This window comes from Burkholderia sp. L-4, assembly GCF_056856535.1.
The window spans coordinates 2,888,083-2,943,317 of sequence record NZ_JBXEOX010000001.1 but is presented as its reverse complement, the minus strand read 5'-3'; the positions used below and the strand labels follow the sequence as shown (position 1 = coordinate 2,943,317).

Genomic DNA, 55,235 nt, shown 5'->3' with positions numbered 1-55,235 from the left:
CAGCGCCGCGTTGCCGGCGAGCGAGCCCCACAGCGCGCGGCTCGCGCCCAGCGCGACGACCGGGTCGTCGGCTTCGGCGATCGCCCGCGCGGCGCCGTCGTCCATCACGCCGTCCTGGTACGCATACGGCAGCAGGCCGCGCGCCCAGCGTTCGAGAAAGCGCAGGAACAACGCGGGCAGCACCGCGGTGGCCACCGGCGCCGCGCCGCGTGCGAACGATTCGACGAGCGTCGGCGCGATGAAGCCGGGGATCTTCGAGAAGCCGTCGGCCGCGACGCGCTGGTTGGTGTCGAGCACGTACGGGTTGCCGAAGCGTTCGAGCACGACGTCGCGGTAGCGCGCGAGATCGAGCGGGCTCGGGCTCAGGCACGGGATCACGTCCTGCGTCACGTAGTCGTGCGCGAAGCGGCGGATCGCCGCGTCGTGCGTGCCTTCGTGAATGTAGGTGTAGCCCGCGAGCGTGCCGGCCCACGCGATGCAGCTGTGCGTCGCGTTGAGGATGCGGATCTTCGCTTCCTCGTACGGGTGCACATCGTCGACGAGTTCGGCGCCGGCCAGTTCCCAGCGCGGCCGGCCGGCCGCGAAGCGGTCCTCGATCACCCACTGGATGAACGATTCGCCCATCACCGGGCACGCATCGTCGATGCCGGTGGCCGCGCGCACGCGTTCGCGCACGTCGGCGGTCGGGCGCGGCGTGATGCGGTCGACCATCGCGCTCGGCGTCGCGACGTGCGCGTCGAACCACGCGAGAAGGGCCGTTTCGCCGCGCCGTTCGAGAAATTCGCGCATCCCCGCGCGAAAGCGCGCGCCGTTGTTGCGCAGGTTGTCGCAGCTCTGCAGCGTGAGCGGGCCCGCGCCGCGCTTCACGCGTTCGGCGAGCAGCGTCGCGAGCGCGCCGTACAGCGTCGTGCGCGCGCCCTGCAGGTCGGCCGCCAGATCGGCGTTCGCGACGTCGAGCCGGTTGTGTTCGTCGAGGTAGTAGCCGCCTTCGGTGACGGTGAACGACACGATCCGGCAGGCCGGATCGGCGCCGGCGTCGACCAGCGCGGCGAGGTCGATCGACCACGGCAGCACGCGCGTGATCGCGCGGATCGTCTCGTACGCGCGCTCGCCTTGCGGCGTGACGGTTTCGAGCGTGTAGGCGCCGTGCTGTGCGGCGAGCGCGTCCATCGTCGCGCGCATGTCGTCGCGGATGTTGCCGACGGTCAGCGACCAGCGTTCGTCGGCCGGGACGGCCGCGTTCACGCGATGCAGATACCACGCCTGGTGCGCGCGGTGAAACGAGCCAGCGCCGATGTGCAGCAGCACGGGCGCGCGGGCGGAGGGCGATTCGCTCATCCGTTGTCTCCTGTTCGTGCCAGTCTTCTCAGTCGAATACGATCATTTGCTCTTTATGTGAGCGAATGATCGTATTCGGGCGAGCGAAAGTCAAGGCGGGGAAACGGCATTTCGATGGTGCACTGCGGCGGCTCGGGCACGGCGCGGGAGCCGCGCGCGCAAAGGGCCGGATGGGAAAGCGGTGTCGGCGGCGTGCGGCCGCATGAAGGCAGGGGGGCGGCCCGCACGTCGTCGTGACGGCGGGCGCATGACGGGCGTTACAGCGTGGTGCGCACGTGCCAGAGTTCGGGGAACAGCACGACGTCGAGCATCTTGCGCAGGTACGGCGCGCCGCTCGTGCCGCCCGTGCCCTGCTTGAAGCCGATGATGCGCTCGACCGTCGTCACGTGACGGAAGCGCCACTGGCGGAACGCATCCTCGAGATCGACGAGTTCCTCGGCCATCTCGTACAGCTCCCAGTGCTGCTGCGGGTGGCGATACACCTCGAGCCATGCGGCTTCGACCGTCTCGTCGTGCCGTGTCGGCTGCGTCCAGTCGCGATCGAGCCGTTGCGCCGCGATCGGGAACCCGCGCCGCGCGAGCAGGCGCACGACTTCGTCGTAGAACGACGGCGCTTCGAGCGTCGCGCGCACCTGTTCGAGGAGGTCGGGCCGGTGCGCATGCGGCTGCAGCATCTGCGCGTTCTTGTTGCCGAGCAGAAATTCGAGCTGGCGATACTGGTACGACTGGAAGCCCGACGACTGGCCGAGGTACGGGCGCATCGCCGAGTATTCGGACGGCGTCATCGTCGACAGCACGTTCCACGCCTGCACCAGTTGCTCGAGGATGCGCGACACGCGCGCGAGCATCTTGAACGCGGGCGGCAGCGCGTCGGTGCGCACCGCGTCGAGCGCGCCGCGCAGCTCGAACAGCGCGAGCTTCATCCACAGCTCGCTCGTCTGATGCTGGATGATGAACAGCATCTCGTTGTGATCGGGCGACAGCGGATGTTGCGCATCGAGGATCGAATTCAGCGACAGGTAGTCGCCATAGCTCATCGACTTCGAGAAATCGAGTTGCGCGTTGTGCCAGCCGGCATCGCCGGGCACGTGCGGCGCTTCGTGCGCGGCCGGTGCCGGTTGGGGGGCGCGTGCGCCCGAGAACGGGCAACCCGCCGGCGCATCGCCCCCGGGTGGCTGCATATGACCAGAATTCACGACTCTCTCCAGATTTGAATGACGAACGCGCGGCGCGCGCCGGGTAATGACGGTCAGGTCACCGCGCCGCGTTCGGCGAACTCGGGCGCCTTCCACGCGTCGGTGGCGAGGATGTCGCGCAGCGTTTCGACGGCGTCCCACACGTCGGCGAAGCGCGTATAGAGCGGCGTGAAGCCGAAGCGCAGCACGTACGGCTCGCGGTAGTCGCCGATCACGCCGCGCGCGATCAGCGCCTGCATCACTTCGTAGCCGTGCGGATGTTCGAAGCTCGCCTGCGAGCCGCGCTGGTGATGCGCGCGCGGCGTGACGAGCTTCAGCGACAAGCCCGCGCAGCGTGCTTCGACGAGCGCGATGAACGCATCGGTCAGCGCGAGCGACTTGCGGCGGATCGCCTGCATGTCGGTCTGCAGGAACACGTCGAGCCCGCATTCGACCATCGACATCGACACGATCGGCTGCGTGCCGCACAGGAAGCGCGCGATGCCCGGATCGGGCGCGAAGCCCGGCTGCATCGCGAACGGCGCGCGGTGGCCCCACCAGCCGGACAGCGGCTGCGAGAAATGCGCGTGATGGCGCTGCGGCACCCACACGAACGCGGGCGAGCCCGGGCCGCCGTTCAGGTACTTGTACGTGCAGCCGACCGCGCCGTCCGCGCGCGCGCCGTTCAGGTCGACCGGCACCGCGCCGGCCGAGTGCGCGAGATCCCACAGCATCAGCGCGCCCGCGTCGTGCACGAGCTGCGTGACGGCCGGCATGTCGTGCATGTAGCCGGTGCGGTAGTTCACGTGCGTGATCATCGCGACGGCCGTGTCCGCGCCGAGCGCGGCGGGCAGGTCGGCCGGATCGTCGATCAGGCGCAGCTCGTAAGCGCCGCCGAGCTGTTCGATCAGCCCCTGCGCGATATACAGGTCGGTCGGGAAGTTCGAGCGCTCCGACACGATCACGCGGCGTTCGGGCGCGCGCCCGGCCTGGTGGCGCAGCATCGCCGACAGCAGCTTGAACAGGTTGATCGAGATGGTATCGGTGACGACCGTTTCGCCGGGCGCGCCGCCGATCAGCGTCGCGAGCTTGTCGCCGAGACGGCGCGGCAGCGCGAACCAGCCGGCCGTGTTCCAGCTGCGGATCAGGCCTTCGCCCCATTCGGCGCCGATCACCTGCTGCGCACGCGCGGCCGACGTGCGGGGCTGCGCGCCGAGCGAGTTGCCGTCGAGGTAGATCACGCCGTCGGGCAGCGAGAACTGGTCGCGCAGCGGGGCAAGCGGGTCGTCGCGGTCGAGCGCGAGCGCGTCTTCACGGGTCTTGATCATGATGTGGGGTCGTGGGTCGGGGTAATCAGGAAGCATGCGCGGGCAGCGCGCGCAGCACCGCGCGCACGGGGCTCGCGTCGAGCGTCGCGAATTTCAGCGGCAGCGCGATCAGTTCGTAGTCGCCGGGCGGCACGTCGTCGAGCACGATGCCTTCGAGGATCGCCATCCGGTGCGCGCGCACGCGGTGATGCGCGTCCATCGTCTTCGATTCCTGCGGATCGAGCGACGGCGTATCGATGCCGATCAGCTTCACGCCGCGGGCGGCGAGCAGGTCGACGGCCGCGGGCGCGACCGCGCAGAAATCGCTGTTCCACTGCTCGACGCTGGCGCGCGCACAGGTGCGCAGCAGCACGCGCGGCGGCACGCCGTCGAGCGCGGCCGCGATGTCGGCCGGCTGCACGACCGGCGATGCGCCGATGCAATGGATCACGCGGCACGGGCCGAGATAGGTGTCGAGCGGCACGGCGCCGATCGGCGCGCCGTCGGCGTCGTAATGCAGCGGCGCATCGCAGTGCGCGCCGGTGTGGGGCGACAGCGTCACGCGCGCGACGTTGACCGGCGAGCCGGCCTCCATCCGCCACACGCGTTCGACGGAAACCGGCGTATCGCCCGGCCACACGGGCGTGGCGGGGCTGACAGGCGGCGAGATGTCCCAGAGGGTGTCCATGGCATGACGAATCGGTGAGTCGATGCTTCGAATGATAGGTGGACGCTCGCAGAAAGTGCTTGCGAAATAAACATGGACAATCCGCCGGATTGGCAGATAATTCGACTGAGAGGGAAAACGGGGACCAAAAGTGCACGCGATCACGCTCGATGCCACCGACTGCCGGATTCTGGCGGTACTGCAGGAGGAGGGCAGAATCAGCAATCTCGACCTGGCGGAACGCATTTCGCTTTCGCCGTCCGCCTGCCTGCGCCGCATGCGCCTGCTCGAGGAGCAGGGCGTGATCGAGCACTATCGCGCGTGCCTGAGCCGCGAGAAGCTCGGCTTCGAGCTCGAGGCGTTCGTACAGGTGTCGATGCGCAACGAAGAGAATCAATGGCACGAGCGCTTCGCGGAAGCGCTGCGCGAATGGCCGGAGGTGGTCGGCGCGTTCGTCGTGACCGGCGAGAGCCACTATCTGCTGCGCGTGCTCGCGCACAACCTCAAGCACTATTCGGATTTCGTGCTGAACCGGCTCTACAAGGCGCCGGGCGTGATGGACATCCGTTCGAACATCGTGCTGCAGACGCTGAAGGATGAAGCCGGCGCGCCGGTCGGGCTGGCGCGCACGGGGGCGATCAAAGCGGTGTGAGGCCGTGGAAGCCGCCGCCGTGGAACACCAGCGGCGGGGTCGCGTCCGATACCGCACGCACGCCGCAGCGTTCGACTTCGCCGACGAAGATTACGTGGTCGCCTTCGTCGTAGCGGCTGCGGTTGTGACATTCGAACCACGCGAGCGCGCCGTCGAGCACCGGCATCCCCGAGTTGCCGGCCGCATGCGCGATCCCTTCGAAGCGGTCGCCCTTGTAGGTCGAGAAGCGCTTGCACAGGTCGAGCTGCGACGCCGCGAGCACGTTCACCACGTAATGACTGTTGCCGCGGAACACGGGCGTCGACGCCGATTTGTGCGCGAGACTCCACAGCACCAGCGGCGGATCGAGCGAAACCGAGTTGAACGAGCTCGCGGTGATGCCGATCAGCTGCCCGGACGGTGCGCGCGTCGTGATCACCGTCACGCCCGTCGCGAACTGGCCGAGTGCCTGCCGGAAGGCGGTCGCGTCGAAATCCGGCGGGTTGGCGCGGCTCATCGGGCCACCATCCGGAACGAGACAGGCAGGCGCGGCGCGACGCGGGTGGCGCGGGCACGGCGGACGAAAGGCGACAAGGCGGTCGATTGGGAAGGGGTGCGCATGGCCCGATTTTAGCGGAATCGGGGCTGGCGGGCCCGGCCGGACGGCGCATCGCGGGGGCAGGGTGGCATAGCGAACACTGCGTCGCGCGGCGGGATGCGCTGCCGCGGGTGGGCGGCCTGGCCGTCGTGCCCGTTCGGGTGCCGCGCCGGCGCATCCTGCCGGCCGTCGCTCCCGAGCTATCGCGCCGCCGCCAGTCCGAGCGACAGCGCGCCCGTCACGATCAGGCTCGATGCCCACACGGCATCGAGATTGAACCAGCTCCGCGACACGAACTTCAGCCCGAGATAGCGGTACACGAGCCATGCGAGCCCGCCGCCCGCGGCGATCATCGCGGCCGCGTGCACGGCCGCGACGACGAGTGCCATCCCGAGATGCGCATCGACGAGCACGGTCGCGGCGCGGTGGCCCGCATCGCGGTCGAGGCCGCACAGCCCGAGGTAGACCGGCACCAGCATCAGCCCCGCGCCGTGCGCGATCGCGATCGCGAACGACCACAGGCCGAGCCGCGCCGGCGGGATTCGCGCGAGCGCGCGCGGGTGCCGGCGCCGGATCAGCAGCACGGCGCCGAAGCCGATCACGAGCGCGCTCGCGCCGATCCGGATCGCCGACTGCCACGCGAGCAGCGCGGCGAGCAGCCCGAACGGCAGCATCACCGCGAAGACCGCGAGCGCATGGCCGAGCGCGAGATAGCCGAGCGCCGCGACGAGCGCGGTGCCGCGGCGCGTCATCAGCGCGTTCGATACCGCGAGCGGCCAGCCCATCGCGGGATTGAGCCCGTGATAGACGCCGCTCGCGAGCACGGCCGCCCACAGGGCGACCTGCGCGTGCAGGCCGGCGTTCAACGCCTGACCGACGGATAGCAGAACGAGTCGGTCGAGCAGTCGCCGCCTTCGAGCCGGATCTGGTGCGCGCGATAGCCGTCGGGGAATTCGACCCAGTAGTCGTCGGCGAGCGTCAGCCCGCCGTCCGGCCCCGCATGCGCGAGCACCTGCGCGCCCGGCACGCCGTCCGGATAGAACTGGTCGTCCCACGTCGAATACAGCGAATTGGTCCAGTACACGCGCCGGCCGTCGCGGCTGATCTCGACCATCTGCGGGCCGCCTGCGAACCGGCGGCCGTTCGTGTGCGGCGCACGGCGCGCGACGCCGCCGATGCGTACCGACCCCGCGAGCACCGGATTGTGCGGATCCGACACGTCGTACTGGCGCATCTCGCCGGTGCCCCAGCACGACACGTACAGGAAGCGGTCGTCGAGCGACAGGTCGATGTCGGTCACGAGCGGCGGCACCACGCCGAATCCCTGCAGCAGCGGCGGCAGCTCATCGGCCGTGGCCGGCTCGGCGGGAATCGTCGCGGTCTTCTTCACATGGAACTTGCCGTCCTCACGCCACCAGGTCCAGATCGAGCCTTCGAGGTTGGTCGTGTCGACCACGACGCCGACGAACCCGTATTCGCGCGCCGGGTCGTGCGCGGGCCGTACCTCCAGCGCCATCTGGTGCTGCGCGCCGAGATCGATCGTCTGCACGTTGCGCCGCGCGCGCAGGTCCCAGAAATGCAGCCGGTGCCCGTACTTGTTCGCGAGCAGGTCCTCGGGGACGATGCCGTTCTCGAACTGCGGCGGCAGCGCCCATTCGCTCGACACCATGTAGTCGCGCGGCAGGTTCCACCAGAAGTCGTAGTGCTTGTCCTGCGAGCCGCGGTCGATCTCCCAGCGGCCGAGCACGTCGAACGTCTCGCAATCCATGATGAAGATGCCGGGCGCGCCGTCGGTGCCGTCCTTGCCCGCGCCGCCGAGCGTGCTCACGTAGATGCCTTCGGGGCCGCAATGCACGGTGTGGGGGCGCGAGTAGCCGGTCTTCGCGAAGATCTCGTCGGGCTCGATGATCTTGTGGATGCGCGCCTGCGTCGGGTGCGGCTTCGTATCGATCACGTAGATGCGCGACGAGCGCAGGCCCGGGATGATCAGGAAGCGGCGCTCGAGGAACGCATGGCCGGTCAGCGGCGACAGCGACGACGAGCACGCATTCCAGCCGAAGTGGTGAAACTCGTCGCCGGTGTTCGGCATCGTCACCGTATGCACGATTTTTCCGTAGGTCGGCGATCCGGGCTTCACGTCGATCACGGCGAGCGCGTCGGGTCTGGAAAAATCGGGGCTCAGCAACAACGTATAGGCAAATTCCTCCGCCGGCGCCTGCATCGCAAGCTCGGGTGAAGCATGAAACGTCGGGTCAGGCCGCATGCTCATGGTGATGCCCTCTCGATGGGTTCGGATCGTGAACGCACGGCCGTTCGTTGCGGGCGTGCGGGTCGGGATGGCCGCGCGGCGCGCATCGTGCCGGCGGATGCGATCGGCAGGCGGACGCACGTGTCGGTGCCACGCGCGTTGCCATGCATCAGATCGTGAAAGCGGGGAAAGCCGGTAAGAGGCCAGTTCAAAAAGGCTGCTCGATACGCCTGAAGATGTTCCAACAGACAAGCGAGCAGCCGAGTTTGAGAAATGCTTCGTGAATGTCAGCACGTCGCTCGAAGCGAGTGCGTAGACGTCGAAAATTGTGGAGCCATGAGTGCGTGCGTTCGACCACCCAACGATACTTGCCGAGTCCGCTACCGTGTTCGGTCCGGCGCTTGGCAATCACCGGCTCGATACCGCGATTTCGCAATGCTTGCCGATGTCGCTCAGAGTCGTAGCCGCGATCGGCATAGACCACGCGAGGCCGTTGAATCGGGTGGCCGCGTAGGCCGCGAATCGATGGAATTGCGTCGATAAGCGGCAGCAACTGCGTAACATCGTTGACGTTCGCGCCAGTCAGGATCGCGGCGAGAGGTGTGCCATTGGCGTCGGTGACGATGTGATGCTTGGAGCCGGGTCGCGCGCGATCGGTGGGGTTCGGGCCAGTTTTTGGCCCGCCCCAACGGCCCGTACCGATGATGAATCGACGGCGGCACGCGAGAAATCGATCTGGTCGGCTGCCCGAAGTTTGGCGAGCAACAGTTCGTGGAGGCGATCCCACACGCCGGCCTCGTGCCAGTCGCGAAGCCGGCGCCAACAGGTCGTCCCCGAGCCGAAGCCGAGCTGCGTCGGCAGATGGTTCCATCGAATACCGGTCTTGAGCACGAACAGGATGCCGTTTAATGCTGCTCGATTCGGAACCGGAAACCGTCCTGGGTTCTTCGTTCGCCGCGGTTTCGGTGGCGGCAGTAATGGTTCGATGAGTATCCACAATTCGTCATCAACGATCGGCGATTGCATTCCTCATGATCCCGTTGCTCAGATGCGTGAGGTTAACAGGTCGCCGGTGAAGTTAACAGCCCCTTCGGGGTCTTTTTGAACTGGCCTCTAAAGGCAATACGCGGGATCGCCGCGCCGGGGGCGGGACGGACGCGTGGCCTGGCGTTGGTACGGTTGAAGCGGCGGCCCGCGGCGCGACGACGGCCAGGCGGGCGACGCAGGCGAATTCTGTTAAGGCGTGCATATCGATGTTCCGGCGGATGATGTTTGCATCAGGGTCGGGCATGCATCGGGCGCTGCGTGCGCGGCGACGGGTTTGCCGCCGCTCGCGCGTGCCTCAGTGTAGACGAGAAACGTGCGGCGAGTCGCGCGCGGCACCTGTGCAATCTGCCAGGTTCGCGCGCGAGTGAGATACTTGCCGGAGTGTCGCCGTGCCCCGCATCGAGGGCCGCGCGGCGGCGGGATGGAACGGCGGCAGCCGGCACGGGCGTGCCGCGGCCGTCATCAACGAGGGTCTGAATTCATGGGGAACGAGATGCTTGAAACCGCGACTTTGGGAGGCGGGTGTTTCTGGTGCACGGAGGCCGTGTTTCTCGACGTCGACGGCGTGACGGCCGTCCAGTCGGGTTATGCGGGCGGCCATACGCGCAATCCGGGCTACCGCGACATCTGCGAAGGCGACACGGGCCACGCGGAAGTCGTCAACGTGACGTTCGATCCGGCGCGCATCGCGTATCGCGAGATCCTCGAGATCTTCTTCGCGACGCACGATCCGACCCAGCTGAACCGGCAGGGCAACGACGTCGGCACGCAGTACCGGTCGGTCGTGTTCACGCATTCGGATGCGCAGCGCGACACGGCGCTCGACGTGATCCGCGAGCTCGAGCGCGAGCAGGTGTTCGGCCAGCCGATCGTCACGCAGGTCGTGCCGCTCGACGGCAACTACTGGCCGGCCGAGGACTATCACCAGAACTATTACGCGCGCAACCCGGGGCAGGGCTACTGCTCGGTCGTGATCGGGCCGAAGCTCGCGAAATTCCGGCAGAAGTTCTCGCACCGGCTGAAGTCGCTGCGCGGCGCGTAAGCGGGTAGCCGGCCGGGCCGGGCGTTACGCCCCCTCCGTTACGCCGCCTCGTTGCGCCACTGCGCGCACGCGGCGGCGATTTCGCGCGCGAGCGCGATGCACGACAGCGGCGCGGAGCCTTCCGCCTTGTTGTTGATCGTGATGATCACCGGCTGCCCGGCCAGCGCGTAGCGCGCGGCCAGTTCGGCGAGCGCCGAGCGCGTGGCCGGATCCTCGTCGACGAGTTTGTCGAACGGCTCGTATTTCGCTTTCGCCTGTTCGTACTTGAAGCCGCCGTGCAGGCTCCAGCGCACGATCAGCGGGCCCGGTGCGTCGCCGTCGAGCAGCGCGAGCGCGGCGGCCTGGCGCAGCGGGTCGGGCATTCGCGCGTGCAGCCCGACGCAGTAGCGCACGCCGAGCGACGCGAGCGCGCGGATGAAGCGCGGCGTGAGCAGGCTCGCGTCACGGATCTCGATCGCGTATCGCGGGCCGTCGGCTGCCGGCGCGAGCGGCGGGAGCGCCGCGAAGAACGCGGTCAGCCGGTCGATCAGCGCGGCCGGTTCGGCAAGCAACGGGTCGGGCAGCGGCGAGAACTGGAACACGAGCACGCCGGCTTTCCGGCCGAGCCCTTCGAGGCATGGCTGCACGAATTCGCGGGTCGCGAGCGCGGCGTCGAGGAAGGTCGGGTTCGGTCCCGACGGTTCGCCGCGGCGGCCGCGGATCACCGCGTCGGTCACCGACGCCGGCGCCTTCACGACGAAGCGGAAGTCGTCGGGCACCTGCTGCGCGTAGCGCAGGTAGTCGGCCACCGACAGCGGGCCGTAGAACGACCGGTCGAGGCTCACGCTCCTGAGGAGCGGATGCGCGCCGTACGCTTCGAGCCCTTCGCGCGACAGCTTCGTCTGCGCGAAATCGCCGTCGTAGACGATGCCGTTCCAGCCGGGGAAATACCACGACGACGTGCCGAGCCGGACGTTCGGCGGCAGGCCGGCCGCGGCGTCGGCAACGTCCGCCGAGATCGGCGCGGGCAGCACGCCGCGCTTGCGTCGGCCCTTCTTCGGCGGCGCGGCGGGCGGCGACGGTTCGTCCCACAGCAGCCCCGAGGACGGTGCCGGTTCGTCGTCGGCCGCGCGGGAGGGGGCCCGGGCACGCGGTGCCGGCGGCGCTTCGTCCTGCGCCTGCGGCGTCACGGGGTCATCGGTGCGGGCGGGGCGGGGGTCGTCAGTGGGTGACGGCGACGCGCGTGCCGCGTCCGCCGGCACGCCGAACAGGTCGAATTGCCCGTCGGCGTGCGACCCGTCCGTGTCGTCGCGCTGCTGTCGTTCCGGCGGCGTCTTGCGCCGCGTCCTGCCGTCACCCATGCATGCCCAGCGTGAAGCGCCGCCTAGCGCGGCAGCGCGTGTTCGTACATATAGCGCCGCGACCACGGCAGCGTTTTCGCGCTGCGTCCGGCCTTGCGGCACACGATCTGGAAGATCGACACGTCGTCGTGCTCGAATGCATACGCGCAGCCGGCAAGATACACGCGCCAGATGCGGAATTTTTCGTCGTCGACGAGGGCTTTCGCCTGGTCGGCCTTCGCCTCGAAGTTTTCCGTCCAGATGTCGAGCGTGCGCGCATAGTGCCGGCGCAGGCTTTCGACGTCAACCGCTTCGAGCCCGCCGCGCTGCGCCGCTTCGAGCGCGAGGCTGATGTGCGGCAGCTCGCCGTCCGGGAACACGTAGCGGTCGATGAATTCGCCGCCGCCGAGCGCCGTCTCGCCGCTTTCCGCGTCGGTCGACGTGATCCCGTGGTTCATCGCGATGCCGTCGTCGGCGAGCAGGTCATGGATGCGCGAGAAGTAGAGCGGCAGGTTCTTGCGGCCGACGTGCTCGAACATCCCGACGCTCGTGATGCGGTCGAACTGGCCTTCGATCTCGCGGTAATCCTGCAGACGAATCTCGATCCTGTCTTCCAGCCCCGCGGCCTTTACACGCGCGGTCGCCAGGTCGAACTGGTTCTGCGACAGCGTCACGCCGAGACACGTCGCGCCGAACTTCTGCGCGGCGCGCAGCACGAGCGCACCCCAGCCGCAGCCGATGTCGAGCAGGCGCTGGCCGGGCTCGAGCTGGATCTTCGTCAGGATGTGGTCGATCTTCTTGATTTGCGCGGTGGCGAGATCCTCGTCGCCGTTCTCGAAGTACGCACACGAGTACACCATGTTCTCGTCGAGCCACAACTGGTAGAACGCGTTCGAGACGTCGTAGTGGTACTGGATCGCCTTCTTGTCGGTGCTCTTCGAATGATTGAAGTAGCGTTTCACGCGCGCGAGCTTGCTCGCGCTCGTCACGGTGCTGCGGGCGAGCGAGTAGCCGATGTTGATGATGTCCGACAGCTTGCCTTCGATGTCGATCTTGCCCTTCACGTACGCCTCGCCGAGATTGTCGAGGCTCGGTTCGAGCAGCAGCGGCAACGCCGACGCGCTGTTTACCTTCAGCGTGACCTGCGGTGCGCTGAAGGTGCCGAAATCGAGTTGCTCGCCGTTCCACAGCACGAGGCGCGCCGGTATGTTCGCTTTCGCCCGTACTTCGTCCGCCCACTGTGCCAGCTTCTTTTCCCAGAACATTTGGATTCTCCGTTTGTTCGTTGAATCGAATACAGCCAAGTATCTTGACCGGCGCCCGCCGCTTGCGAAGCGGGCGCCCGGATGCAACACGAGACACGACCGGCGTGCGCCGGCGCCGCGCTTACGGCGACAGGCGCGAGATCGTCCAGCCCGCCGCCGTCGAGGCGTCGCGCGTATAGAGCAGGCGGTCGTGCAGCCGCGACGGGCGCCCTTGCCAGAACTCGATCGAGTCGGGCACGAGGCGGTAGCCGCCCCAGTGCGGCGGGCGCGGCGGGTTGTCGCCGTAGCGTTCGCTGACGGCCTGTTCGCGCGCTTCGAGCGTCGCGCGGCTGTCGATCACGGTGCTCTGGTCGGACGCCCATGCGCCGATGCGCGAGCCGAGCGGGCGCGACGCGAAATAGCGGTCGCTTTCTTCCGCACTGGTTTTCTCGATCCGGCCTTCGATGCGCACCTGGCGTTCGAGCTCGATCCAGTAGAACAGCAGCGCGGCTTGCGGATGCACGGCGAGATCGTGCCCCTTGCGGCTTTCGTAATTGGTGAAAAAGACGAACCCGCGCTCGTCGACGCCCTTGATGAGCACGATCCGCGCCGACGGCCGGCCGTCGGCGCCGACGGTCGCGAGCGTCATCGTGTTCGGCTCGGGCAGCTTGGCGGCGAGCGCCTCCTTGAACCAGCGATCGAACTGGGCGAAAGGGCTGGGGGCGGCATCGGCTTCGTCGAGCGAAGCACGTGAATAGTTGATGCGGAGATCGGCGAGAGTCGTCATGTTATGCAAACGCTTCAATCTGGGGCCAGTATAGCGAACGCGCGGGAATCGTGCGTGCACAGTGGCGCGTGCGAGCGGGGAGTTCAGGCAAAATAGAGGGCTGCACGACTTACGTTTTCCTTGCTGCCATGTCCGCTGCCGACGCTGCCCCGCCCAGTTCTTCTGATCTTACCCCGACCCCGCAAATCCAGCTTGACGTGGATCGCGCGCGGCGCTTCGGCGGCGTCGCGCGCCTGTACGGCGCGCCGGCGGCCGCCGCGTTCGAGCGCGCGCACGTCGCGGTGATCGGCATCGGCGGCGTCGGGTCGTGGGTGGCCGAGGCGCTCGCGCGCAACGCGGTCGGCACGCTGACGCTGATCGATCTCGACAACGTCGCGGAAAGCAATACGAACCGGCAGATCCACGCGCTCGACGGCAATTACGGCAAGCCGAAGGTCGACGCGATGGCCGAGCGGATCGCGTTGATCGATCCCGCGTGCCGTGTGAACCGGATCGAGGATTTCGTCGAGCCCGACAACTTCGACGCGCTGCTCGGCGGCGGCTTCGACTACGTGATCGATGCGATCGACAGCGTGCGCACGAAGGTCGCGCTGATCGCATGGTGCGTCGCGAAGCGGCAGCCGCTGATCGTCGTGGGCGGCGCGGGCGGCCAGCTCGACCCGACGCGCATCCGCATCGACGATCTCGCGCTGACGATCCAGGATCCGCTGCTGTCGAAGGTGCGTGCGCAGTTGCGCAAGCAGCACGGTTTTCCGCGCGGGCCGAAGGCGCGTTTCAAGGTCAGCGCCGTGTATTCGGACGAGCCGCTGATCTATCCGGAAGCGGCCGCGTGCGACCTCGAGGACGGTGCCGAGCCGTCCGCGGCTGCGCATGTCGCGGGGCTCAACTGCGCGGGATTCGGCTCGAGCGTGTGCGTGACCGCGAGCTTCGGGTTCGCGGCCGCCGCGCATGCGCTGCGCGCGATCGCGGCGCGGGCCGCCGGCTGAGCGAGCGACGCGCGCGCATCGACGATTGAGGGTGCGGCGCGAGTCGTGCGCCGCAAGCGATCCGGCGTCCGGCCGGGCCGTGGCGGCCCGGCTGAATCGCCGTATCGGGTCAGTTGAGCGCCATGCTCAGCTTGCGTCGCCACCCGGCGACGAGATCGGGGCGATCGCCGGCCAGCTCGAACACCGAGATCAACGTGCGGCGGCCGAGATCGTCGCCGTATGCGCGGTCGCGCTTGACGATTTCCAGCAACTGCTCCACCGCGCCTTCGTACGCGCGCCGCGCGATCAGGCTCTGCGCGAGGTCGAAGCGCGCGTCGAGGTCGGCCGGGTTCGCCGCGATGCGGGCTTCGAGCGCGTCGGTCGGCGGCAGGTCGGCCGTGGCGTCGAGCGCATCGAATCGGGTCTTGATCGCCTGGTAGCGCGGATCGCCGTTCTGCACCGTTTGCGGCGACAGGCGCTCGGTCTCGGCGCGCGCGGCGTCGACCTGGTTGTGCGCGAGCAGCAGTTCGATCAGGTCGAGGCGCGCGTCGTCGAAGCCGGGGTTCAGCGCGAGCGCCGCTTCGAGGTGCGTGAGCGCATCGTCGTAGCGCTGCTCGGCGATCGCGTATTGCGCGGCGCGGCGCTCGGCTTCCTCGGGCGCCGGCAGCAGCCGGTCGAGGAACGCGCGCAACTGGCCTTCGGGCAGGATGCCGACGAATTGATCGACCGGGCGGCCGTCGGCGAACGCGATCACGTGCGGGATGCTGCGCGTCTGGAAGTGCGCGGCCAGTTCCTGGTTCTCGTCGACGTTGACCTTCACGAGCTTCCAGCGGCCTTCGTAGTCGGCTTCGAGCTTTTCCAGCAGCGGGCCGAGCGTCTTGCAGGGGCCGCACCACGGCGCCCAGAAGTCGACCAGCACGGGCGTGTCCAGCGACGCCTCGATGACGTCTTTCTCGAAAGTGGCAAGCGTGGTGTCCATGTCGTTCTCTTCGGTTCGAATATCGTCAGGATGGGGGCGGCGCGCCCCTTTTTCAACGCGGCTTCGACTCGGGCAGCGGAATCCACTCGGTCTCGCCCGGCACCTTGCCCAGTTCCTGGCGCGTCCACGCTGCTTTCGCGCGCTCGATCGCGTCGCGGCTGCTGGCGACGAAATTCCACTCGATGAAGCGTTCGCCGTCGATCTTGTCGCCGCCGAGCAGCATCGCGCGCGCGCCGCTGCCGCTCGTCAGCGTGACCGTGGCGCCCGGCGCGAGCACGGCCATCTGTTCGGCCGGCACCGGCGTGCCGTCGATCGCGAGCTCGCCGTCGACCACATAGACCGCGCGCTCCTCGTGCGACGCATCGAGTTCGAGCCGGCCGCCGGCCGCGAATTCGGCCGCGACGTACAGCGTGCGCGAGAACGTCGTGACGGGCGAGCGCAGCCCGAATGCGTCGCCGGCGATGACCGTCAGCGCCACGCCGTCGTCGTTGCGCTTGGGCAGCGTGTCGGCCGCATGGTGCTCGAACGACGGCTCGGTCGTCTCGTGCGCCTGCGGCAGCGCGACCCAGGTCTGGATGCCGTGCACCGTATGGCCGCTGGCGCGCTGCGCATCGGGCGTGCGTTCGGAGTGGACGATCCCTCGGCCGGCCGTCATCCAGTTCACGTCGCCCGGCACGATTTCCTGCAGCGAGCCGAGGCTGTCGCGGTGCAGGATCGCGCCGTCGAACAGGTAGGTGACGGTCGCGAGCCCGCTGTGCGGATGCGGGCGCACGTCGAGCCCCGTGCCGGCCGGCAGCGTGGCCGGCCCCATGTGATCGAAGAAGATGAACGGGCCGACGAGACGCGCGGCGAGTGCGGGCAGCGTGCGGCGCACCTGCAGGTTGCCGATGTCGCGCACGTGCGGCTTCAGCAGGGCTTTGATCGAGTCGGTCATGGCGGCTCCAGTGGGGCGGCGGGGGATGCCGGTCATTGTACTGGGCGCCCGCCGTCGATTCCATGCGCGCCGCGCGGGTATCGGGCCGCGCGGCGAAACCCGGTAGACTGACGCGCTTCTCGGGAAAACGCCGGGCCGCCCCAGGTTTTCCCGACCCCCTCGGGGGCTGGCGCGAAGCGACAGGACGGGGGCTTTGCACAACGATTCGAATCGAGGAGACGCCGATGATGGCCCCGAAGGACTTGCTGCTCGCGCTGGTCGTGATCCTTGCGTGGGGTGTGAACTTCGTCGTGATCAAGGTCGGCCTGCACGGGATGCCGCCGATGCTGCTCGGCGCGCTGCGCTTCACGCTCGCGGCCGTGCCCGCTGTGTTCTTCGTGCGCCGGCCGCGGATTCCGTGGCGCCTGCTGGTGTTGTACGGCGCGACGATCCAGCTCGGCCAGTTCGTGTTCCTGTTCACCGGCATGTACGTCGGCATGCCGGCCGGCCTCGCATCGCTCGTGCTGCAGTCGCAGGCGTTCTTCACGCTCGTGTTCGCGATGCTGTTTCTCGGCGAGCGGCTCCGTGTGCAGAACCTGGTCGGGCTCGCGATCGCCGCCGGCGGGCTCGTCGTGATCGCCGCACAGGGCGGCCGCGCGATGACGCTCGCGGGCTTCCTGCTGACGATCTGCTCGGCCGCGATGTGGGCGTTCGGCAATATCGTCACGAAGAAGGTCGGGAAGGCGAACCTCGTGTCGCTCGTCGTGTGGGCGAGCCTCGTGCCGCCCGTGCCGTTCTTCCTGCTGTCGCTGTGGTTCGAGGGGCCGCAGCGCATCGCGACCGCGCTCGCCGGGCTCGACCGCGCATCGATCTTCGCGGTCGTCTATCTCGCGTTCGTCGCGACGCTGCTCGGCTACGGGCTGTGGAGCCGCTTGCTGTCGCGTTACCCGGCCGCGCAGGTCGCGCAGTTCTCGCTGCTGGTGCCGGTCGTCGGGCTCGCGTCGTCGGCGCTGCTGCTCGACGAACATCTGACGCGCACGCAGCTGATCGGCACCGTGCTCGTGATGGGCGGGCTCGCCGTGAACGTGTTCGGCGGGAAAGTGCTGAGCCGCTTCGCGGCGTCGTGACGCGCCGGCACGCCACGCGTGCCGGCGGCAGGGACGGGGCCGTCAGGCCATCCGGTTCTTCGCGAGCGGCGGATTCGCGGCGAAGTAACGCTTGATGCCGCGGAAGATCGCGTCGGCCATCTCGTCGCGATAGCTGTCGTCGTTGAGCCTGCGCTCTTCGTCGGGGTTGCTGATGAACGCGGTCTCGACGAGGATCGACGGAATGTCGGGCGCCTTCAGCACCGCGAACCCGGCCTGCTCGACCGAGCCCTTGTGCAGCTTGTTGATGCCGCCGACTTCCTTCAGCACGTAGTTGCCGTAGCGCAGCGAGTCGCGGATTTGCGCGGTCGTCGACATGTCGAACAGCGCGCGGTTCACGGCCGCGTCCGCCGTCTTGATGTTGATGCCGCCGATCAGGTCCGACGAGTTCTCCTTGTTCGCCATCCAGCGCGCCGCGGCGCTCGTCGCGCCGTGGTCGGACAGCGCGAACACCGACGAGCCGCGCGCGGACGGCGTCGTGAACGCGTCCGCGTGAATCGACACGAACAGGTCGGCGCCGACGCGGCGCGCCTTCTGCACGCGCACGTTCAGCGGTACGAAGAAGTCGGCGTCGCGCGTCATCATCGCGCGCATGTTCGGCGCGCCGTCGATCTTCGCGCGCAGCTTCTTCGCGATATCGAGCGCGATGTGCTTCTCGTACGTGCCGGCGCCGCCGATCGCGCCCGGATCCTCGCCGCCGTGGCCCGGATCGATCGCGACCGTCAGCAGGCGCACCGTGCCGCCCTTGCCGGATTTCGGCGCGGTGAACTTGTAGGTGTCGCCGTCGTCGTCGCTGTCGTCGCGGCGCGCGATGACGGGCGGCGGCTTGACGGCCGGCTTCGGCGGTGTCGAAGGCGTGCCGGCGGCCGGCGGCGTGTGCGGCGCGGCCGGCGTGTTCTGCGCGAAACGCTGGAAGAACGCGTCGCTGTTGTCGCCCGTGGAGGGCGGCGTGCCGGGGCCGGACAGCGTGGTAGGCGGTTGCATCTGCTGCGCGCGCGTCGTGTCGTTGAGCGCCTGCTCCTTGCGTTCCGTCTGCGCGATCAGGTCGGACAGCGGATCGGGCGCGACGGCCGGATACAGGTCGAACACGAGCCGGTACTTGTAGGTGCCGACGGGCGGCAGCGTGAACACCTGCGGCTTCACCGAGCCCTTCAGGTCGAACACCATCCGCACGACGTGCGGCTGATACTGGCCGACCCGCACCGACTGGATCTGCGGGTCGTTCGGCGCGATCTTCGACACGAGGTCGCGCAGCGCCTGGTCGAGATCGAGGCCGGTCAGGTCGACGACGAGACGGTCGGGACCCTGCAGCAGCTGTTGGCTATTCTGCAGCGGCTGGTCGGATTCGATCGTGACGCGCGTGTAATCGCGCGCGGGCCACACGCGCACGCCGAGCACCGACGACGCGTGCGCGAGCCGCGGCGCGACGAGACCGAGCACCAGCGTCGACGCACCCGCGCGCAGGATCTGGCGGCGCCGCCAGTTGTGCGTCGCGGTGGCCGCCGATTCGATCGAGCGGAACGGTTTGATCAACATCTTTCGAGACATGCCTTTCCTGAAGCGCTGTACGCCCGGACGGTGAGGGCGCGGCCGTCGCCATCCACGTCGAGCGAGAAAACCAGATCGGGCACGCCGAGCAGGGCGCCCGCCTGTTGCGGCCATTCGACGAGGCAGATCGCGCTCGAATTGAAATATTCGCGAAAGCCTGCGTCGGACCATTCGGCCGGATCGTTGAATCGATACAGATCGAAGTGATAGACCTCGAGTTCCCCATCGCTGCGTTCGAGCGCGTACGGCTCGACGAGCGTGTAGGTCGGGCTGCGCACGCGGCCCTGATGGCCGAGGCCGCGCAGGATCGCGCGCACGAGGGTCGTCTTGCCCGCGCCGAGATCGCCGACCAGCTGGATCTGGAGCCCGTCGAACGCATGCGCGCGATCGAGCGCGATGCGCGCCGCGTCGAGCGCGTGCGCGAAGCGGGTGCCGAATGCCTCGGTCGCCGCTTCGTCGGCGAGTGCGATCACGCGCTCCGCGAGCGGGGCGGGCAGCGTGGTGGCGTGAGGCGTATGGGACGTGGCTGGCATTCTCGTAAAATAGTGCGATGAACCGATTACCGGAACTCGCCGCATCCGACAGGCCTTCGACTCGTGCCGAAGGCGCGGCGCCGTGCGCGCTCGACGATGCGGCGTTGACTGCGCTCGCCGCGCGCATCAGGGCGTGGGGGCGCGAATTGGGTTTCGGGGCGATCGGCATCAGCGATACCGATCTCTCGGATGCCGAAGCAGGCCTCGCCGCCTGGCTGGAAGCCGGATACCACGGCGAAATGGATTATATGGCGAAACATGGGATGAAACGCGCGCGCCCGGCCGAACTTGTGGCCGGTACGCGACGCGTGATTTCCGTGCGGCTCGCCTATTTGCCGGCCGAAACGCTCGCCGGCGATGCGCGCGGCGGCGCGCCCGGCGCGCTCGTGCCGCACGACTGGCGCGCCCGCGAGCGCGCCCGGCTCGATGATCCGCAGGCGGCCGTCGTGTCGATCTATGCACGCGGCCGCGATTATCACAAGGTGCTGCGCAACCGGCTGCAGACGCTCGCGGAGCGCATCGAGCACGAGATCGGCGCGTTCGGCTACCGCGTGTTCACCGATTCGGCGCCGGTGCTCGAGGTCGAACTCGCGCAGAAGGCCGGCGTCGGCTGGCGCGGCAAGCACACGCTGCTGCTGCAGCGCGATGCCGGTTCGCTGTTCTTCCTCGGCGAGATCTACGTCGACCTGCCGCTGCCGACCGACGCGCACACGGCGCCCGACGCCGCGCCCGAGACGCCCGGCGCGCACTGCGGCAGCTGTACGCGCTGCATCGACGCATGCCCGACCGGCGCGATCGTCGAGCCGTATCGCGTCGATGCGCGCCGCTGCATCTCGTACCTGACGATCGAACTGAAAGGCAGCATCCCCGAAGCGCTGCGGCCGATGATCGGCAATCGCGTGTACGGCTGCGACGACTGCCAGCTCGTCTGCCCGTGGAACAAGTTCGCGCAGGCCGCGCCCGTCGCCGATTTCGACGTGCGGCACGGTCTCGACCGCGCGACGCTCGTCGAGCTGTTCGCGTGGGATGCGGACACGTTCGATACGCGGATGCAGGGCAGTGCGATCCGGCGCATCGGTTATGAAAGCTGGCTGCGCAATCTCGCGGTCGGGCTCGGCAATGCGCTGCGCGCGGGCGCGGACCGGCTCGCGCCGCCGGCGCGCGACGCGATCGTCGCCGCGTTGCGCGCGCGGGCCGACGATCCGTCGCCGGTCGTGCGCGAGCATGTCGAATGGGCGCTGCGTGCCGCGTGAAGGCAGCGTAAAGTGTCGTCGGCGCGCGGCAGCGACGCGCGCATTCATCGGCCAGGAGAGGGCAATGTTCAACGCAGTCATCGACGCGCCGTTCGGCAAGGTCGGCATCCGCACGGACGCCGCGGTGGTGCGCGAGATCGTCTATCTGCCCGAATCGGTGAAGTCGGTCGATCCGGACTCGCCGCTCGCGAAGCGTGCGGTCAAGCAGATCGAACGTTATTTCGAGCGTGCGTCGGCGCGCTTCGACCTGCCGCTCGCCGAAGTCGGCAGCGCGTTCCAGCACCGCGTGTGGGACGTGATCAGCGATATCCCGCCCGGCACGGTGCTGACCTACGGCCAGGTCGCGAAGCGGATCGGCAGTGCGCCGCGCGCGGTCGGCCAGGCGTGCGGCGCGAACTACTTCCCGCTCGTGATCCCGTGCCATCGCGTCGTCGCGGCGGGCGGCCTCGGCGGCTTCGCGAACCACGACGACAACGGTTATTACCAGAAAGTGAAGCGCTGGCTGCTGGCGCACGAAGGCGTGCCGTACTGATGAGCGAACCCCTGATGACTTCCGACGCCGACGGCGAGGTCGCCGCGGCCTCGCCCGCGCTGCTCGCGAGCCGCGCGTCGATCGACGTGTTCTGCGATGCGCTGTGGCTCGAGCACGGGCTGGCGCGCAATACGCTCGACGCCTACCGGCGCGATCTGGTGCTGTTTTCACAATGGCTGGCCGAGACGCACGACGCGCCGCTCGACAAGGCCGACGAGGCGATGGTGACGGGCTACATCGCCGCGCGCAGCGACGGCAAGGCGACGTCGTCGAACCGGCGGCTGTCGGTGTTCCGTCGCTATTACGGGTGGGCCGTGCGCGAGCATCGCGCCAGCGCCGACCCGACGCTGCGGATCACGTCCGCGAAACAGGCGGCGCGGTTTCCGTCGACGTTGTCCGAGGCGCAGGTCGAGGCGCTGCTCGGCGCCCCCGACACCGGCACGCCGCTCGGCCTGCGCGATCGCACGATGCTGGAACTGATGTACGCGAGCGGGCTGCGCGTGAGCGAGCTCGTGACGCTGAAGACGGTCGAGGTCGGCCTGAACGAAGGTGTCGTGCGCGTGATGGGCAAGGGTTCGAAGGAGCGGCTCGTGCCGTTCGGCGAAGTGGCGCACGGCTGGATCGAGCGTTACCTGCGCGACGCGCGGCCGGCGCTGCTCGGCGCGCGCGCGGCCGATGCGCTGTTCGTGACCGCGCGCGGCGACGGGATGACGCGCCAGCAGTTCTGGAACATCATCAAGCGTCACGCGCGGCAGGCCGACGTGCGCGCGCACCTGTCGCCGCACACGCTGCGGCACGCGTTCGCGACGCACCTGCTGAACCACGGCGCCGACCTGCGCGTCGTGCAGATGCTGCTCGGCCACAGCGACATCTCGACCACGCAGATCTACACGCACGTCGCGCGAGAGCGGCTGAAGACGCTGCACGCGCAGCACCACCCGCGCGGCTAGCGCGCGGTGCGTGCCGCCAGGCGCGCCGGCCGGCGTCAGGCCAGGTCGCGCAGCTTGTGTTTCAGCACCTTGCCGGTCGACGCGGCCGGCAGCGCGTCGAGCACGCGGATGCGGGCCGGGCGCTTGTAAGGCGTGAGCCGCTCCGCGCACCACGCGTGCAGCACCGCTTCGTCCGCACTCGCGCCCGGCACCAGCTCGACGAACGCCAGCACTTCCTCGTTGCCTTCGACCGCGCGGCCGATCACGGCCGCCTGCACGACGTCCGGATGGGCGTTCAGCACCTGCTCGACCTCGACCGGATACACGTTGAAACCCGACCGGATGATCAGCTCCTTGCTGCGGCCCGCGATCGTCACCGCGCCGTCGGCCCCCTGCCGCGCGAGATCGCCGGTGCTCAGCCAGCCGTCCGGCGACACGGCCGCCCGCGTCGCGTCCGCGTTGCGGTAGTAGCCGAGCATCACGTTCGGCCCGCGCACGCGAATCTCGCCGACTTCGCCCGGCGGCACGTCGGTGCCGTCCGGCGCGACGATCCGCAGCTCGACGCCCGGAATCGGCACGCCGACCGAACCGTCGGCGCGCGGCGCGTCGAGCGGCGTCTGCGTGATCGTCGGGCTGCTTTCGGTCATCCCGTAGCCGTTGTGGAGCGGCACGCCGTACTGGCGCTCGACGCGCGCCTTCAGGTTCGCGTCGAGCGGCGAGCCGCCCGAATACGCGAAGCGCAGGCGCGGCGCGTGCCACGCGTGGCCATGCGTGTGCAGATGTTCGAGGAGCTTCGCGTGCATCGCGGGCACGCCCTGGAAGATCGTGACGCCTTCGTCGGCGAGCGCGACGCGCACGGCCTCCGGCGAGAAGCGCGGCGCGAGCCGCAGGGTCGCGCCGGCGTAAAGGCTGCCGAGGCAGACCGACGCGAGCCCGTACACGTGCGACACGGGCAGCACCGTGTAGACGACGTCGTCGGGCGACACGCGGCGCAGCGCACTCGACGTAGCCGCGATGAACAGCAGGTTGCGGTGCGACAGCATCACGCCCTTCGGCGTGCCGGTCGTGCCGGTCGTATAGATCAGCGCCGCGCATTGCGCGGCGCTGTCGGCGGCGACCGGTTCGGCGGGCGCGCCTGCGTCGACGCGATACGACCACGCGCCGATGTCGACCGGCAGCGCGCCGGCGGGCGTCGCGCCGAGCCGCGCGGCATGCGCGCGCGCGTCGGGCGATGCGTCGGTCGTGAACGCGACCAGCTTCGGGCGCGCATGCGCGGCGATCGCGTCGAGTTCGCCGGCCGACAGCCGCGCGTTCGACACGAGCGCCCATGCGTCGAGGCGGGCGACCGCGAACAGCAGCACGATCTGCGCGACGCAGTTTTCCGCGACGATCATCACGCGGTCGCCGCCTTGCACGCCGAGGCTCGCGAGTCGCGCGGCCGCCGCATCGACGGCCTGCGCCAGCTCGCCGTACGACAGTCGGCGCGCATCCTCGATCAGCGCCGGGTGCGCGGGCGCCTGCGCGGCCCAGCGCGCGGGCACGTCGGCGATGCGGCGCGGCAGCGCGGCGAGCAGGGCGTCGACGTCGAGCGACTCGGATGAACGGATGAGCGAGGGCATGGCGTCTCCAGAAAAGGGGCCGGGCGGCGGCTTGACGATGTTTGCGAACGATCGTGCCATGACGGCGCGCGCGCCACAATCGGCCAATCGGGCAATAGCCCTTCGCGATGTCCGCAATGATGACGGGCGCAATGGCGGCGGCGCAGGCGGCCGCCCGGCGGAAAACGGGCGGCGAGTATACCGTCGGCCGCGCACATCGCCGCCCGCCTGCTGGTCGTTCGCCATTAAAATGCCGCCATGAGCAAATCCAGACACGTGTCCGAAACCCCGGCGACCCAGCTGTTGCGCCGTCATGGCGTTGCGTTCGGCGAGCATCCGTACGACTACGTCGAGCATGGCGGCACCGGCGAATCGGCGCGCCAGCTCGGCGCGGACGAGCACTGCGTCGTGAAGACGCTCGTGATGGAAGACGAGCACGCGAAGCCGCTGATCGTGCTGATGCACGGCGACCGCACCGTGTCGACGAAGAACCTCGCGCGGCAGATCGGCGCGAAGCGCGTCGAGCCGTGCAAGCCGGAGGTCGCGAACCGCCATTCGGGTTATCTCGTCGGCGGCACGTCGCCGTTCGGCACGCGCAAGACGATGCCCGTCTACGTCGAGGCGTCGATCCTCGAGTTGCCGACGATCTACCTGAACGGCGGCCGCCGCGGCTACCTCGTCAGCCTTGCGCCGGCGGTGCTCGTGTCGCTGCTCGGCGCACGGCCCGTGCAGTGCGCGAGCGTCGACTGAGGGTTTCACCTTCGTGGCACCCCGCGCCCGTTCGGTAGAATGGGCGCCGTTTCGGCTCGCCGGCTTGCCGCGCACGGCCGTCCCTTTACCGATACGTTGAAAGAAGAGTCCTCCGCATGCAGATCCTGCTCGCCGCCCTCGTTGCCTACCTGATCGGTTCGGTGTCGTTCGCCGTCGTCGTCAGCGCCGCGATGGGCCTGGCCGACCCGCGCTCGTACGGGTCGAAGAATCCCGGCGCGACCAACGTGCTGCGCAGCGGCAACAAGAAGGCCGCGATCCTGACGCTCGTCGGCGACGCGTTCAAGGGCTGGATTGCCGTCTGGCTCGCGCGGCGCCTGGGCCTGCCCGATGTCGCGATCGCATGGGTCGCGATCGCCGTGTTCCTCGGCCATCTGTATCCGGTGTTCTTCCGCTTCCAGGGCGGCAAGGGCGTCGCGACCGCGGCGGGCGTGCTGCTCGCCGTGCACCCGGTGCTCGGGCTCGCGACCGCGCTGACCTGGCTGATCGTCGCGTTCTTCTTCCGCTATTCGTCGCTCGCGGCGCTGGTGGCGGCCGTGTTCGCGCCGGTGTTCGACGTGTTCCTGTTCGGCACGGGTCACAACCCGGTCGCATGGGCCGTGCTCGCGATGAGCGTGCTGCTTGTGTGGCGTCACCGCGGCAACATTGCGAAGCTGCTCGCGGGGCAGGAGAGCCGGATCGGCGACAAGAAGAAGGCGGCCGCGGACGGCGGCGCGCAGGACGGCGGGCAAGCCTGAGAAAGCGCGGCGGCTGCCGCGGGCCGGGCGCGCCGCGTGCGCGGGGCCCGGCAGGATGACGTGACGGATCGGCCGGCGATCAGTCGCGGAAGTTGTTGAAGTCGAGCGGCGTGTCGGTCACGTCCTTGCGCAGCATCGCGATCACGCTCTGCAGGTCGTCGCGCTTCGTGCCGGCCACGCGCACCGCGTCGCCCTGGATGCTCGCCTGCACCTTGATCTTGCTGTCCTTCACGAGGCGCACGATCTTCTTCGCGAGATCGCCGGTCACACCTTTCTTCACGGTGACGATCTGCTTGACTTTGTCGCCGCCGATCTTCTCGACCTTGCCGTAGTCGAGGAAGCGCACGTCGACGTTGCGCTTGGCCAGCTTGCCGATCAGCACGTCCTTGACCTGGCCGAGCTTGAAATCGTCATCGGCGAACAGCGTGAGCTCGCGTTCCTTCTGCTCGACGCGCGCGTCGGAGCCCTTGAAGTCGAAGCGCGTCGAAATTTCCTTGTTCGACTGCTCGATGGCGTTCTTCACTTCGATCATGTTCGCTTCGGAAACGACGTCGAACGATGGCATGGCATTCTCCCTTGAGGTGCGGGCACCCGGCTGGCGCGCGGGCACTCGCTATAATTGCGGACTGTTTGCCATTTTACCGATGCCCCTCCGTTTGCCCAAGGCCGGCCGTCTGCCGGCCCGGGGCGACGTGACCGCGAATGCCGATGCCTCCTGACGATTCCGCCCTGTCGCTGCTCCCCGACCATCCGCTCGCTGCCCACAACACGTTCGGCATCGCCGCGAACGCGCGCTTCGCCGCACGCATCACGCATGCGGCGCAGTTCGAGGCGCTGCACCGCGACGCGCGCGTCGCGCACCTGCCGCGGCTCGTGCTCGGCGGCGGTAGCAACGTCGTGTTCATGCGCGATTTCGACGGCATCGTGCTGCTCGACGAGATCGCCGGCCGCCGTGTCGTGCGCGAGGACGACGACGCGTGGTACGTCGAGGCCGGCGGCGGCGAGAGCTGGCACGGGTTCGTCGCGTGGACGCTCGAGCACGGGATGCCGGGTCTCGAGAACCTCGCGCTGATTCCCGGCACCGTCGGCGCCGCGCCGATCCAGAACATCGGCGCGTACGGCCTCGAAATGAAAGCATATTTCGACTCGCTGGTCGCGGTCGAGCTGGCGACGGGGCGCCGCGAGCGCTTCGACGCCGCGCGCTGCGCGTTCGGCTACCGCGACAGCTTCTTCAAGCGGGACGGGCGCGGCCGGTTCGCGATCGTGTCCGTGACGTTCCGGCTGCCGAAGCAATGGGCGCCGCGGCTCGGCTACGCGGACGTCACGCGCGAGCTCGACGCATGCGGCATCGCGCCCGATGCGGCGACGCCGCGCGACGTGTTCGACGCGGTCGTCGCGATCCGCCGCGCGAAGCTGCCCGATCCGCTCGTGCTCGGCAATGCGGGCAGTTTCTTCAAGAATCCGGTGATCGGCGCCGCGCAGTTCGAGGCGCTGCGCGCCCGCGCACCCGAGGTCGTGTCGTATCCGCAGCCGGACGGGCACGTGAAGCTCGCGGCCGGCTGGCTGATCGACCGCTGCGGCTGGAAGGGCCGCGCGCTCGGTGCGGCGGCCGTGCACGACCGCCAGGCGCTCGTGCTCGTCAATCGCGGCGGTGCGACGGGCGCGGACGTGCTCGCGCTGGCGCAGGCGATCCAGGCCGACGTGCGTGCGCAATTCGGTGTCGAGCTGGAGGCCGAGCCGGTCTGCCTGTAACGCGGGCTTCGCGCCGTTTCCCGCACGCCCAAACAAAAAGCGCCGATCGACGATCAGCGCTTTTTCATGCGGGTGCGTTCCGGCGGATCGGTATCAGTGCTTGAGGCGGCCGAGCAGCAGGAACTCCATCAGCGCCTTCTGCACGTGCAGCCGGTTTTCCGCCTCGTCCCACACGACGCTCTGCGGGCCGTCGATCACGCCGGCCGTCACTTCCTCGCCGCGGTGCGCGGGCAGGCAGTGCATGAAGAGGGCGTCCGGGTTCGCATGGCCCATCATTTCCTCGTCGACGCACCAGTCGGCGAACGCCTGCTTGCGGGCCTCGTTCTCGGCCTCGAAGCCCATGCTCGTCCACACGTCGGTGGTGACAAGGTCGGCGCCCTTGCACGCTTCGTTCGGATCGTCGAACACCTCGTAGAACGGCGCGCTGTCGGGCGACACGAGCTTCATGTCGAGCGCATAGCCGGGCGGCGTGGACAGGCGCAGCTTGAAGCCGAGGATCTGCGCGGCCTCGATCCACGTGTAGAGCATGTTGTTCGCGTCGCCGACCCACGCGACGGTCTTGCCGGCGATCGGACCACGGTGCTCGTAGTACGTGAAGATGTCGGCGAGCACCTGGCACGGGTGGTACTCGTTCGTCAGGCCGTTGATCACCGGCACGCGGGAGTTGTCCGCGAAGCGCTTGATGACCTCCTGCTCGAACGTGCGGATCATGATGATGTCGACCATCCGCGAGATGACCTGCGCGGAATCCTCGACCGGTTCGCCGCGGCCGAGCTGCGTGTCGCGCGTGCTCATGAAGACGGCGTGGCCGCCGAGCTGGAAGATCCCGGCCTCGAACGACAGGCGCGTGCGCGTCGAGCTCTTCTCGAAGATCATCGCGAGCGTGCGGTCGTGCAGCGGGTGGTAGGTCTCGTAGTTCTTGAACTTGCGCTTCAGGATACCCGTGCGCTCGAGCACGTACTCGTAATCTTCCAGCGAGAAATCCTTGAACTGCAGGTAGTGACGAATGGTTTTGGCGGTCATGAAGCGAAATACGGCGGGTTTCACCCGGCAGCGAGGCCGGACGGCGCCGCCGTCGGGTGTGGATAACTCAAAGCAGCATAAAGGATTTTCTGTGCTTTGACGAGCCGCGGAGCGAAGCGGGGGACGATCGAGGCGGGCGGCGGACAGCGCGGGAAGGGGGCGGTCGGGACGACGCGCGATGGCGCGCTGCGGTATAATCCGAAAGTTTTCTCCAGCCCGGCAGGCAAGGCTTTTCGCGCTCTGCCGGACACAAGCCGTGCGCTGCACAAATCCGGTGCAGTCCGCCGGCGGCGCGCACCGGCGTCCCGTTTTCGGGATATCGGAACGCTTGTGCCGCCGTCCGTTCCAGCTTTGTGTTCGCGTATCCAGGCGCTGTTGCCTGGACATCGCCGGGCCGTCACTTGGGTAACCACATGGCTGAAACCCCTCCGACCGAATTCTTCATCCAGGGCATCACGAAAGACGGGAAAAAGTTTCGCCCGAGCGACTGGTCGGAACGTCTGGCCGGTGTGATGGCCTGCTTCGGGCCGGGGGCGAGTGGGCCGAATGCGCGTCTCAAGTATTCGCTGTACGTGCGCCCGACGATGCTCGGCGACCTGAAGTGCGTGATTCTCGATTCGCGGTTGCGCGACATCGAACCGATGGCTTTCGATTTCGTGCTGAATTTCGCGAAGGACAACAACCTCGTCGTCACCGAGGCGTGCGAGCTGCCGGACTACAATACGAAGAAGTGATGCCGGCAGGCGAGGGCGCAGGCTGCGCCCGCCGCGGCAAGACCCGCCGCCCCGCGTGATGCGCGGGCGACAGGCAACAAAAAAGCCCGCCTAGGCGGGCTTTTTTGCGATCGCAGGAAACAGGAACGCCCGCGCGAGCGGGCGCACCGGATTTACGCTGCTGCCTGCAGACCCTTGACGGCTGCGGCGAGGCGGCTCTTGCTGCGAGCGGCCTTGTTCTTGTGAACGATCTTCTTGTCGGCGATCGTGTCGATCGTCTTCACGGCAGCCTTGAACAGCTCGGCAGCCTTTGCTTGGTCGCCGGCTTCAACAGCCTTGCGAACCGACTTGATCGCGGTACGGAATTTCGAGCGCAGCGCCGAGTTGTGCGAGTTTGCCTTCGCGGCCTGGCGGGCGCGCTTGCGTGCTTGTGCGGAGTTAGCCATGACGGTTCCTTATCCTGTCCTGTTTCCAGAGCTTGGAGCCTGACGGCCAAGCGCTGCTTTTCGATCCGTCCCCTGAGAACGATTGCCCAGGGGCGCATAAAAAAACGGTGATTTTAACCGAGGCAGGGACATGAAAACGGCAGTTGCCGCGCATGTACGAGCCCAGAAACCGGCGATTATAGCAACAAAATCAAGCGAGTGGCAAGTTCGAAGTGATACCCGCGGGACGAGGCGCCGGCTGCCGCTGCGCTTTTCGGCGTCGGCCGCTGGCCGGGTCGCGCAACGTCCGTATAATAAGCGCCCCATGAATCTATTCCGAGCCCTGCTGACGGTCAGCGGCTTCACGCTGCTGTCGCGCGTGACCGGACTGGCCCGCGAGACGCTGATCGCCCGTGCGTTCGGCGCCAGTCAATACACCGACGCGTTCTACGTCGCCTTCCGCATTCCGAACCTGCTGCGCCGCCTGTCCGCCGAAGGCGCGTTCTCGCAGGCGTTCGTGCCGATCCTCGCCGAGTTCAAGAACCAGCAGGGGCACGATGCGACGAAGGCGCTCGTCGACGCGATGTCCACCGTGCTCGCGTGGGCGCTTGCCGTGCTGTCGGTCGTCGGGATCGCCGGCGCGTCGTGGGTCGTGTTCGCGGTCGCGTCCGGCCTGCACACCGACGGCCAGGCGTTTCCGCTCGCGGTCACGATGACGCAGATCATGTTCCCGTACATCGTGTTCATCTCGCTGACGACGCTCGCGTCCGGCGTGCTCAACACGTACAAGAGCTTCTCGCTGCCCGCGTTCGCGCCGGTGCTGCTCAACGTCGCGTTCATTGCCGCGGCCGTGTTCGTCGCGCCGCACCTGAAGGTGCCGGTCTACGCGCTCGCGTGGGCCGTCATCGTCGGCGGCGTGCTGCAGTTCCTCGTGCAGCTGCCGGGGCTGAAGAAGATCGACATGGTGCCGCTGATCGGCCTGAACCCGCTGCGCGCGCTGCGTCACCCGGGCGTGAAGCGCGTGCTCGCGAAAATGGTGCCCGCGACGTTCGCGGTGTCGGTCGCGCAACTGTCGCTGATCATCAACACCAATATCGCGTCGCGGCTCGGGCAGGGCGCCGTGTCGTGGATCAACTACGCCGACCGCCTGATGGAATTCCCGACGGCGCTGCTGGGTGTCGCGCTCGGCACGATCCTGCTGCCGAGCCTGTCGAAGGCGCACGTCGATGCCGATTCGCACGAATATTCCGCGCTGCTCGACTGGGGGCTGCGCGTCACGTTCCTGCTCGCGGCGCCGAGCGCACTCGCGCTGTTCTTCTTCGCGACGCCGCTCACCGCGACGCTGTTCAACTACGGCAAGTTCGACGCGCATACCGTCACGATGGTCTCGCGCGCGCTCGCGACCTACGGGATCGGCCTTGTCGGCATCATCCTGATCAAGATCCTCGCGCCGGGCTTCTATGCGAAGCAGGACATCAAGACGCCCGTGAAGATCGCGATCGGCGTGCTGATCGTCACGCAGCTTTCGAACTACGTGTTCGTGCCGCTGATCGGCCACGCGGGCCTCACGCTGAGCATCGGCGTCGGCGCGTGCCTGAACTCGCTGCTGCTGTTCTTCGGGCTGCGCAAGCGCGGCATCTACCAGCCTTCGCCGGGCTGGCTGCGCTTCTTCATGCAGCTCGTCGGCGCGGCGCTCGTGCTCGCGGGCCTGATGCACTGGTGCGCGATCAGCTTCGACTGGACCGGGATGCGCACGCAGCCGCTCGAGCGCATTGCGCTGATGGCGGCGTGCCTCGTGCTGTTCGCTGCACTATATTTCGGTATGTTGTGGGTGATGGGCTTCAAATACGCTTACTTCAGAAGGCGCGCAAAGTGACGACCGCAATGACCCGCGTCCTCGACTACTTCAGCACGCTCGTGGCGGACGACGACAGTCTGCCCGTCACGGAAACCGCGCTGTCGCTGGCGCAGGACGCGTATCCCGACCTCGACCTGCAGGGCACGCTGGCCGAACTCGACATGCTGGCGGCGCGATTGCGCCGGCGGCTCGCCGACGATGCGGACCTGAAGGGCCGCGTCGCCGCGCTGAACGATTTCTTCTTCCGCGAACTCGGCTTCGCCTGCAATCACAACGATTACTACGACCCCGATAACAGCCACCTGAACGCCGTGCTGAAGCGGCGGCGCGGGATTCCGATCTCGCTGTCGGTGCTGTATCTGGAGCTTGCCGAGCAGATCGGCGTGCCGGCGCGCGGCGTGTCGTTCCCCGGCCATTTCCTGCTGCGCGTCACGCTGCCGGACGGCGACCTGATCATCGATCCGACCAACGGCCATTCGCTGTCCGAGGCCGAGATGGTCGAGATGCTCGAGCCGTACGTCGCGCGCGCGGCCGGCGCGGTCGACAGCGCGTTGCGCGCGCTGCTGCAACCGGCGACGAGCCGCGAGATCATCGCGCGGATGCTGCGCAACCTGAAGACGATCTATCTGCAGACGGAACGCTGGCAGCGGCTGCTCGCGGTACAGCAGCGGCTCGTGATCCTGTTGCCCGAGCAGCTCGACGAGGTGCGCGACCGCGGCTTCGCGTATGCGCGGCTCGACTACCTGCGCCCCGCGCTCGAGGATCTCGAGCAGTATCTGGGCGAGCGGCCGGAGGCGGACGACGCGACCGTCGTCGAATCGCAGGTCACCGAATTGCGGCAGCGGATGCAACGCGACGGCGAGGACTGAGCCGCCGTCGCACCGTTGCAGGAACGAGCAAGAACGCCCGCATCGCGGGCGTTTTTCTTGTGCGCTTACTTCGGCTGCATCCGGATCGCGCCGTCGAGGCGGATCACTTCGCCGTTGAGCATCGGATTCTCGACGATCTGGCGGACCAGCATCGCGTATTCGGCCGGTTTGCCGAGCCGCGGCGGGAACGGCACCATCGCGCCGAGCGCGTCCTGCACGTCCTGCCGCATGCCGAGCAGCATCGGCGTCTCGAACAGGCCGGGCGCGATCGTCATCACGCGAATGCCGCTGCGCGACAGGTCGCGCGCGATCGGCAGCGTCATGCCGGCGACACCGGCCTTGGATGCCGCGTACGCGGCTTGGCCGATTTGTCCGTCGAAGGCGGCGACCGACGCGGTGCTGACGATCACGCCGCGCTCGCCTTCCGCGGTCGGCGCGGTCGCGGCCATCGCGGCGGCCGCGAGCCGGATCATGTTGAACGTGCCGACGAGGTTCACGTTGATCGTTTTCGCGAACACGTCGAGCGGATGAGCGCCGTCCTTGCCGACGGTTTTCGCGGCCGGCGCGATGCCCGCGCAGTTCACGAGGCCGCGCAGCGTGCCCGCGCGTGTCGCCGCGTCGACGGCGGCCTGTGCGTCGGCCTCGCTCGACACGTCGCAGCGTACGAATATGCCGCCCAGTTCGGTCGCGAGCGCGGTGCCGGCCGCTTCGTTCAGGTCGGCGAGCACGACCGTGCCGCCGGCCTGCGCGAGCATTCGCGCGGTGCCGGCGCCGAGGCCCGATGCACCGCCCGTGATCAGAAACACGTTGCCGCGAATTTCCATGACTGTCTCCGTGTCGACCGCCCTTGGCGCTTTAGCGCCTAGGGAGGTCCCATGCAAAGCGTCGACCGCCCTTGGCGCTTTAGCGCCTAGGGAGGTCCCATGCAAAGCGTCGACCGCGCTTGGCGCTTTAGCGCCTAGGGAGGTCCCATGCAAAGCGGTTATTCCGTCCGATGCCGATTGTACGGGGCGTCGTCGCGCGGAGGCGATACAAGCATGGTCCTTCGAATCCCGGCCAGGCGAAAAAAAAGCCGCCCGGAAAGGGCGGCTTCTGCGGATGCGCGACGCGTGGCTTACTTCAGCGCGTCAAACGCGCGCTCGCGGATTTCCTCGACGGCGCCGAGACCCGAGATCTTGCGATACTGCGGTGCCTTCAGGCCGTTTTCCTCGCCGCGCCGTGCCCAGTCGCCGTAATACGTGATCAGCGGCTTGGTTTGCGCTTCGTACACTTCGAGACGCTTCTTGACGGTTTCTTCCTTGTCGTCGTCGCGCTGGATCAGCGGTTCGCCCGTCACGTCGTCGTGGCCCTCGACCTTCGGCGGGTTGAACTTGACGTGGTACGTGCGGCCCGATGCCGGGTGCGTGCGGCGGCCGCTCATGCGCTCGATGATTTCCGAGAACGGCACGTCGATCTCGAGCACGTAGTCGATCGCGACGCCGGCTTCCTTCATCGCGTCAGCCTGCGCGATCGTGCGCGGGAAACCGTCGAACAGATAGCCGTTCGCGCAGTCGGATTCCTTCAGGCGCTCCTTGACGAGGCCGATGATCAGCGCGTCCGGCACGAGCTTGCCGGCGTCCATGTAGCCCTTCGCTTCGACGCCGAGCGGCGTGCCGGCCTTCACGGCCGCGCGCAGCATGTCGCCCGTCGAGATTTGCGGGATGCCGAACTTTTCCTTGATGAAGTTTGCCTGGGTGCCCTTTCCCGCGCCGGGCGCGCCCAACAGGATCAAACGCATGGTGATATCTCCAAGTATGTAAATTCGTGTGGCGAGCCTCAAAGGTGTCGGCGACGGCGGGCGCGGGGCTTGCCTGGCGCGCGGCGGGCCGGTCTGATGCGGCGCGTCGACTTGGGCGACGCGCGGCTGCCGGCAAGGCCGCGGGCGGGGTCAAGCGAGAACGCGCTGGTCGCGGACGGCTCGCACAATCGCCTGATTATGCCACGGGTTATTTTGAACCCGGCCGAAAAAGGGCCTGCACGCGCGCGAGATCGGCCGGCGTATCGATCCCGGCTTCGGGCGCGGACTCGGTGATCCGCACCGCGATGCGCTCGCCGTGCCACAGCGCGCGCAGCTGTTCGAGCTGCTCGGCCTGTTCGATCGGCGCCTGCGCGAGCGACGGATAAGTGCGCAGGAAACGTGCGCGATAGGCATAGAGGCCGATGTGCCGATAGACCGGGAAAGCCGGCGCAGGCATGGCCGCGACGTCCGGCCAGTGCGGCTGGTACGCGTCGCGGCTCCACGGAATCGGCGCGCGCGAGAAGTACAGCGCGACGCTTTGCGCGTCGAGCGCGACCTTCACGACGTTCGGGTTGAACACGTCGGCCGCGTCGTGGATCGGGTGGGCGGCGGTCGCGATCGCGCAGGCCGGATGCGCGGCCAGGTGCGACGCTACGTCGCGCACCAGCACGGGGTCGATCAGCGGCTCGTCGCCCTGCACGTTGACGACGACTGTGTCGTCGCTCCACCCGAAGGCCGCCGCGACTTCCGCGAGCCGGTCGGTGCCGGACGGATGGTCGGCACGCGTGAGCACCGCTTCGAAGCCGTGGTCGCGCGCCGCGTCGAGCACGCTCTGCGCGTCGGAGGCGACGAGCACCTGCCGTGCGCCCGCCTCGCGCGCGCGCTCGGCGACACGCACGACCATCGGCTTGCCGCCGAGATCGGCGAGCGGCTTGTTCGGCAGGCGCGTCGACGCGAGCCGGGCGGGAATGACGGCGATGAAGGGTTGCGGGTGAGTCATCGGGGTGAGCGGTGAGAAGAACGGGGCAGGCGGCGCGTCCGGAACCGGGCGGCCGGCAGGGTTTGGCGCCCCGGCCGGGGCGCCGCGGGCGGCTTAGCGGCCGGCCGGATCGACCGGCGTGCCGTCGACGGTCTGGCGCGCTTCGTCGACGAGCATCACGGGGATGCCGTCGCGGATCGGGTAGGCGAGCTTGTCCGCATTGCAGATCAGCTCCTGCGCGGCGCGGTCGTAGTGGAGCGGGCCTTTGCAGATAGGGCACACAATGATTTCAAGCAGGCGAGCGTCCACGGAGTTTCTCCACAACGAGGGCAATGAGGCGAGGGTCGAGCGCGGCTTCGACGGGGACGACCCACAGTCGGGCATCGCGCCAGGAAGCGCCCAATTTTACTGCATCCTTCTCGGTGATCAGGATTGCATCGACCGCGTCGTCGATGAACGGATTGTCGGCGAACGCGTAGTGGTCGGGCAGCGCGCGCGTCGCCGGCGCGAGACCGGCCGCGCGCAGCGTCGCGAAAAAGCGTTCCGGCGCGCCGATGCCGGCCGCGGCGAGCACGCGCTCGTTGGCGAACTGCGACAGCGGACGGCGCAGCGCCGGCTGGTCGAGGTGCCAGGCGGCGCCCGGCGTCAGCGCGAGCGCGTAGGTGTCGGGCCACGGCGGCAGCGTGCCGCTGTACGGGTCGTTGACGAGCGTCGCGTCGCGGTGCCGCGACAGCGGCTCGCGCAGCGGCCCGGCCGGCAGCAGGAAGCCGTTGCCGCCGAGCCGGTGGTCGAACACGACGAGCTCGACCGTGCGCGCGAGGCGGTAGTGCTGCAGGCCGTCGTCGCTGACGATCACGTCGACGTCCGGGTGCGCGGCGCGCAGCGCCCGCGCGGCCGCGACGCGGTCGGGGCACACCCATACGGGCGCACCGGTGCGGCGGGCGATCAGCAGCGGTTCGTCGCCGGCCGCGCTCGCGCGCGACGCCGGCGTGACGGCGGTCGGCGCCGTCACGTTCGCGCCGTAGCCGCGCGACACGACGCCGGGCGTGAAGCCGGCCGCGCGCAACGCGTCGACGAGTGCGATCACGGTCGGTGTCTTGCCGGTGCCGCCGACGGTCACGTTGCCGACCACGACCACGGGCACGCCGATGTCGACCGGCTTTTTCCAGCCCTGCGTGTAAGCGGTGCGTCGCAGCGCCGCGCACAGGCCGAACACGCAGGCGAACGGCGTGAGCGCCCAGGCGAGCGCGCCGCGCCGCTGCCATTCGCGTGTCAGGTGCGCTTCGAGCCGTGCGAGCGGGCCGCCGGGCGCGCTCATCGGGCCGGGCGCGGCGCATCGTGCGCCGCGGCGTGAGACGGATTCGTCAAGGCGGATTCTCCGTTGGGCGGCGCGTGCCGCGGGGTCTGCGGAAGGCGGCACTCTAGCGCGCCGCGGGCGGCCGCGGCAAGCGCGGCCGGCCGCCGCGGCTCGCGGGGCCGGATCGGGACGGGCTGTGGATAACTCTGTGAAAAACTCCCCGCCCGAGTACCTCAAACGCCCGCCGGGCGGGCATCGAATCGGATGAGAATCATTTCGAAAGATTTAAAAATATATAAAAATCAATGCGTTATCGTCAATCGTCTGGGTTTTCCAGCGGTTTTAATGCGTTTTACGCGGAAGATTGCCAGAGTGTGGACACCTTCCGCGTGCCGCGGCGAATGCGGCCGGCGCTGGACGCCGCGCGCGTGTCGGACTATCGTGTCGCCGCCAGCATTCATCCGACCGCCCATGCTTTCCGACACCCCTTTTTCCGCACCCGGCGCGACGCGCGGCGGCGACGACGTGATTCCCGTTTCGGCGCTCAATCGCGCGATTTCGACGATGCTCGAGCGTTCGTTTCCGCTGTTGTGGATTTCGGGCGAAGTGTCGAATTTCACGCGCGCCGCGAGCGGCCACTGGTATTTCTCGATCAAGGACCAGCAGGCGCAGATGCGCTGCGTGATGTTCCGCGGCCGGGCGCAGTATGCGGAATTCACGCCGCGCGAAGGCGACCGGATCGAGGTGCGCGCGGTCGTCACGATGTACGAGCCGCGCGGCGAAGTGCAGCTCAATGTCGAGGCCGTGCGGCGCACCGGGCAGGGGCGCCTGTACGAGGCGTTCCTGCGGCTGAAGGCGCAGCTCGAAGGCGAGGGCCTGTTCGCGCCCGAGCGCAAGCGGCCGCTGCCGGCGCATCCGCGTGCGATCGGCATCGTCACGTCGCTGCAGGCCGCCGCGCTGCGCGACGTGCTGACCACGCTCGCCCGCCGCGCGCCGCACATTCCGGTGATCGTCTATCCGGCGCCCGTGCAGGGCGCCGGGTCCGCCGAGAAGCTCGTCGCGGCCGTCGAGGCCGCGAATGCGCGCCGGGAGGTCGACGTGCTGCTGGTCTGCCGCGGCGGCGGCTCGATCGAGGATCTGTGGTCGTTCAACGACGAAGCGCTGGCGCGCGCGATCGCGGCGAGCGAATTGCCGGTCGTGAGCGGCGTCGGGCACGAAACCGATTTCACGATCGCGGATTTCGCGGCCGACGTGCGCGCGCCGACGCCCACCGGCGCGGCCGAGCTCGCGAGCCCGCAGCGCGCGCTGCTGCTGCGCGAGGTCGACGACCGCCGGCGTGCGCTCGCGCGCGGCATGGCGCGCCGGCTCGAGCAGCGCGCGCAGCAGCTCGACTGGCTCTCGCGCCGGCTCGTGAGCCCGGCCGAGCGGCTGCAGCGGCAGCGTACGCACGTCGAGCAACTCGCGGTGCGGCTCGCGTCGGCGGCGTCGCGGCCGGTGCGCGATGCGCGTGCGCGTTTCGCGCTCGTGCAGCTGCGCTGGCAGCGCGCGCGGCCCGATCCGTCGCAGGCGCGCCAGGCGCTCGCGGGGCTGTCGCAACGGCTCGCGGTTGCGTGGCAGCGCCGTCACGAACGCGACACGGCGCGCGTGTCGGCCTGTGCGGCGCGGCTCGAGGTGCTGAGTCCGCAGCGCACGCTCGAGCGCGGCTATGCGGCGCTGATCGATGCGCAGACGGGCCGCGCGGTGCGCGCGCCGAACGCGCTGAAGCCGCAGCGGCGCCTGACCGTGCATCTCGCCGAAGGCTCGGCCGACGTGTCGCTCGCCGACGTGCAGCCGCGGCTGACCGATACGATCTGACGTAATCGCCGTAAGGCGGGCAAAGGCCGCCGCAACGGACGCATCGTGCGCGGGAACGGATGCTGCGCATCGTCGGGTTCGTCCTGCCGGACGTCGCGCAAACATCGCTTTTCCGCATACCGCGGATAAATGGCCCGCGAGTTTGCGGGGTTATTCGGTCTCGCCTACAATCGGACGCTCGGCAGCATCCAACACGCCCTCCCTACATACTCAACGAAGGAATCGCCATGGCTCATACGCTCCCGCCGCTCCCGTACGCTGAAGACGCACTCGCGCCGACCATCTCGCTCGAGACGATCCAGTACCACTACGGCAAGCACCATCAGGCTTATGTGACGAACCTGAACAATCTGATCCCGGGCACGGAATTCGAAAACCTGTCGCTGGAAGAGATCGTGAAGAAGTCGTCGGGCGGCATCTTCAACAACGCCGCGCAAATCTGGAACCACACGTTCTTCTGGAACAGCCTGTCGCCGAACGGCGGCGGCGCACCGACGGGCGCGCTGGGCGACGCGATCAACGCGAAGTGGGGTTCGTACGACGCCTTCAAGGAAGCGTTCACGAAGGCCGCAGTCGGCACGTTCGGTTCGGGCTGGGCATGGCTCGTGAAGAAGGCTGACGGTTCGCTCGACATCGTGTCGACGAGCAACGCGGCGACGCCGCTGACGACCGCCGACAAGGCACTGCTGACGATCGACGTGTGGGAACACGCGTACTACATCGACTACCGCAACGCACGTCCGAAGTTCGTCGAAGCGTTCTGGAACATCGTGAACTGGGACTTCGCGGCGAAGAACTTCGCGTAAGTCCGGCGCCGGCGTGCCGCCACGGCGCGCAGCACCCCGAAAAAGCCCTCGTTTCGAGGGCTTTTTTGTTTTTTGTCGCGCGGGCAGGCGGCGCGCTTGCCGGATCAGGCGGCCAGCCCGAGCGCCCAGCCGAGTGCCGCGCTCGCAAGCACGACGGCCCATGGCGGCACGCGCCAGAACACCAGCGCGACGTAGGCGACGAGCGCGGCGGCCAGGTCGCGTGGTGCGACGATCGTGTCGGTCCAGACCGGGTGATAGAGCGCGGCGAGCAGCAGCCCGACGACGGCCGCGTTCACGCCCGCGAGCGCGGCCTGCATGCGCGTGCTGCGGCGCAGGCGTTCCCAGAACGGTGCGGTGCCGGCAATCAGCAGGAACGACGGCGCGAAGATCGAGACCAGCGCGAGCGTGCCGCCGAGCCAGCCGTTCGGCGCGTCGCGCAGCGAGGCGCCGAGGAACGCCGAGAACGTGAACAGCGGTCCCGGCACGGCCTGCGCGACGCCGTACCCGGCAAGGAACGTCGAATCGCCGACCCAGCCGGGCGCGACCACGGCCGCCTGCAGCAGCGGCAACACCACGTGCCCGCCGCCGAACACGAGGGCGCCGGTGCGGAAGAACGCATCGACGACGGCGAGCGTATCGGAGTGGAGCGCGCGGGCCGCGAACGGCAGTGCGACGAGCAGCGCCGCGAACAGCGCGAGCCACAGCATGCCCGCACGGTGCGACACGTGAAGCGGCAACGGCTCGTGCGCGTCGCGTGCCGGTTGTGGCAACAGTGCGAGGCCGGCGGCACCGGCCGCGGCGATCACCGCGATTTGCGTCCACGCGGCCGGCGCGAGCAGTGCGACGCACGCGGCCGCGGCCATCAGCGTGACGCGGCGCGCATCGGGGCACAGCGTGCGCGCCATCCCCCAGACGGCTTGCGCGATCACCGCGACCGACACGATGCGCAGCCCGTGCAGCGCGCCGGCTTCGATCGGTGCGCCCGTCGCGTGAACGCCGAGCGCGAACAGCATCATCAGCAGCGCCGACGGCAACGTGAAGCCGAGCCACGCGGCGAACATGCCCGCATAGCCGGCACGCGCGAGGCCGATCGCCATCCCGACCTGGCTGCTCGCGGGCCCCGGCAGGAACTGGCACAGCCCGACGAGATCCGCATATGTGCGTTCGCTGAGCCAGCCGCGCCGCGTGACGAATTCGGCGCGGAAGTAGCCGAGGTGCGCGACCGGGCCGCCGAACGACGTGAGGCCGAGCCGCAGGAACGCGACGAAGACGGGCCACGGATGACGGGGCGGGGCGGCGGCGGTCGATGGATTCAAGATGGGGCGCGGGGAGATCGGACGAGCCGACACGATAGCGCAACGCGGCGGCGGCGGGGCAGCGTGCGACAGCGCGGTACGCGCTGCTCAGCGCGTGCCGTCGCCCAGCCCGCTCGCGCGGCGCAGCGCGTCGATGTCGACCAGCTCGATCTCGCCGACGTGCAGCCGCACGACGCCGTCGGCCTGCAGCGCCTTCAGCAACTGGTTGGTGGTCTGCCGCGTCAGCGACAGCATCGACGCGAGCGTTTCCTGCGACAGCCGCACGCGCGTGCGCCCGGCGCTGATGCCGCCGTAGCCTTCGGCGATCATCAGCAGGCGCGCGGCGAGCCGCTGCGCGGCCGGCATCACGCTCATCGCCTCGACGGTCAGGAAGCTCAGGCGCAGTTTCTGCGCCATCAGCAGCGCGAACTGCCGCCAGTATTGCGGCGTCGCATCGAGGATCGCGAGCAGCGCGGCCTGCGGGACGTGCAGCAGCAGCGCGTCGTCGAGCGCGATGGCGTCGTGCGTGCGCGGCTGGCCGTCGAACAGCGCGATTTCGCCGAACCACGTGACGGGCTCGGCCACCGTCAGCAGCGCTTCCTTGCCCTGCGGGTCGACCGCACCTATCGTGAGTGAACCGGCCAGGACCGCGTACAGCCCGCACGGCGGGTCGCCGCGCCGGAACAGCGCGTGGCCGGCCGGCAGGCGGCGCAGCGTCGCGCCGGCGAGCAGGTCCGCGCGCAACGCGGGCGGCAGCGCGGCGAACCACGGGTTCGCTTCGATCTGCGGCAGGTATGGGGCGAGCGGAGCAGGCATGGGCACGCGATGTCGGGTAGCTGACAGAGGTTGTCGGGCGTGACGCGCATCATAGCGCTCAATAACCGACCAGGAGACGCGATGAAGACGCTCGAAGACCATCTTTCGCAGTATGCGGCCTACCATCGCGACGCGCGCAACATCGCCACGCATCTGGTCGGCATCCCGATGATCGTGTTCGCGGTCGAGGTGCTGCTGTCGCGGCCGGCGGTCGGGATGCTGGCCGGCGTCGCGCTGTCGCCGGCGCTGCTGCTCGCGGTCGCGTTCGTCGTGTTCTACCTGCGCCTCGACCTGCGGTTCGGGATCGTGATGACCGCGCTGTTCGCGCTCGGCCTGTGGGCCGCGCAGTCGCTCGCGTTGCTGCCGACCGCGCAATGGCTCGCGATCGGCATCGGCGCGTTCGTCGTCGGCTGGATCGTGCAATTCGTCGGGCACTGGTTCGAAGGGCGCAAGCCCGCGTTCGTCGACGACCTCGTCGGCCTGATGGTCGGGCCGCTGTTCGTCGTCGCCGAAGTCGCGTTCTTCGCGGGGCTGCGCGCCGAGGTGCGCCGCGAAGTCGAGCGGCGCGCGGGCCCCGTGCACGGCGGCGCGCACTCGCATGTCTGATGCGCCGGTCTGCGTGTTCGGCGCAGGTGCCGTCGGCTGTTATCTCGGCGGCCGGCTCGCGGCGGGCGGCGCGCACGTGACGCTCGTCGGCCGCGCGCGGATCGGCGATGCGATTCACCGGCACGGGCTCACGCTGACCGACCGGCGGGGCTATCGCGCGACGCTCGCGGCGGCCGATGTCGCGTTCGCGACCGATCCGGCCGCCGCGGCCGACGCACGGCTCGTGCTGGTCGCGGTGAAGTCGGCCGCCACGCGGGAGGCAGCCGGGCAACTGGCCGGCGTGCTGCGGCCCGGCACGGTCGTGATCAGCTTCCAGAACGGCCTGCACCATGCCGACACGTTGCGCGACGCGCTGCCGCAAGCGACCGTGCTGGCCGGCATGGTGCCGTTCAATGTGATCGAGCGCGGGCCCGGTGCGTTTCACCAGGGTTCGGCCGGCGCGCTCGCGGCCGACGCGTCGTCCGCGCTGCAGCCGTTCGTCGGCGCATTCGCGCGTGCCGGGCTGCCACTCTCGCTGCATCGCGACATGCGGGCCGTGCAGTGGGCGAAGCTGCTGCTCAACCTGAACAATGCGGTCAATGCGCTCGCGAACCTGTCGCTGCGCGACGAGCTTGCGCAACGCGCGTACCGTCGCTGCGTCGCGCTGGCCCAGCGCGAGGCGCTGCACTGGCTGGCACGCGCCGCGATCCGGCCGGCGCGGCTCACGCCGCTGCCGGCCGGCTGGGTCCCTGCCATGCTCGATCTGCCCGACGCGGCTTTCCGTGTGCTCGGCGGCCGGATGCTGGCGATCGACCCGCTTGCGCGCTCGTCGATGTCCGACGATCTTGCGGCGCGCCGTGCGACGGAGGTCGAGTGGATCAACGGCGAGATCGTGCGGCTGGCCGCGCGCTTCGGCGCGCAGGCGCCCGTCAATGCGCGCCTGTGCGCGCTGGTCCACGACGCGGAAGGCGCGGTCGTGCGCCCGGCGTGGCGCGGCGACGCGCTGTGGGCCGAACTGATCGCGCGGGCGCCACGCGCGGGCGACGTGCGGGCCGCGTAGGCCGGGTCGCGCGCGGCGCCGCAGGCCACGCGCAACGGCTAAGATGCGGGGTGCGTCATACGACGCCTTTGCGGAGCACTCACCATGGTGGATCGCCCGACGCTCGACGCGTACGACGCCCATGCCGCGCGATATGCGCAGGACTGGCTCGACCAGGCCGCGCCCGACGACATGTACGCGCTGCTCGAGCAATATTTCTCGCCGGGGCCGACCGCGGACGTCGGCTGCGGCGCCGGCCGCGACACGGCCTGGCTCGCGTCGTGCGGTTTCGACGTCCGCGGCTACGACGCGAGCGCCGCGCTGCTCGACGAGGCGCGCCGGCACCATCCGGACCTGCGCTTCGAGCTCGCCGCGCTGCCGGCGCTGGCCGGTGTGCCGTCCGGCGCGTTTCGCAACGTACTGTGCGAGACGGTCGTCATGCACCTCGAACAGGCCGATGCGGCAGCGGCGGCCGCGCGGCTGGCCGATCTGCTGATGCCGGGCGGCACGTTGTACCTGAGCTGGCGGGTGGCGGGACACGGCACGTCGCGCGACGAGCGCGGCCGACTCTATACGGCACTGGATTCGGCGCGGATGCATGCGGCACTCGGCGCCGACGTGCAGGTGATCGACGAGCACGAGGTCGTCGGCGCGTCGTCCGGCAAGCGCGTACACCGGCTGATCGTGCGCAGGGCGGGCGGCGCCGCGTGACGGCGGCGCGCCGTCGCGCTTACTCGCGGTTGAGCGCCGCTTCCCAGTTGATGTCGACGCAGAGCACCTGCATGCCGGTCGCCGCGGGCGCGGCGATCGACGCGGTCACGCACAGGTGCGCCTCGTTGATCGACAGGTAGGGCGCCGTCAGGTGCACGCGGCCCGGCGCCCGCATCGCGTCGATGAAGTACGGGCGGCGCTCCCAGCTGGCCCCTTCGGAATGCAGCAGCGGACGGAAGCGCTTCGCGCGTTGCGACACGCTGCCGCGCGCGAGCACGTTGTCGCCGATCTGGCGCCCCGATGCATCGAGCAGGAAGCAGCGCGCGGTTTCCGGCAGCCCGAGCACGGCGGCGGCCGCGTCGGTGAGCGGCGCGTCCGCGCCGAGCTTCTGGCTCGCTTCCTCGAGCGCGGCGACGTACGGCGCGAGCCGTTCCGCCTGCGTGCGTTCGCGTTGCGCGACGCGCAGCCGCAGTGCGGCCGACAGCGTATCCATGCAGCCCGCGGCGGCCTGCGGCTGCACGGGGTCGACGCTCGGCCCCGCGAAATACTGGCCCTGCACGAAATCGACGTCGCATTCGAGTGCGATCAGCGCGTCGCGTTCGGTCGACAGGCCGCCCATCAGCACGAGCTGGCCGGATTCGTGCAGCAGCGACACGAGCCCCGGCAGCACGCGTTCGAGGTGCGAGTGCTCGCTCGCCTGCGCGAGGATGCCGCGGTCGAGCGTGACGATGTCGGGATGCAGGTGCCACACGCGGTCGATGTTCGAATGCTTCGCGCCGAACCCGCCCAGCGCGATCAGGAAGCCGGCCTTGCGCAGCCCGTCGACGATCGCCGCGTAGCGCGGCGTTTCGCCGCCGGCCTGCTCGGGTACCTCGAGCACCACGCGGTGCGGCGGCAGCCCGAGCGCCTTCAGGTTCGCGAGCAGCGCGTCGCCGTAGACGGTGTCCATCAGCGCGGCCGGATGCAGGCTCAGGAAGAGCCATTCGTCGTGACTGTCGAACGCGTGGAAGTTACCGAGATGCAACGATTCGGCGAGCCGGCCGAGTTCGAGCAGGTCGCCGCGCCGCGCCGCCTGCGTGAAAACCTCGTGCGACGCCACCTGGCGGCTTTCCTCGTCGTGCGCACGCAGCGACGCGTGATAGCCGATCGCGCGGCGGTGCGACACCGAGAAAACGGGCTGGAACACGCTGAACACGGTGTATCCGCCGTACAGCACGGTGCGCCGGTTCCCGTCGTCGCCGGCGACGGGGCGGGGCGGCTGAAAGCCGGGGGGATCGATTTCGATCATGCTCATGATGTCGGCCGATGGAAGACTGCCAGTTTACCTAGAGAATAGGCCAGCAAGAAGCATGCACGGCATCGCGCCGCGTGCGGCCGCCCGTCGCGGCCGGGACGGGGCGCATCGGCGCGTGCGTTGCCGGGGGCGGTCTGCACCGTCCTGGTGCGCGCGGCGGCGGCGCGGCCCCCGAAACGGCGCACCGCGCGTCACGCGCGCTCGGACGGGTCGGTCTTGCGCGCGGTGCTGCGGATCTCGGGGGCGAGCTGCGCGAAGATCCACGCCGACGCGGCCGTGATGATCCCGACGCAGATGAAGGTCGCGTGGAACGCCGGCAGCGTATTGCTCGGCGTCACGGTGCGCAGCATGCCCGTGAACGTCGCGAGCAGCGCGCCGGCGACCGTCACGCCGAGGCTCATCGACAGCATCTGCACGAGCGAGAACAGGCTGTTGCCGCTGCTCGCGCCGCCCGTGCCGAGATCCTTCAGCGTCAGCGTGTTCATCGCGGTGAACTGCATCGAGTTGAAGCCGCCGAACAGCGCGAGATGCACGACCTTCACCCACACCGGCACCGAGTCGCGCATCAGCGCGAAGCTTGCCATCATCACGCCGACCATGATCGTGTTCGCGAGCAGCACCTTGCGGTAGCCGTGCTGCGTGATCAGCCGCGTGATGATCCGCTTGGAGAACATCCCGGCCGCCGCGACCGGCAGCATCATCAGCCCCGCCTCGAACGCCGAGTAGCCGAGGCTCACCTGCAGCAGCAGCGGGATCAGGTACGGCATCGTGCCGCTGCCGATCCGCGCGAACAGGTTGCCGAGCAGCCCGACGCTGAACGTGTGGATCCGGAACAGGTCGAGCGAGAAGATCGGTTGCGGCGCACGCACCGCGTACAGCCCGTACGCGACGAAGCACGCGAGGCTCAGGATCAGCAGCACCAGCACGGCGGCGTGCTGCATGCCGAGATCGGCGAGCCCGTCGAGCGACAGCGAGATCGCGACCATGCCGATCGTCAGCAGCAGATAGCCCTTCAGGTCGAAGCGGCCGACGGCCGGGTTGCGTGAATCGGGCATCGAGTAGAAGGTCGCGATGCAGCCCGCGACGCCGACCGGCACGTTGATCAGGAAGATCCAGTGCCACGACGCGATCTTCACGAGCCAGCCGCCGAGGGTCGGTCCGATCAGCGGGCCGATCAGGCCCGGGATCGCGACGAACGACAGCGCGGGCAGATAACGCTCGGCCGGAAAGGTGCGCAGCACCGCGAGCCGCTCGACCGGCAACAGCATCGCGCCGCCGACTCCCTGCACGACGCGGAACGCGACGAGCTGCGAGAGCGTATGCGCATTCGCGCACAGCAGCGAACCGAGCGAGAACACCAGGATCGCGCTGAAGAACACGCGTCGCGTGCCGAAGGTATCGGCGAGCCAGCCCGACACGGGGATCATCACCGCCATCGTCAGCGAGTACGCGATCACGACCGACTGCATCCGCAGCGGCGATTCCCCGAGGCTCGCGGCCATCGACGGCAGCGCCGTGTTGACGATCGTCGAATCGAGGGTCTGCATGAAGAAGCCCGTCGCAACGAGCCAGAGCATCACGGTGAGATTTTTTTCGCCGGGGGCGGCGGCAGGCGGGCGCTGGAACATGGGAGCGGGGCGGTGGCGCGGGACACCCGACATTGTAGGGAAACCCGATGGGCCGTGCAGGTTCGGCACCCGGCGTGACGCGAAATCCGGCGGTCGGATGCCGTCCTCGTCGCTCGACCAGTACAGTTCAGCTAAAAGTGTCTGCAGCCGTATCTGTCCGCGTGCTGTCACTGTCCGAAATACTGGTGCCATCGAAACCGTGCGACCAGGAGGCTGCCATGCGCGAACTGCGACTTTACGTGATCGACGGCGACGAGCCGGCCGCACGGTGGCGGATCGTCGATCGCACCGCACTGCAGGTGGCGGACGGCGACGTGTGGGTGACCGTCGAGGGCCGGCTCGACGACCACTGGCTGCGCGCCGGCGATTCGCTGACGTTCGAGCCCGGCGTGCGCGTATGGGTCAGCGCGGGGCCACGCGGCGCGACGTTCGCGTTCGGGCCGCACGCGGCACCGGCCGCGCGTGTTGTGCATGCGTGGTGGCGGCCGCTCGTCGCGTGGCGGGACGGCCGGCGCCACGCGGCCGCGTCGCTGCCGATGTAGCGTGCGCGGGGCGCTTGCGCGAACGCGGCGGATGGCGGAGGTACCCGGCGCCGCGGACGGATCTGGCGCCGATCGCGCTTGCCGGCCTCCTGAAGCGCGCCCGCGCATCGATTCGCGCGATCGGGATTGATTGCGCCGGGAGCGAATTCTAGACTCGATTCCGTGTCCTCCATCGCCCCTTCACCATGACGCCGGAACTCGCATTGACGCATCTGTGGCAAAGCGCACACGGCGATCGCGACGCGCTCGCCCGCGTGACCGTGACGGGGCGGGACCCGACGTTGCCGTCGACGTTTCATGTCGGCACGCTCGCGGCAGCGACGATCGCGGCAACCGGGCTCGCGGCGGCCGAATGTCACCGGCTTCGCACGGGCGTCGCGCAATCCGTCGACGTGTCGGTGCGCGATGCGCTGGTCGCGTTCCGCAGCGAACGCTACCTGCGTGTGGACGACGGCCCGCCGCCGGAGTTGCGTCATCCGGTGACGGGCTTCTTCGAGACGGGCGACGGGCGCTGGATCCAGCTGCATGCGAACTTCCCGCATCACCTGCGCGGGATCCTCGCCGTACTCGGTTGCGGCGCGCAGCGCGCCGACGTCGCCGCGGCGATCCGCAGATGGGACGGCGCGGCGCTCGACACCGCGCTGGCCGAGGCCGGCCTGTGCGCGGCATTGATCAGAACCCCTGACGAATGGGCGGCGCACGAGCAGGCGCGCGCGATCGCGTCGCTGCCGTTGTTCGACATCGAGCGGATCGGCGATGCGCCGCTCGAACCGATCGGCCGCGGCGAAGCCGGGCCGCCGCTCGCGGGCGTGCGCGTGCTCGATCTCACGCGCATCATCGCGGGCCCGGTCGCGGGCCGCACGCTCGCGTCGCACGGCGCGCAGACGCTGCTCGTCAACGGGCCGCACCTGCCGAACATCGCGCCGCTCGTGATCGACAACGGGCGCGGCAAACGTTCGACATGGATCGACCTGCGCGATACGGCGGGTGTCGAGACGCTGCACGCGCTCGTGCGCGACGCGGACGTGTTCCTGCAGTCGTACCGGCCCGGCTCGCTCGCCGCCCGCGGTTTCGCGCCGCAGGCGCTGGCGCAGCGGCGGCCCGGCATCGTGTGCGTGTCGATCTCGGCATACGGGCATGCGGGGCCGTGGGCGGGGCGGCGCGGCTTCGACAGTCTCGTGCAGTCGGCGAGCGGGATCGCATGGCGGGAGCAGCAGGCCGCCCATGCGGATGCGCCGCGCCCTCTGCCGTGCCAGGCGCTCGATCATGCGACCGGCTATCTCGCGGCGTTCGGCGCGATGATCGCGCTCGCGCGGCGATCGTGCGAAGGGGGAAGCTGGCACGTGCGGATGTCGCTCGCGCAGACGGGGCGCTGGCTGCAGTCGTTCGGCAATGTGCAGGACGGCCTGCATGCGCCCGATCTCGCGGCTGCCGACGTGCGCGACCGGATCGATCGCGTCGCGTCGCCGTTCGGCATGCTCGACACCGTGCGCCCGGCCGAGCGGTTGTCGGCCACGCCGCCGGCGTTCGCGCGGCCGCCCGTGCCGCCCGGCACCGACGATGCGCGCTGGCTGTAGATGCCGGCTGCGCGGCCGGCGTTACTTGCGCAGTTCGACGACGAAGTCGTAGTAGTCGTTGCGGCAGTAGGTGTCGGTCAGTTCGATGGCGCGCTGGTCCGACGTATAGCCGATCCGCGTGATCAGCAGCAGCGCGTCGTGCGGCGCGATGCCCATCTGTTCGGCGATCTCGTCGGTCGCGTTGACCGCGCGGAAATGCTGCAGCGCGCGCACGATCGGCGTGCCGCGCGCTTCGAGATAGCTGTACAGCGAGCCGGCGATCGCCTGCGGATCGGGAATCAGCGTGGCGGGGAACGTCGAGTTCTCGACGGCCATCACGATGCCGTCGGCGAGACGCAGGCGTTTCAGGCGTGTCACCGATGCGGCCGGCGACAGTCCGAGCTGGATCACTTCGTCGCGGTTCGCCGGCTGGATTTCGCGCGCGAGCCATTGCGAGCTCGGCTTGAAGCCGCGGCGCTCGAGCATTTCGCTGAAGCTCGACAGTCGCGACAGCGGATCCTCGTAGCGCGGCTGGATGAAGTTGCCCGCGCCCTGCGTGCGGCGGATCAAGCCCTGCTCGACGAGCAGCGCGATCGCCTTGCGCGCGGTGATGCGCGATACGCCGAGCGCATCGGACAGCACGCGCTCCGAAGGCAGGGCCTCGCCGGCCGTCCAGCGGTTGTCGTGGATCGCATCGCCGAGCTTGCGGGCGAGCTGCAGGTACAGCGGCGTGTCGTTGTCGGGGTCGGGGCGCAGGTCTTGCCACCGGTCGTCCGTGGGTGCCTTCATGGAATGGGTATCGATCAGGTTGCGGCCATTCTAAGTCATCATGCGGCACCGTTATAGCCGGTTTTTGCCGTGCAATAGGCCGACGCCGCGCCGATTGACTACACTGACACGTCGTATTCCATGCTTCGGCCGCGGTGCGCGGCCACGAATCCGCAACGAGGAACGCATGACAGACACGATCGCCACGGTCGTCCTGCCGGACGGCGAGACGATTCCGAAGCTCGGCCAGGGCACCTGGGAAATGGGCGAGCGGCCGGCCCGCCGGGCGGACGAGATCGCCGCGCTGCGTGAAGGTGTCGAACTCGGGATGACGCTGGTCGATACGGCCGAGATGTACGGCGACGGCGCGACCGAGGCACTCGTCGGCGAGGCGCTCGCGGGCCTGCGCGACGACGTCTTTCTCGTCAGCAAGGTCTATCCGCATCATGCGAGCCGGCGCGGCGTCGTCGCCGCGTGCGACGCGAGCCTCAAGCGATTGCGCACCGATCGCCTCGACTTGTACCTGCTGCACTGGCGCGGCTCGGTGCCGCTCGAGGAGACGGTCGAGGGTTTCGAGACGCTGCGGCGCGCGGGCAAGATTCGTCACTGGGGCGTGAGCAACTTCGATACGGCCGATATGGAGGAACTCATCGGCGGGGCGGGCGGCGGCGCCTGCGCGACCAACCAGATCCTCTACAACATCGCGCGGCGCGGCCCGGAATTCGACCTGCTGCCGTGGCTCGCCGACCACCGGATCCCGGCGATGACATACAGCCCGGTCGACCACGGACGGTTGCCGAAGCGTTCGCCGCTCGACGAGATCGCGCGGCTGCGCGGCGTATCGGTGATGCGCGTCGCGCTGGCTTGGGTGCTCGCGCAGCCGGGCGTATTCGCGATCCCGAAGGCGTCGAGGATCGAGCACGTGCGCGACAATCGCGCCGCGCTCGATCTCGAATTGAGCGAGGACGAGCGCGCGCAGCTTGACGCGTACTTCCGACCGCCTCGCAGCAAGCGCGCGCTCGAGATGCTCTGACGGCACCCGGCCGGGTAACGCTTCCGGTCAGTGGTTGCCGCCGGACGATCCGCCGTTGCCGTGACCGCCGCCATTGCCGTTGCCGGTACCGTGGCCATTGCCGACACCGTTGGCGCCGCCATTGCCGGCCCCACCACTGCCGTTACCGTTGCCATTGCCGCCGCCGTTACCGTGGCCACCATTGCCGTTGCCTTGGCCACCGTTGCTGCCGGCCCCATTGCCGTTGCCGCCGCCGTTGCCCGAACCGCCGCCGCTGCCATGGCCGCCGTTACCGCCAGCGCCAGCGCCATTGCCGTTGCCAACGCCGTTGGCACCACCATTGCCAGCGCCGCCACTGCCGTTGCCATTGCCATTGCCGCCGCCGTTACCGTGGCCACCGTTGCCGTTGCCCGAACCGCCATTGCCGCTGCCACTGCCATGGCCGCCGTTACCGCCAGCGCCATTGCCGTTGCCGGCGCCGCCATTGCCGTTGCCGTTGCCGCCGCCGTTACCGTGGCCACCGTTGCCGTTGCCCGAACCGCCATTGCCGCTGCCACTGCCATGGCCGCCATTGCCGCCGGCACCATTGCCGTTGCCTGAGCCGCCACTGCCGTTGCCATTGCCATTGCCATTGCCATTGCCATTGCCATTGCCATTGCCGTGGCCACCACCATCGCCGTGACCACCGCCATCGCCATGGCCGCCACCGTTGCCGTGACCACCGCCGTTACCGTGGCCGCCACCGTCGCCGTGACCACCGCCGTCACCGTGGCCGCCACCGTCGCCGTGGCCGCCACCGTCGCCGTGGCCGCCACCGTCGCCGTGACCACCGCCGTCACCGTGACCACCGCCGTCACCGTGGCCGCCACCGTCGCCATGGCCGCCACCATTGCCGTGACCACCACCGTCTCCGTCGCCTCCACCTCCGTGTCCGCCATGGCCTCCGCTTCCGGAAGTACCGCCACCCGAAGTACCGCCGCCCGAAGTACCGCCACCCGAAGTACCGCCACCCGAAGTACCGCCACCCGAAGTACCGCCACCCGAAGTACCGCCACCCGAAGTACCGCCACCCGAAGTACCGCCACCCGAGGTGCCGCCGCCCGAAGTACCGCCACCCGAAGTACCGCCACCCGAAGTACCGCCGCCCGAAGTACCGCCACCCGAAGTACCGCCACCCGAAGTGCCGCCACCCGAAGTGCCGCCACCCGAAGTACCGCTGCCCGAAGTACCGCTGCCCGAAGTACCGCCACCTGAACCACCGTTACCGGACGCGTTGCCTCCGCGACCCGTGCCGCTCGTACCGCCGGATGTGCCGCCTGTCGCTCCACCGACACCGGCAGGCCCGACGGCGCCGTTCCCGTTATTTGCACCGCTGCCGCCGCCATTGCCGTTACCCGGCCCAGGACTGCCGCCGCCGCTGCCACTCGGGCCGGCACCTTTACCGCCGCCGATCCCATGACCGGCATGAACCTGCCCCGCACACGCGGCCGGATTGGCGGCGCATGACGAAGCGTCCGCGACCAGCGTCATGATGGTGTCCGCGCTGGCGCTCGCGTCGGGCCCGGAGTCGGGCGTGGTGGTTTGTGCGACGGCATACGAGCAGCAGCACGCCAACGCGGCTGCGGCCAGCAAGGTTGCACGAGGGCGCCGTCCCGCCGGGCGGGACGGTTGTTTCGTCTTATGCATCATGGCCTCCCCATGCGCGCGATGCCTCGTTGCCGCGCGACTATCTACGTGTGGTGCAGGGGGCCAGCAAGGATTCGTTGTCCGGTCGGCGGCCGATTGCGTTCGGGCCGACGCTTGACGCCAGCCGCGAACGCGGATCGGCACGCGGGCCCGCCGTGCGAATCCCTCTCTGCGAGATTCGTGCCATCGGCCGCTTGTGCCCGTCGCGCAACGCGCACGCGGGCACGCGACGGGCGCATGCAACGTCGTGGGGGAGTTTTGTTTCCGGATTGAAACGTCTGAGCGTTCGCGGGCGGCTCAGCGTGCGGGCGCGTCGGCTGCGCGCTGCCAGCGATGGAACAGGATCGACGCGATCCAGCAGACGAGGAACAGCGCGATGATGCCGTAGCCGATCGAGCCGAAGCGATCGCCGAGCGCATCGAGCGTATCGCGCACGGGGCCCGTCAGCGACAGCTTGTCGGCCAGGAGTCCGGCCGCCTCGATCCCGCCGATCGCCAGTGCAACGGCCGCCGACACGAACGTGATGCTCGCGTTGTAGAGCAGCTTGCGCTGCGGATCGTCCATCGCCCAGCCGTATGCCTGAATCATCAGCACATTGTCGGTCGAGTCGATCAGCGTCATGCCGGCGGTGAACAGCGCGGGAAACAGCATGACCGTGTAGACCGGCAGCCCCTGGCTCGCCTGCGCGGCGGCGATCGCGAGCAGGCCGATTTCGGTTGCAGTATCGAAACCGAGCCCGAACAGCACGCCGACCGGATACATGTGCCAGCTCTTCGACACGAACCGGAACAGCGGGCGCAGCAGCCGCGAGACGAGCCCGGCGGGGCGGTGTACATGCGCATCGTCGTGCGCGTGACCGGATGCGCCGCGATAGCGTCGCCAGACGTCGCGCAGGATCAGCAGGTTCACGCACGCGAGCACGAGCAGGAAGGTGGCCGATACGGCCGTGCCGATCGTGCCGCCGATTTCACGGAACGCATCGAACCGGTCGCGCAGCGCGAACGCGGTCAGCGCGATGCCGAGCGTCGCGGCGATCACGATGGTCGAATGGCCGAGCGAGAAGAACAAACCGACGCTCACCGGACGCTGGCCATCCTGCATCAGCTTGCGCGTCGCGACGTCGATCGCGGCGATGTGATCGGCGTCGACCGCGTGACGCAGCCCGAGCCCGTACGCGATTGCCGCGGTGCCGAGCAGCAGCGGATGGTCGCGCAGCACCGCGAGCGCCCACAGCCAGACCGCGACGTTCGCGGTGATCAGGCCGGCATAAAGGATCAGCAGGCGGCGCAGGGCAGGGGTGGGCGGCATCGGGCGGGTTCCATCTGACAATTCGCCATCCATTGTGGCACGCGAAAAAAATGCCTGGCGTGCCGATCAAAAAGCCGCGAACCCCGCGCGCGCCGGATGAAAAAAAAGCCCGTCCGGAACCGGACGGGCCTTGCGTGCATGCGACGGGGCGCGCGCGCCCGGCGCTTACTTCGTTTTCGCGCTGATCACGCCTTCCGACACGTTGGCCGGCGTTTCCGCGTACTGCTTGAACTCCATCGTGTAGGTCGCGCGGCCCTGCGTGGCCGAACGCAGCGACGTCGAATAGCCGAACATCTCCGCGAGCGGCACTTCGGCGCGCACGAGCTTGCCGCCGCCGCCCGCGATGTCTTCCATCCCCTGCACGATGCCGCGACGGCTCGACAGGTCGCCCATCACGTTGCCCATGAATTCCTCGGGCGTCTCGACTTCGACGGCCATCATCGGCTCGAGCAGCACGGGCTTCGCCTTGCGCATCGCTTCCTTGAACGCCATCGAGCCGGCCATCCGGAACGCGTTTTCGTTCGAGTCGACGTCGTGGTACGAGCCGAACGTCAGGTGCACCTTCACGTCGACGACCGGGTAGCCCGCGAGCACGCCGCTCTTCAGCGTTTCGGTGATGCCCTTGTCGACGGCCGGGATGAACTCGCGCGGAATCACGCCGCCCTTGATCTCGTCGAGGAACTCGTAGCCCTTGCCCGGGTTCGGCTCCAGCGTGATCACCGCATGGCCGTACTGGCCGCGGCCGCCCGACTGCTTGACGAACTTGCCCTCGACGTCGGCGGCCGTCGTGCGCACCGTCTCGCGATACGCGACCTGCGGCTTGCCGACCGTCGCTTCGACGCCGAATTCGCGCTTCATCCGGTCGACCAGGATTTCGAGGTGGAGCTCGCCCATCCCCGAGATGATCGTCTGGCCGGACTCTTCGTCGGTCTGCACGCGGAACGAAGGATCTTCCTGCGCGAGACGGTTCAGCGCGAGGCCCATCTTTTCCTGGTCGGCCTTCGTCTTCGGCTCGACGGCCTGCGAGATCACCGGCTCGGGGAATTCCATCTTCTCGAGGATGATCGGCTTGGCCGGATCGCACAGCGTGTCGCCCGTCGTCGCTTCCTTCAGCCCGACGGCCGCCGCGATGTCGCCCGCGCGCACTTCCTTGATTTCCTTGCGCTCGTTCGCGTGCATCTGCAGGATCCGGCCGAGCCGTTCCTTCTTGTCCTTCGTCGCGTTGAGCACCGTGTCGCCCGACTCGACGACGCCCGAATACACGCGGAAGAAGATCAGCTGGCCGACGAACGGGTCGGTCATGATCTTGAACGCGAGCGACGAGAACGGCTCGTCATCGCTCGGATGACGTTCCGCCGGTTTTTCCGGATCGGCAAAGTCGTGGCCGAGAATCGCGGGCACGTCGACCGGCGACGGCAGGTAGTCGATCACCGCGTCGAGCATGGCCTGCACGCCCTTGTTCTTGAACGCGCTGCCGCACAGCATCGGCACGATCTCGTTCGCGATCGTGCGCTTGCGCAACGCGGCCTTGATCTCGTCCTCGGTCAGCGACTCGTGGTCGTGCAGGTACTTCTCGAGCAATTCCTCGCTCGCTTCGGCCGCCGCCTCGACCATCTTCTCGCGCCATTCGTGCGCGAGCTCGACGAGGTTCGCGGGGATCTCCTCGTACGAGAACTTCACGCCCTGGCTTTCGTCGTCCCACACGATCGCCTTCATCTTCACGAGATCGACGACGCCCTGGAAATGATCTTCGGCGCCGATCGGAATCTGGATCGGCACGGCGACACCCTTCAGGCGCTCGCCGATCTGCTTCTGCACGCGGAAGAAGTCGGCGCCGATGCGGTCCATCTTGTTGACGAACGCGATGCGCGGCACCTTGTACTTGTTCGCCTGGCGCCATACGGTTTCGGACTGCGGCTGCACGCCGCCGACCGAGTCGTAGACCATGCACGCGCCGTCGAGCACGCGCATCGAGCGCTCGACTTCGATCGTGAAGTCGACGTGCCCGGGCGTGTCGATGATGTTGATGCGGTGTTCCGGATAGTTGCCGGCCATGCCCTTCCAGAAGGCCGTGGTCGCCGCCGACGTGATCGTGATGCCGCGTTCCTGCTCCTGCTCCATCCAGTCCATCGTGGCCGCGCCGTCGTGCACTTCACCGATCTTGTGGCTCACGCCGGTGTAAAACAGGATGCGCTCGGTCGTCGTGGTCTTGCCGGCATCGATGTGAGCGCTGATCCCGATATTGCGATAGCGCTCGATGGGGGTTTTGCGGGGCACGTGAACCTCCTGGTGGTTCGGATCTTAAGCGGGCCGACTGGGCCGGCCCGGGCTGGAACAAG

The 55,235-nt window shown here is 68.8% G+C and carries 54 protein-coding genes (1 of these 54 running past the window's edge); 23 read left to right on the top strand and 31 right to left on the bottom strand.

Features of this window, described 5'->3' with window-relative positions:
- The 4 genes from dalD to kynB form a co-directional block, all read right to left on the bottom strand.
- Nucleotides 1-1,338, bottom strand: the 5' portion of a protein-coding gene (dalD, locus tag AC1VVG_RS13750) for a D-arabinitol 4-dehydrogenase (protein ID WP_482835761.1). The gene continues 57 nt to the left of window position 1, outside the view; the window shows 1,338 of its 1,395 coding nt (coding positions 1-1,338); its start codon is at nt 1,336-1,338; its stop codon lies off the left edge, out of view.
- 257 nt (nt 1,339-1,595) lie between these two features.
- Nucleotides 1,596-2,519, bottom strand: coding sequence for a tryptophan 2,3-dioxygenase (gene kynA, locus AC1VVG_RS13745; protein ID WP_034190535.1), 924 nt, complete (start codon nt 2,517-2,519; stop codon nt 1,596-1,598).
- A gap of 68 nt (nt 2,520-2,587) precedes the next feature.
- The gene (gene kynU / locus AC1VVG_RS13740) at nt 2,588-3,841 is read right to left on the bottom strand and encodes a kynureninase (RefSeq protein WP_482835760.1); all 1,254 of its coding nucleotides are present in this window, start codon (nt 3,839-3,841) and stop codon (nt 2,588-2,590) included.
- Between the two features lie 25 nt (nt 3,842-3,866).
- Nucleotides 3,867-4,508, bottom strand: coding sequence for an arylformamidase (gene kynB, locus AC1VVG_RS13735; RefSeq protein ID WP_049029377.1), 642 nt, complete (start codon nt 4,506-4,508; stop codon nt 3,867-3,869).
- A gap of 130 nt (nt 4,509-4,638) precedes the next feature.
- On the opposite strand from kynB, the gene AC1VVG_RS13730 reads away from it, so the two are divergent.
- Nucleotides 4,639-5,139: an Lrp/AsnC family transcriptional regulator gene (locus tag AC1VVG_RS13730; RefSeq protein ID WP_006477992.1), complete on the top strand. Its 501-nt coding sequence runs from the start codon at nt 4,639-4,641 to the stop codon at nt 5,137-5,139.
- On the opposite strand, the gene AC1VVG_RS13725 is transcribed toward AC1VVG_RS13730, so the two are convergent.
- From AC1VVG_RS13725 to AC1VVG_RS13710, 4 genes are all read right to left on the bottom strand, one after another.
- Nucleotides 5,126-5,635, bottom strand: a complete 510-nt coding sequence (locus AC1VVG_RS13725; protein WP_034190538.1) for a flavin reductase family protein — start codon at nt 5,633-5,635, stop codon at nt 5,126-5,128. The genes AC1VVG_RS13730 and AC1VVG_RS13725 overlap by 14 nt on opposite strands.
- A 281-nt stretch (nt 5,636-5,916) precedes the next feature.
- Nucleotides 5,917-6,582, bottom strand: coding sequence for a hypothetical protein (locus AC1VVG_RS13720; RefSeq protein WP_482835759.1), 666 nt, complete (start codon nt 6,580-6,582; stop codon nt 5,917-5,919).
- The gene (locus AC1VVG_RS13715) at nt 6,579-7,985 is read right to left on the bottom strand and encodes a selenium-binding protein SBP56-related protein (RefSeq protein WP_482835758.1); all 1,407 of its coding nucleotides are present in this window, start codon (nt 7,983-7,985) and stop codon (nt 6,579-6,581) included. The genes AC1VVG_RS13720 and AC1VVG_RS13715 overlap by 4 nt, the downstream gene beginning before the upstream one ends.
- A 187-nt stretch (nt 7,986-8,172) precedes the next feature.
- Nucleotides 8,173-8,990, bottom strand: a protein-coding gene (locus AC1VVG_RS13710; protein WP_175902521.1) for an IS5 family transposase whose coding sequence is annotated in 2 segments (ribosomal slippage) — nt 8,173-8,642 and nt 8,642-8,990 — 819 coding nt in all. Because the reading frame shifts where the segments join, the coding sequence is not laid out codon by codon here.
- A 502-nt stretch (nt 8,991-9,492) separates the two neighbouring features.
- On the opposite strand from AC1VVG_RS13710, the gene msrA reads away from it, so the two are divergent.
- Nucleotides 9,493-10,053, top strand: coding sequence for a peptide-methionine (S)-S-oxide reductase MsrA (gene msrA / locus AC1VVG_RS13705; RefSeq protein ID WP_034190541.1), 561 nt, complete (start codon nt 9,493-9,495; stop codon nt 10,051-10,053).
- A gap of 38 nt (nt 10,054-10,091) precedes the next feature.
- Here the strand turns inward: msrA and AC1VVG_RS13700 are convergent, their stop codons facing one another.
- The 3 genes from AC1VVG_RS13700 to pdxH all read right to left on the bottom strand — a co-directional run bounded on the left by AC1VVG_RS13700 (nt 10,092) and on the right by pdxH (nt 13,403).
- Nucleotides 10,092-11,393, bottom strand: a complete 1,302-nt coding sequence (locus tag AC1VVG_RS13700) for a DUF72 domain-containing protein (protein WP_034190542.1) — start codon at nt 11,391-11,393, stop codon at nt 10,092-10,094.
- Nucleotides 11,394-11,416: 23 nt separating this feature from the next.
- Complete coding sequence (locus tag AC1VVG_RS13695; RefSeq protein WP_034190543.1) at nt 11,417-12,637, bottom strand: SAM-dependent methyltransferase; 1,221 nt, start codon at nt 12,635-12,637, stop codon at nt 11,417-11,419.
- 121 nt (nt 12,638-12,758) lie between these two features.
- Complete coding sequence (gene pdxH / locus AC1VVG_RS13690; RefSeq protein ID WP_124670948.1) at nt 12,759-13,403, bottom strand: pyridoxamine 5'-phosphate oxidase; 645 nt, start codon at nt 13,401-13,403, stop codon at nt 12,759-12,761.
- A gap of 128 nt (nt 13,404-13,531) precedes the next feature.
- On the opposite strand from pdxH, the gene AC1VVG_RS13685 reads away from it, so the two are divergent.
- Nucleotides 13,532-14,389 carry a tRNA threonylcarbamoyladenosine dehydratase gene (locus tag AC1VVG_RS13685; RefSeq protein ID WP_034190545.1) on the top strand — a complete coding sequence of 286 codons (858 nt, stop codon included), beginning with the start codon at nt 13,532-13,534 and terminating at the stop codon, nt 14,387-14,389.
- A 109-nt stretch (nt 14,390-14,498) separates the two neighbouring features.
- Here the strand turns inward: AC1VVG_RS13685 and trxA are convergent, their stop codons facing one another.
- Nucleotides 14,499-15,347, bottom strand: coding sequence for a thioredoxin (trxA, locus tag AC1VVG_RS13680; protein ID WP_200089434.1), 849 nt, complete (start codon nt 15,345-15,347; stop codon nt 14,499-14,501).
- A 52-nt stretch (nt 15,348-15,399) separates the two neighbouring features.
- Nucleotides 15,400-16,281, bottom strand: coding sequence for a pirin family protein (locus AC1VVG_RS13675; protein WP_482835757.1), 882 nt, complete (start codon nt 16,279-16,281; stop codon nt 15,400-15,402).
- A gap of 227 nt (nt 16,282-16,508) precedes the next feature.
- On the opposite strand from AC1VVG_RS13675, the gene AC1VVG_RS13670 reads away from it, so the two are divergent.
- Complete coding sequence (locus tag AC1VVG_RS13670) at nt 16,509-17,387, top strand: EamA family transporter (RefSeq protein ID WP_175905825.1); 879 nt, start codon at nt 16,509-16,511, stop codon at nt 17,385-17,387.
- A gap of 42 nt (nt 17,388-17,429) precedes the next feature.
- On the opposite strand, the gene AC1VVG_RS13665 is transcribed toward AC1VVG_RS13670, so the two are convergent.
- Both AC1VVG_RS13665 and tsaE read right to left on the bottom strand, forming a co-directional pair.
- Complete coding sequence (locus tag AC1VVG_RS13665; protein ID WP_059560256.1) at nt 17,430-18,953, bottom strand: N-acetylmuramoyl-L-alanine amidase; 1,524 nt, start codon at nt 18,951-18,953, stop codon at nt 17,430-17,432.
- A complete protein-coding gene (gene tsaE / locus AC1VVG_RS13660; protein ID WP_034190550.1) occupies nt 18,935-19,486 on the bottom strand; it encodes a tRNA (adenosine(37)-N6)-threonylcarbamoyltransferase complex ATPase subunit type 1 TsaE in 552 nt (183 codons plus the stop codon). The genes AC1VVG_RS13665 and tsaE overlap by 19 nt, the downstream gene beginning before the upstream one ends.
- A gap of 17 nt (nt 19,487-19,503) precedes the next feature.
- Between tsaE and queG the strand changes: the two genes are divergently transcribed.
- The 3 genes from queG to xerD all read left to right on the top strand — a co-directional run bounded on the left by queG (nt 19,504) and on the right by xerD (nt 22,221).
- Entirely contained in the window at nt 19,504-20,739 is a 1,236-nt protein-coding gene (gene queG / locus AC1VVG_RS13655; RefSeq protein WP_034190551.1) for a tRNA epoxyqueuosine(34) reductase QueG, read from the top strand.
- A 64-nt stretch (nt 20,740-20,803) separates the two neighbouring features.
- Nucleotides 20,804-21,271, top strand: coding sequence for a methylated-DNA--[protein]-cysteine S-methyltransferase (locus AC1VVG_RS13650; protein WP_034190552.1), 468 nt, complete (start codon nt 20,804-20,806; stop codon nt 21,269-21,271).
- Nucleotides 21,271-22,221, top strand: a complete 951-nt coding sequence (gene xerD, locus AC1VVG_RS13645) for a site-specific tyrosine recombinase XerD (RefSeq protein WP_034190553.1) — start codon at nt 21,271-21,273, stop codon at nt 22,219-22,221. The genes AC1VVG_RS13650 and xerD overlap by 1 nt, the downstream gene beginning before the upstream one ends.
- Nucleotides 22,222-22,256: 35 nt before the next feature.
- On the opposite strand, the gene AC1VVG_RS13640 is transcribed toward xerD, so the two are convergent.
- Complete coding sequence (locus tag AC1VVG_RS13640; RefSeq protein ID WP_482835756.1) at nt 22,257-23,819, bottom strand: class I adenylate-forming enzyme family protein; 1,563 nt, start codon at nt 23,817-23,819, stop codon at nt 22,257-22,259.
- Between the two features lie 237 nt (nt 23,820-24,056).
- Here AC1VVG_RS13640 and ybaK point away from each other — a divergent pair, with 237 nt between their 5' ends.
- Both ybaK and plsY read left to right on the top strand, forming a co-directional pair.
- The gene (gene ybaK, locus AC1VVG_RS13635) at nt 24,057-24,548 is read left to right on the top strand and encodes a Cys-tRNA(Pro) deacylase (RefSeq protein WP_034190555.1); all 492 of its coding nucleotides are present in this window, start codon (nt 24,057-24,059) and stop codon (nt 24,546-24,548) included.
- 116 nt (nt 24,549-24,664) lie between these two features.
- On the top strand, nt 24,665-25,303 hold the full coding sequence (gene plsY, locus AC1VVG_RS13630; protein ID WP_034190556.1) for a glycerol-3-phosphate 1-O-acyltransferase PlsY: 639 nt from the start codon (nt 24,665-24,667) through the stop codon (nt 25,301-25,303).
- A 79-nt stretch (nt 25,304-25,382) separates the two neighbouring features.
- Here the strand turns inward: plsY and AC1VVG_RS13625 are convergent, their stop codons facing one another.
- Nucleotides 25,383-25,868 carry a YajQ family cyclic di-GMP-binding protein gene (locus AC1VVG_RS13625; RefSeq protein ID WP_011885818.1) on the bottom strand — a complete coding sequence of 162 codons (486 nt, stop codon included), beginning with the start codon at nt 25,866-25,868 and terminating at the stop codon, nt 25,383-25,385.
- A 137-nt stretch (nt 25,869-26,005) separates the two neighbouring features.
- Between AC1VVG_RS13625 and murB the strand changes: the two genes are divergently transcribed.
- Nucleotides 26,006-27,055: a UDP-N-acetylmuramate dehydrogenase gene (murB, locus tag AC1VVG_RS13620; protein ID WP_482835755.1), complete on the top strand. Its 1,050-nt coding sequence runs from the start codon at nt 26,006-26,008 to the stop codon at nt 27,053-27,055.
- 93 nt (nt 27,056-27,148) lie between these two features.
- On the opposite strand, the gene argF is transcribed toward murB, so the two are convergent.
- Complete coding sequence (gene argF, locus AC1VVG_RS13615; protein ID WP_034190558.1) at nt 27,149-28,078, bottom strand: ornithine carbamoyltransferase; 930 nt, start codon at nt 28,076-28,078, stop codon at nt 27,149-27,151.
- A 413-nt stretch (nt 28,079-28,491) separates the two neighbouring features.
- Here argF and AC1VVG_RS13610 point away from each other — a divergent pair, with 413 nt between their 5' ends.
- Nucleotides 28,492-28,812, top strand: a complete 321-nt coding sequence (locus AC1VVG_RS13610; RefSeq protein ID WP_011546046.1) for a DUF3579 domain-containing protein — start codon at nt 28,492-28,494, stop codon at nt 28,810-28,812.
- 152 nt (nt 28,813-28,964) lie between these two features.
- On the opposite strand, the gene rpsT is transcribed toward AC1VVG_RS13610, so the two are convergent.
- Nucleotides 28,965-29,237 carry a 30S ribosomal protein S20 gene (gene rpsT / locus AC1VVG_RS13605; protein ID WP_006482211.1) on the bottom strand — a complete coding sequence of 91 codons (273 nt, stop codon included), beginning with the start codon at nt 29,235-29,237 and terminating at the stop codon, nt 28,965-28,967.
- A 304-nt stretch (nt 29,238-29,541) separates the two neighbouring features.
- Here rpsT and murJ point away from each other — a divergent pair, with 304 nt between their 5' ends.
- Both murJ and AC1VVG_RS13595 read left to right on the top strand, forming a co-directional pair.
- Nucleotides 29,542-31,092: a murein biosynthesis integral membrane protein MurJ gene (murJ, locus tag AC1VVG_RS13600; protein ID WP_034190559.1), complete on the top strand. Its 1,551-nt coding sequence runs from the start codon at nt 29,542-29,544 to the stop codon at nt 31,090-31,092.
- Between the two features lie 8 nt (nt 31,093-31,100).
- Nucleotides 31,101-31,943: a SirB1 family protein gene (locus tag AC1VVG_RS13595; protein WP_034190561.1), complete on the top strand. Its 843-nt coding sequence runs from the start codon at nt 31,101-31,103 to the stop codon at nt 31,941-31,943.
- Between the two features lie 65 nt (nt 31,944-32,008).
- Here AC1VVG_RS13595 and AC1VVG_RS13590 read toward each other — a convergent pair whose 3' ends face one another.
- The 5 genes from AC1VVG_RS13590 to lpxK form a co-directional block, all read right to left on the bottom strand.
- On the bottom strand, nt 32,009-32,767 hold the full coding sequence (locus AC1VVG_RS13590; protein WP_482835754.1) for an SDR family NAD(P)-dependent oxidoreductase: 759 nt from the start codon (nt 32,765-32,767) through the stop codon (nt 32,009-32,011).
- A 290-nt stretch (nt 32,768-33,057) separates the two neighbouring features.
- A complete protein-coding gene (adk, locus tag AC1VVG_RS13585; protein WP_034191141.1) occupies nt 33,058-33,720 on the bottom strand; it encodes an adenylate kinase in 663 nt (220 codons plus the stop codon).
- A gap of 208 nt (nt 33,721-33,928) precedes the next feature.
- On the bottom strand, nt 33,929-34,720 hold the full coding sequence (gene kdsB, locus AC1VVG_RS13580) for a 3-deoxy-manno-octulosonate cytidylyltransferase (RefSeq protein WP_034191140.1): 792 nt from the start codon (nt 34,718-34,720) through the stop codon (nt 33,929-33,931).
- 93 nt (nt 34,721-34,813) lie between these two features.
- Nucleotides 34,814-35,008 (bottom strand): Trm112 family protein, encoded by a 195-nt coding sequence (locus tag AC1VVG_RS13575; protein ID WP_482835753.1) that lies wholly within the window; start codon nt 35,006-35,008, stop codon nt 34,814-34,816.
- On the bottom strand, nt 34,989-36,017 hold the full coding sequence (gene lpxK / locus AC1VVG_RS13570; protein WP_069707060.1) for a tetraacyldisaccharide 4'-kinase: 1,029 nt from the start codon (nt 36,015-36,017) through the stop codon (nt 34,989-34,991). The genes AC1VVG_RS13575 and lpxK overlap by 20 nt, the downstream gene beginning before the upstream one ends.
- Nucleotides 36,018-36,467: 450 nt before the next feature.
- Here lpxK and xseA point away from each other — a divergent pair, with 450 nt between their 5' ends.
- The gene (xseA, locus tag AC1VVG_RS13565; RefSeq protein ID WP_059560276.1) at nt 36,468-37,850 is read left to right on the top strand and encodes an exodeoxyribonuclease VII large subunit; all 1,383 of its coding nucleotides are present in this window, start codon (nt 36,468-36,470) and stop codon (nt 37,848-37,850) included.
- Nucleotides 37,851-38,077: 227 nt separating this feature from the next.
- Nucleotides 38,078-38,656: a superoxide dismutase [Fe] gene (gene sodB / locus AC1VVG_RS13560; protein ID WP_011352986.1), complete on the top strand. Its 579-nt coding sequence runs from the start codon at nt 38,078-38,080 to the stop codon at nt 38,654-38,656.
- A gap of 104 nt (nt 38,657-38,760) precedes the next feature.
- Here sodB and chrA read toward each other — a convergent pair whose 3' ends face one another.
- Both chrA and AC1VVG_RS13550 read right to left on the bottom strand, forming a co-directional pair.
- On the bottom strand, nt 38,761-39,972 hold the full coding sequence (gene chrA, locus AC1VVG_RS13555; protein ID WP_124670942.1) for a chromate efflux transporter: 1,212 nt from the start codon (nt 39,970-39,972) through the stop codon (nt 38,761-38,763).
- An 87-nt stretch (nt 39,973-40,059) separates the two neighbouring features.
- A complete protein-coding gene (locus AC1VVG_RS13550; protein WP_482835752.1) occupies nt 40,060-40,767 on the bottom strand; it encodes a Crp/Fnr family transcriptional regulator in 708 nt (235 codons plus the stop codon).
- 81 nt (nt 40,768-40,848) lie between these two features.
- Between AC1VVG_RS13550 and AC1VVG_RS13545 the strand changes: the two genes are divergently transcribed.
- The 3 genes from AC1VVG_RS13545 (at nt 40,849) to AC1VVG_RS13535 (ending at nt 43,102) form a co-directional block, all read left to right on the top strand.
- Nucleotides 40,849-41,373, top strand: a complete 525-nt coding sequence (locus AC1VVG_RS13545) for an Mpo1 family 2-hydroxy fatty acid dioxygenase (protein ID WP_482835751.1) — start codon at nt 40,849-40,851, stop codon at nt 41,371-41,373.
- Complete coding sequence (locus AC1VVG_RS13540; protein WP_124670940.1) at nt 41,366-42,412, top strand: 2-dehydropantoate 2-reductase; 1,047 nt, start codon at nt 41,366-41,368, stop codon at nt 42,410-42,412. The genes AC1VVG_RS13545 and AC1VVG_RS13540 overlap by 8 nt, the downstream gene beginning before the upstream one ends.
- 84 nt (nt 42,413-42,496) lie before the next feature.
- Complete coding sequence (locus AC1VVG_RS13535) at nt 42,497-43,102, top strand: class I SAM-dependent methyltransferase (RefSeq protein ID WP_034191134.1); 606 nt, start codon at nt 42,497-42,499, stop codon at nt 43,100-43,102.
- Between the two features lie 19 nt (nt 43,103-43,121).
- Here AC1VVG_RS13535 and AC1VVG_RS13530 read toward each other — a convergent pair whose 3' ends face one another.
- Nucleotides 43,122-44,396: an EAL domain-containing protein gene (locus AC1VVG_RS13530; protein WP_034191133.1), complete on the bottom strand. Its 1,275-nt coding sequence runs from the start codon at nt 44,394-44,396 to the stop codon at nt 43,122-43,124.
- Nucleotides 44,397-44,587: 191 nt separating this feature from the next.
- Nucleotides 44,588-46,024, bottom strand: a complete 1,437-nt coding sequence (gene mdtD, locus AC1VVG_RS13525) for a multidrug transporter subunit MdtD (RefSeq protein WP_482835750.1) — start codon at nt 46,022-46,024, stop codon at nt 44,588-44,590.
- Nucleotides 46,025-46,242: 218 nt separating this feature from the next.
- Between mdtD and AC1VVG_RS13520 the strand changes: the two genes are divergently transcribed.
- Nucleotides 46,243-46,566 (top strand): DUF2917 domain-containing protein, encoded by a 324-nt coding sequence (locus AC1VVG_RS13520; protein ID WP_034191131.1) that lies wholly within the window; start codon nt 46,243-46,245, stop codon nt 46,564-46,566.
- Nucleotides 46,567-46,751: 185 nt separating this feature from the next.
- Nucleotides 46,752-48,143, top strand: a complete 1,392-nt coding sequence (locus AC1VVG_RS13515) for a CoA transferase (protein WP_034191130.1) — start codon at nt 46,752-46,754, stop codon at nt 48,141-48,143.
- 21 nt (nt 48,144-48,164) lie between these two features.
- Here the strand turns inward: AC1VVG_RS13515 and AC1VVG_RS13510 are convergent, their stop codons facing one another.
- Nucleotides 48,165-48,911: a GntR family transcriptional regulator gene (locus AC1VVG_RS13510; RefSeq protein WP_034191129.1), complete on the bottom strand. Its 747-nt coding sequence runs from the start codon at nt 48,909-48,911 to the stop codon at nt 48,165-48,167.
- Nucleotides 48,912-49,077: 166 nt separating this feature from the next.
- On the opposite strand from AC1VVG_RS13510, the gene AC1VVG_RS13505 reads away from it, so the two are divergent.
- From AC1VVG_RS13505 to AC1VVG_RS13495, 3 genes are all read left to right on the top strand, one after another.
- Nucleotides 49,078-49,923 carry an aldo/keto reductase gene (locus AC1VVG_RS13505; protein WP_482835749.1) on the top strand — a complete coding sequence of 282 codons (846 nt, stop codon included), beginning with the start codon at nt 49,078-49,080 and terminating at the stop codon, nt 49,921-49,923.
- A 60-nt stretch (nt 49,924-49,983) separates the two neighbouring features.
- On the top strand, nt 49,984-50,502 hold the full coding sequence (locus AC1VVG_RS13500; RefSeq protein WP_482835748.1) for a hypothetical protein: 519 nt from the start codon (nt 49,984-49,986) through the stop codon (nt 50,500-50,502).
- A gap of 96 nt (nt 50,503-50,598) precedes the next feature.
- Nucleotides 50,599-51,156, top strand: coding sequence for a hypothetical protein (locus AC1VVG_RS13495; RefSeq protein ID WP_482835747.1), 558 nt, complete (start codon nt 50,599-50,601; stop codon nt 51,154-51,156).
- Nucleotides 51,157-51,885: 729 nt separating this feature from the next.
- Here the strand turns inward: AC1VVG_RS13495 and AC1VVG_RS13490 are convergent.
- Together AC1VVG_RS13490 and fusA are read right to left on the bottom strand one after the other, a co-directional pair.
- Nucleotides 51,886-52,896, bottom strand: coding sequence for a HoxN/HupN/NixA family nickel/cobalt transporter (locus AC1VVG_RS13490; RefSeq protein ID WP_034186328.1), 1,011 nt, complete (start codon nt 52,894-52,896; stop codon nt 51,886-51,888).
- Nucleotides 52,897-53,061: 165 nt separating this feature from the next.
- Nucleotides 53,062-55,173 carry an elongation factor G gene (gene fusA / locus AC1VVG_RS13485; RefSeq protein ID WP_034186327.1) on the bottom strand — a complete coding sequence of 704 codons (2,112 nt, stop codon included), beginning with the start codon at nt 55,171-55,173 and terminating at the stop codon, nt 53,062-53,064.
- Nucleotides 55,174-55,235 lie beyond the last annotated feature (62 nt).

Coding starts and splice junctions, on each gene's coding strand:
- ybaK (WP_034190555.1), top strand. CDS start 24,057: ATGAGCAAATCCAGACACGTGTCCGAAACCCCGGCGACCCAGCTGTTG.
- AC1VVG_RS13670 (WP_175905825.1), top strand. CDS start 16,509: ATGGCCCCGAAGGACTTGCTGCTCGCGCTGGTCGTGATCCTTGCGTGG.
- kynU (WP_482835760.1), bottom strand. CDS start 3,841: ATGATCAAGACCCGTGAAGACGCGCTCGCGCTCGACCGCGACGACCCG.
- AC1VVG_RS13665 (WP_059560256.1), bottom strand. CDS start 18,953: ATGTCTCGAAAGATGTTGATCAAACCGTTCCGCTCGATCGAATCGGCG.
- sodB (WP_011352986.1), top strand. CDS start 38,078: ATGGCTCATACGCTCCCGCCGCTCCCGTACGCTGAAGACGCACTCGCG.
- kynB (WP_049029377.1), bottom strand. CDS start 4,508: ATGGACACCCTCTGGGACATCTCGCCGCCTGTCAGCCCCGCCACGCCC.
- kdsB (WP_034191140.1), bottom strand. CDS start 34,720: ATGACTCACCCGCAACCCTTCATCGCCGTCATTCCCGCCCGGCTCGCG.
- AC1VVG_RS13495 (WP_482835747.1), top strand. CDS start 50,599: ATGGCCGCCACCGTTGCCGTGACCACCGCCGTTACCGTGGCCGCCACC.
- AC1VVG_RS13535 (WP_034191134.1), top strand. CDS start 42,497: ATGGTGGATCGCCCGACGCTCGACGCGTACGACGCCCATGCCGCGCGA.
- rpsT (WP_006482211.1), bottom strand. CDS start 29,237: ATGGCTAACTCCGCACAAGCACGCAAGCGCGCCCGCCAGGCCGCGAAG.
- plsY (WP_034190556.1), top strand. CDS start 24,665: ATGCAGATCCTGCTCGCCGCCCTCGTTGCCTACCTGATCGGTTCGGTG.
- AC1VVG_RS13625 (WP_011885818.1), bottom strand. CDS start 25,868: ATGCCATCGTTCGACGTCGTTTCCGAAGCGAACATGATCGAAGTGAAG.
- trxA (WP_200089434.1), bottom strand. CDS start 15,347: ATGGACACCACGCTTGCCACTTTCGAGAAAGACGTCATCGAGGCGTCG.
- AC1VVG_RS13640 (WP_482835756.1), bottom strand. CDS start 23,819: ATGCCCTCGCTCATCCGTTCATCCGAGTCGCTCGACGTCGACGCCCTG.
- AC1VVG_RS13715 (WP_482835758.1), bottom strand. CDS start 7,985: ATGAGCATGCGGCCTGACCCGACGTTTCATGCTTCACCCGAGCTTGCG.
- murJ (WP_034190559.1), top strand. CDS start 29,542: ATGAATCTATTCCGAGCCCTGCTGACGGTCAGCGGCTTCACGCTGCTG.
- AC1VVG_RS13550 (WP_482835752.1), bottom strand. CDS start 40,767: ATGCCTGCTCCGCTCGCCCCATACCTGCCGCAGATCGAAGCGAACCCG.
- AC1VVG_RS13675 (WP_482835757.1), bottom strand. CDS start 16,281: ATGACCGACTCGATCAAAGCCCTGCTGAAGCCGCACGTGCGCGACATC.
- AC1VVG_RS13530 (WP_034191133.1), bottom strand. CDS start 44,396: ATGAGCATGATCGAAATCGATCCCCCCGGCTTTCAGCCGCCCCGCCCC.
- AC1VVG_RS13725 (WP_034190538.1), bottom strand. CDS start 5,635: ATGAGCCGCGCCAACCCGCCGGATTTCGACGCGACCGCCTTCCGGCAG.
- lpxK (WP_069707060.1), bottom strand. CDS start 36,017: ATGAGCGCGCCCGGCGGCCCGCTCGCACGGCTCGAAGCGCACCTGACA.
- AC1VVG_RS13610 (WP_011546046.1), top strand. CDS start 28,492: ATGGCTGAAACCCCTCCGACCGAATTCTTCATCCAGGGCATCACGAAA.
- xerD (WP_034190553.1), top strand. CDS start 21,271: ATGAGCGAACCCCTGATGACTTCCGACGCCGACGGCGAGGTCGCCGCG.
- tsaE (WP_034190550.1), bottom strand. CDS start 19,486: ATGCCAGCCACGTCCCATACGCCTCACGCCACCACGCTGCCCGCCCCG.
- AC1VVG_RS13700 (WP_034190542.1), bottom strand. CDS start 11,393: ATGGGTGACGGCAGGACGCGGCGCAAGACGCCGCCGGAACGACAGCAG.
- mdtD (WP_482835750.1), bottom strand. CDS start 46,024: ATGTTCCAGCGCCCGCCTGCCGCCGCCCCCGGCGAAAAAAATCTCACC.
- argF (WP_034190558.1), bottom strand. CDS start 28,078: ATGACCGCCAAAACCATTCGTCACTACCTGCAGTTCAAGGATTTCTCG.
- AC1VVG_RS13515 (WP_034191130.1), top strand. CDS start 46,752: ATGACGCCGGAACTCGCATTGACGCATCTGTGGCAAAGCGCACACGGC.
- pdxH (WP_124670948.1), bottom strand. CDS start 13,403: ATGACGACTCTCGCCGATCTCCGCATCAACTATTCACGTGCTTCGCTC.
- kynA (WP_034190535.1), bottom strand. CDS start 2,519: ATGCAGCCACCCGGGGGCGATGCGCCGGCGGGTTGCCCGTTCTCGGGC.
- murB (WP_482835755.1), top strand. CDS start 26,006: ATGCCGATGCCTCCTGACGATTCCGCCCTGTCGCTGCTCCCCGACCAT.
- AC1VVG_RS13490 (WP_034186328.1), bottom strand. CDS start 52,896: ATGCCGCCCACCCCTGCCCTGCGCCGCCTGCTGATCCTTTATGCCGGC.
- AC1VVG_RS13510 (WP_034191129.1), bottom strand. CDS start 48,911: ATGAAGGCACCCACGGACGACCGGTGGCAAGACCTGCGCCCCGACCCC.
- xseA (WP_059560276.1), top strand. CDS start 36,468: ATGCTTTCCGACACCCCTTTTTCCGCACCCGGCGCGACGCGCGGCGGC.
- AC1VVG_RS13505 (WP_482835749.1), top strand. CDS start 49,078: ATGACAGACACGATCGCCACGGTCGTCCTGCCGGACGGCGAGACGATT.
- queG (WP_034190551.1), top strand. CDS start 19,504: ATGAACCGATTACCGGAACTCGCCGCATCCGACAGGCCTTCGACTCGT.
- AC1VVG_RS13695 (WP_034190543.1), bottom strand. CDS start 12,637: ATGTTCTGGGAAAAGAAGCTGGCACAGTGGGCGGACGAAGTACGGGCG.
- AC1VVG_RS13540 (WP_124670940.1), top strand. CDS start 41,366: ATGTCTGATGCGCCGGTCTGCGTGTTCGGCGCAGGTGCCGTCGGCTGT.
- AC1VVG_RS13545 (WP_482835751.1), top strand. CDS start 40,849: ATGAAGACGCTCGAAGACCATCTTTCGCAGTATGCGGCCTACCATCGC.
- AC1VVG_RS13520 (WP_034191131.1), top strand. CDS start 46,243: ATGCGCGAACTGCGACTTTACGTGATCGACGGCGACGAGCCGGCCGCA.
- AC1VVG_RS13650 (WP_034190552.1), top strand. CDS start 20,804: ATGTTCAACGCAGTCATCGACGCGCCGTTCGGCAAGGTCGGCATCCGC.
- AC1VVG_RS13590 (WP_482835754.1), bottom strand. CDS start 32,767: ATGGAAATTCGCGGCAACGTGTTTCTGATCACGGGCGGTGCATCGGGC.
- AC1VVG_RS13595 (WP_034190561.1), top strand. CDS start 31,101: ATGACCCGCGTCCTCGACTACTTCAGCACGCTCGTGGCGGACGACGAC.
- AC1VVG_RS13685 (WP_034190545.1), top strand. CDS start 13,532: ATGTCCGCTGCCGACGCTGCCCCGCCCAGTTCTTCTGATCTTACCCCG.
- adk (WP_034191141.1), bottom strand. CDS start 33,720: ATGCGTTTGATCCTGTTGGGCGCGCCCGGCGCGGGAAAGGGCACCCAG.
- msrA (WP_034190541.1), top strand. CDS start 9,493: ATGGGGAACGAGATGCTTGAAACCGCGACTTTGGGAGGCGGGTGTTTC.